The following is a 57,671-nucleotide window of genomic DNA, read 5'->3' as shown; positions in this document are numbered from 1 at the left end:
CGTTCGGACTCTCTTTTGCCTATGAATATGCCGAAACCGTGCAGGATACTACGTTTCAGAATCTGATCGCAGCACGTGCCAAAGATTTTTATTTAAAAGACGAAAACTGCCCTATGAGCTGGGAACCGGGTGGGACTGATTTTCTTTCGTCCTGCCTCGAAGAACTCAACATTATGCGCCTGGTATTACCCGAAGCGGATTTTCTGGCCTGGGCCGATCAGTTTTTACCACAATTGAAAAATACCGATTATGAGTTGGCCGTGGGTGAAGTTTCAGACCGTACCGACGGTAAACTGGTGCATCTCGATGGCGTCAACTTCAGCCGTGCGTGGAATCTCTATGCGCTGGCCAAACAATATCCGCAATATGCGCACCTGAAGCAAACGGCAGACAAACACCTCAATTATTCGCTGCCCAATGTGGTAGGCGACGATTATGAGGGCGGACACTGGCTGGGCAGTTTTGCACTTTACGCCTTAAAAACCGCGCACCGCTAATGCGTAATCCGTTTAAAAATATAGGTCCGGGCGCCCTGATCGCCGCGGCATTTATCGGCCCCGGGACGGTAACCGTGTGTACGCTGGCAGGTGTGCAATTTGGCTATGGCCTGCTCTGGGCAATGATCCTGTCTATCATAGCGACGGTGATTTTGCAGGAAACCGCAGCGCGTATTGGTCTGGTTTCGGGGAAAGGACTTTCACAGGTACTACGCGAACAATTGCCGGACGGAATCCTGCGCAAACTGATTCTCGGTCTCGTGCTCGCTGCCATTGTGGTGGGAAATGCGGCTTATGAGGGCGGAAACATCAGCGGTGGCGTTCTGGGACTGCAAGCATTAGGAAACGATGGGATAATCCATTTAAAGAGCTTTCAGCTCAATGGTTACAGCCTGCTCATCGGCGCTGTTGCCTTTGTGTTGCTGTACATCGGCAATTATAAAGTACTTGAAAAAGTATTTCTGGTGCTGGTGATTTTGATGAGCCTTTCGTTTGTGATCACTGCAATCCTAACGGGGCCAGATCTCTTCGATCTGCTGAATAATGCTTTTATCCCGGGAGTTCCGGAAGGCAGCCTCCTGATGATCATCGCTTTGGTTGGCACCACCGTAGTGCCGTATAACCTGTTTTTGCACGCTTCCCTGGTTAATCAAAAATGGAAGGATAAGCGTGAGTTACCCGCAGCCCGAAAGGATACGATTATCGCTGTGGTTTTAGGCGGAATCGTCTCCATGTGCATCATCATTGCCGCTGCGGCGATCAATGGAAGCAGCGTTGATGGCGCGGCAGGGCTTGCACTAAGCCTCGAGCCGCTTTACGGTGAGGCGGCTCGCTATTGCATAGGTTTGGGGTTGTTTGCCGCGGGGATCACGTCGGCGATAACCGCACCGCTGGCCGGGGCATACGTGGCGCAGGGCTGTTTAAATCTGGATGGAAACCAGCAGTCCAAACCTTTTCGGGCCACCTGGATGCTCATTCTGTTTACCGGAGTACTTCTGGCAACTTTCGGCATCAAACCCATTGCGATCATTCAGTTTGCACAAATCGCAAATGGGATTTTGCTTCCTGTCATCGCGGGCATCCTGATCTGGCTGGCCAACCGGACGAATTTGCTCGGGGAGCATAAAAATTCCACCTTAAAAAATGCGATCAGTCTGGTTATTTTAATCATAACCTGTATTTTGGGCGGAAAGGTAATCCTAACGGTGATCGGTAGCTTATGAATGCACTTTCCATAGACATCAATTGCGATCTGGGCGAGGGCGTGGGCAATGAAGCAGCCCTGATGCCGCTCATCAGTTCGTGTAACCTCGCCTGTGGCGGTCACGCCGGTGATGCGCAGACCATCACGCAGGTGGTTGAGCTGGCGAAAAAACACGGGGTTGGAGTAGGGGCGCATCCTTCTTTTCCCGATAAAGAACATTTTGGCCGCAAGAAACTAGAAATGCCTTTTGCAAGTCTCAGCGCATCGCTTCATGAACAAATAGAAGCGGTTGCCGAAGCCTGCCGTGATGCAGACCTGCCTTTGCACCACATCAAGATGCACGGAGCATTGTACAATCTGTGTGCGGGTGATGCGGTATATGCTGAAGCCATCACTGCGTTTCTGGAAACCCACTATCCCCAAATTCCCGTTTATGTACCTTACAATTCAGAGATGGCGCGTGCAGCTTCAGGGCGTTTAAAGTTGTTTTATGAGGCCTTCGCAGACCGCAATTATGAGGCAGATGGCAGCCTGGTTTCACGGGCTCAAAACAATGCCCTGATCACCGATAAAAACCAACTCGCAGCACACGTAATTCGTATGGTAAAAGCGGGCGAAATCAAAGCGGTTTCGGGTGCTGTTTTTAAACAGAAAGCAGACACGATTTGTGTACACGGCGATACCGAAAATGCGGTGGAATTACTGAACTTTTTACGCCAAAAATTAACCGAAGCATCCATTCAAATCAAGCCTTTATGATTCCCCAAAAACCGAAGATATCCAGACTGGGAGAGCGGGCTGTTTTGTTGCAATGGGACTTCGCTATCAACCCCGAAAACCTGAATTGGCTGATTTCGGTAAAGGATTTTTTACTTCAAAATGTAATTGAATCAAAAGTTGAGGTGATCAATGCATACAATTCATTATTAATTAATTATGTGCTTGGTATAGATTCTGTTTATGATGATTTGGAGCGTCTCCAGGCGGTGGATTTTGCGAATATATCGACTACCGATCTGCAGCGCGAAACCTACCGACTACCGGTGTGCTATGATGCCGAATTTGGTCTTGATCTGGAAGAACTTTCGACTACAAATAAACTTAAAATTTCGGAGATCATCGAGCTGCATACCCGGCCGATTTATACCGTGTATTTTATGGGGTTTTTGCCCGGCTTTTTATACCTGGGCGGAATGGATGAACGGCTCCGCATTTCCCGTAAAAAATCACCGCGTCAATCGGTTGCAAAAGGCGCTGTTGGCATCGCCGAAAATCAAACCGGAATCTACCCGAATTCGAGTCCCGCAGGATGGCAAATTATCGGGAATTGTCCGGTGGAATTGTTCAATCCGCAACTGGAAATTCCGTGTCCGTTTCAGGCCGGAGATCAAATTCAGTTTTATGCGGTTTCCAAAGCCGAACATCAGGAAGTCCAAGAGCAAATAAAATCTGGAAACTTTCAATTGAAAACGGAAAAACGATGAGTGAAGTTGAAGTTTTAAAACCCGGTTTGTACACCAGCATTCAGGATTTAGGAAGAATGCAAAGCGCGGTTTATGGGGTGCCACGCAGCGGGGTGATGGACAGCCTTGCCGCCCGAAAGGCCAATTTACTGCTCAACAATCCACCCGATGCGGCGGTACTCGAAATCACAATGACCGGTCCGCAATTGCATTTTCATGCCGATGCACAGATCGCGGTATGCGGGGCAACCTTTGAACTCAAACTCAATGACAGACCTCTGGAAGGCTCAAAAGTGTATAGTTGTGTAACGGGCGATGTTTTGACATTTGGCGGCTTAAAACGCGGTTTTAGAGCCTATCTGGCTATAAACGGAGGCTTTCGGTCGCCTGAAATCCTGCACAGCCGCAGTCAGTATCCCGGGATTACCCCAAAATCCCGAATCGAAAAAGGCGATCGTTTGCCTTTTACTGCTGCAACCACAGAGAAAAACTCCGGCGCACGGGTACAGTTCCCCGAAACCGGAATTTATAAAAACAACATCGAGGCCTTTCCGGGACCGGAATGGGACTTGCTGGACGTTTCGGTACGGGAGCAGTTGGCGGATGGGAGTTTTACGCTCCTGCCCACGTCAAACCGTATGGCTATTGGTTTTAAAGAAGCGGTAGCAAATAATTTAAAAGGCATCACCACCGGCCCCGTAATTCCCGGAACCGTTCAGCTTACACCCGGCGGAAACCTGATCGCCCTGATGCGCGATTGCCAGGTAACGGGAGGTTACCCACGGGTATTGCAATTGAGCGAACTTGGGATTTGTACGTTGGCGCAAAAACGGCCGGGGGAAGGGATTCAATTCAGTCTGGCCATAGCGTAACTGATGGACTCAAGGTTTGGAAGAATAATCTTATCTTTAGATTAAGAAATGAATGTTATGAGTGTACAGGCGGATATAAAATGGATTCACGAAGAGCTTGATAAGGTAAACGATCCTTTGTTTATCGAAGCCATCAAGAATATGCTGAAATACAATAAAAAAGTATCATCCCAGCGTATTAGTATCGAAGAATACAATAAAGAACTAGATACCTCTATTGCGCAGATAAAAAGCGGCGAGATCTTTACGCATGAACAAATGCGAGAACGCATCAAAAAATGGGGAGAGCAATAATTTGGACGCATCAGGCAGCTGCTTAATTAAACGAAGCCTTTTTGATGCTTTTAGAACAATCCGAATCTCTTAAAATCACTGAGAAAATCATTTCAGAAATATACGACTCCACTTCAATATTGGCTACAGACCCTGAGATCTATAAGCTGGATTCCTTAAAAGCAAATAATTCCGGTACTGTCAGGGCCTATGAAAAACACACCTACCGAATATCTTATTTGGTTGAAAAGGAAGCTGTTTATATTCTTCGTGTGAGGTATGCCAGAAAAGAACCATTAGAATATTAGATGACCCATCGATAAAATACTCAGGCTTAGAATTCTACAAGATTATTCGTTCTATTCCCCCTCCGAAACATAATCCTCCGGTAATGCCTTAACCACTTCCCGTGTAAGGTCCCAAACGTCAAATCCCTGACGGCCATAATCAAGGCCGCGTCTTACGATCACCAGATCCCGGGAAGGCACCACAACCACATACTGCCCGCGGTTGCCCCGTGCGGCATAGGCATCTTTAGGCACATCATCGCGGGAGTCGTCTACCAGCCACCACTGCCCACCGTATAACGAATTGACCTGCCCCGCAGCCGTGGTGGGTGTACGTACAAAATCAATCCACTCTTGAGATAGCAGGCGTTTGCCGTTCCACATTCCGTTTTGCTCGTAAAGCAGGCCAAAACGCGCCAGATCGCGCGCAGAGGCATACACCTGACTGCTCAATATAAAATCGCCAAACCGGTCTGTTCCTACCAGGGTATTCCGCATTCCGATTTGGTCAAATAGGGCTTTCCGGGGAAATTCGAGATAGGTAGTGGCATCACCCAGCGCATTCTTCATCGCCAAAACAGCCAATAGGGTATCGTAGTTTTCATAATCCCAATAGGTCCCGGGATTGCGGATGAGTCCGCGGTCGCGTGCGCCGTTTGCCGAACTCGCGCCCGCCCAATAGGAAAGCCCCGAGCCGGTGGCATATTCCATCCCGCGGCTGTCCACCGTGTAGAGTCCGCTAGACATATTCAGCACATTTCGTAAGGTGATCGCATCCCGCGGATCGTTAGCTGAACTGCGTTCTTTCGGCAGCCATTCAATACCCAGAGGCACGTCGAGCTCCATTTTGCCCGCATCAACCAGCATCCCGATCAGGGTCACGGCAATACTTTTGGCAACAGACCAGGTGCGTGTTTTGGTATGCATGTCAACGCCCTCGGCATAGCGCTCGTGAATGATTTGACCTTTATGCAGCACAAGCAGGCTGAGGGTGACCTGCTCTTCGCTTTCCCTGTTAAAAGACCAGTCAGAGGCTTCTTGCAGTAGCTTTTTATCGATGTATTTGGGTAGTTTTTGTTTTTTGGTCAAATCCCCGTCAGGCCAGGGAATACTGGCCGCATCTCCCGAAAGGGGCGCAAGCTGTTGCTTGGGAAGTTCTTCGATGATTTCAAAAGTTTGATTGGGCGGAAGAATCACACAGCCAATGCCTGCCCGGTACGCCGCCCGCATAATGGAAGTGCTGTCGCTGGCCGCGATGGTCACGGTTTTGTTTTTATAATCAATCACATAATCCCCACCCGCTGCTGTGCCCACCGGCTCTTCTAAATAGGCAAGTTCCTGATCGTAAACCTGCTCCAGCGTTCGGTTTGAAGTGAAAAGTCCGTTGCAGGTAAGAATCGCCTGCACACCATGCTGAATGAGTTTTCGGCTTGAAAGCGCATAATCATAAGTTTCGGTCTGTTGTGCGCTTGCGGAAACGGTAGTTAACAACAGTAGAAGAAGGAATGCAACGGGTTTGTTCATAGTCTAGGTATTTTTTAAAGAAACGTACCCAAGCGCCACGGCAGCTTAAGTCTGGTGATCGAGTTGAGTACGTAAAATCAATTTAGTGAATAAAACTGAGGTAAACGGGTTGACGGAATAGGATAACCTGTATTTTCGGAATCCCTTTTTTAGATAACATACAGAAAATCATTTTGTTATAACGTTTTCGTACTCCAAAGCTTTAAACCTTTGTCTAATCGCTTTTTATACCTAGTTTTGCGCCTTGATTAAAAAATGTCGTCCCAATCGGGTTCGGCAACCGAATTTTGATGGCAGTTTTAGCTGCTGTACAACCCTAATTTTGTTATGCAACAGTATTTAAAATTGTTTGATTTTACCCAAAAAGTGAACTACCGCACCGAAATTCTTTCCGGTCTTACCGTGGCGATTGCTTTGGTTCCGGAGGCGGTGGCGTTTGCTCTGATCGCCGGTTTATCGCCGCTCACCGGTTTGTATGCCGCTTTTATGATGGGCTTAATCACGTCGATTTTTGGCGGAAGACCGGGTATGATCTCCGGGGCAACCGGAGCTGTGGCCGTAGTGATCGTTGCTTTGGCGGCAGATTATGGCGTGGAATACGTCTTTGCCTGTGTGGTTCTTGCCGGTCTTATTCAGGCAGCTGCCGGAATTTTGAAATTGGGGAAACTGATGCGACTGGTGCCCTTACCGGTGGTTTACGGCTTTGTAAACGGTCTTGCGATTATCATTTTCACCTCACAACTGGTGCAGTTTCAGGATGCTTCGGGCAACTGGCTTACAGGTGAGGCGCTCTATAAAATGCTGGGCCTTGTTCTGCTAACCATGCTGATTATTTATACCTTGCCTAAAGTGACCAAAGCTTTTCCGGCTTCGCTGGCGGCTATTCTTGTGATTTTTGGAATTGTGGTTTTCTTTGGAATTGACACCAACACCGTTGGCGATATCGCATCGATTGAAGGTGGTTTTCCGCCCTTTCATATTCCCGATGTTCCCTTTAGCTGGGAAACCTTAAAAATTATCGCTCCGTATTCAGCAATTGTAGCCGCTGTGGGGCTTATTGAAAGTTTACTGACGCTGGAATTGATAGACGAGATCACCGAAACCCGTGGCCGCACCAATAAGGAAGCCGCTGCTCAGGGACTTGCTAATGTACTTTCCGGATTCTTCTCAGGGATGGGAGGCTGCGCTATGATCGGCCAAAGTATGATCAACATCTCAAACGGTGCCCGCGCCCGCTTATCGGGGATTATTGCCGCTATTGTATTGCTGCTTTTTGTGATGTTTGGCGCCCCGCTTATTGAGCGTCTGCCGATGGCGGCGTTGACCGGTCTGATGATCATGGTTTCGATAGGTACTTTTGAATGGGTGAGTTTTAGAATCATCAATAAATACCCGAAATCAGACATTCTGGTAGGGATTCTGGTTGCTGTGGTGACCGTGTTTCTGCACAATCTGGCGCTTGCCGTATTGGTTGGGGTGATTATTGCCGCACTGGTATTTGCGTGGGATAGTGCCAAACGCATACGCGCCCGTAAACATATAGATGAAACCGGAATGAAGCATTACGAGATCTACGGACCTTTGTTTTTTGCTTCGGTAAAGATGTTTAATGAAAAGTTTGATGTGCTTAACGATCCCGAAGAAATAACCATCGATTTTAGGGAAAGCCGCATCGCCGATATGTCTGCCGTTGAAGCGGTAAACAAAATTACCGAACGCTATCACAAGGTGAATAAGAAAGTGTATCTCACAAACCTAAGCAGCAGCAGTCATAAACTCCTGTTGAGAGCCGATGAGATGATCAATGTCAATGTGGTGGAGTAAACCGAATCTGTAGAAAAAACAAAAATCCCCGAAGCCAACGGCTTTAGGGATTTTTTGTTTGGAGACTCAGCATTAGCTTGCTAAAAGGTAATGTCTGGGTTTATTTTTAACGATCACTCTGAGATTTGTTATGGTGTTCTATATGGTAATATAAAGATTCTTCGTCCATTCCATTTATCCTAAAGGTTCCTGTATTTCTTTCTATAAAATCAGCAATAATTTTATCATTAATTTTTTGCTGAAAAAATAGATTAATAAAGTCTTTGATCAGTGTATATGGAGTTAGCAAAAAACCTCTTTTAGACCACCATCCGGCCAGGCCGTTAATTAAAAAAGACTTGGCTTTTTTGCTGCGACCACATTTTATACACAATATCAATTCTTCTGAATTTATATAACACCATATTAAAATAGAATAAATCGTGGTGAATTTTTGGCCTCTGAGGGGAGTAGTCTTTAATCCGCAACTCGGACATTTTAGGTTTTCTATTCTCCTGATTAAAGAACGCTTTTCAAGTTCAGTTAGGGTATGGTTTTCAGCATCAATCCAGACAAGCATACTCTCGTCTAAATTTCTTCTTTTAATCTCTTCTTTAAGTATAGGAAGAACTTCCTTACGCAGTCCTTTCGATTCAGCCAAAGCAATCTTTCTGATTTTTTCGTCAGAAAAATTCCTGTAATTTTCTTTAATCTTTTCAATACTATACATCAGGTAGCTGTTTAAAATTCTTCTTTTGATTGAAACCTTGTAATGCAGAGTTAGCCTGAATTTTTTAGTCTAAAAAGCATCAATTTTCAAATTTAATCAAAGAGAGCTAAAAAGAATGCGATAATTGCCAAACCAACTCACCGACACGAAACTCCCATTCATCTAAGGCTCGTTCCAGTTAGACGATTGTGGGAATAGCACCCGGTTTTTTTGGTACATCTTTGTTTCAAGATTAACACCAAAACCCCATAAGCTATGTATACTTTTATCAAAAATCAGAACTCTTTAGTAGTACGAGGCGAATTGACTTTAAATGCCGTTGGCGAACTTGCCGCTACCTTAAACGATGCGTTTAAATCGCAAAATGAGATCGTTCTCGATCTGAGCAAATTGCAGGAATTAAGTCTTAGTACCGTGATGAAACTGGCCCAGCTTCAGGCGAATTATGCAACCTGCGGGAAAAACGTGGTCTTTTTGGGGCTCGAAAATGCTTCGGTACGCAGTACTTTTGGCCTTACCGGAAAACGCCAGTTGTTGCAAAACGCAGCGTAAGAACGATTCAGCTTTGATTTAGCCTACAGATAATCGAGGGTGTTGACCATCTCAAACTTGGGGCTGCGTTTAAAGAATTCTCTTAAAAAAGCGGTGTGGGCGCCTCCCATCAGAATAAGTACCCGGTCGTCTTTTTTGAGTCTGACGCGATTGAGGTTTGAAAAGATGCGCATATTGCGCTGGTAGAAAATTGCCGCGTTGTCTGCACCTTCAAAGCCGTCTTCGAGACCTACATAAAGGAGCTTGTCTGCATTGGCATTGATGAGAAAATCGAGGTAGGTTGGTTCGTTGATGAGCCTGAATTGCTCCAGTAAATCACTCTGCTCGTAACGGTTCACACGCGCAGCAAGCTCGGGATGGTCTTTAAAAGGCGCGTTAGTGAGTTGGAGATAGGTCTCCGGGTCGATGGAATTTTCAAGCTCGGGACTCGCTTCTATAAAATCACCCACCGAATAGTTGTAGCCCATATGATTGTCGATGCCGTAAAGGCAGTCTACCTGGGCCAGGCGACCTATTTCAAAAGCGAGCATACTGATCTCGCCATCGTAGGTGGGCAGGTATTCCGAGTTCTTTAAAAAGTTCTGGTAGGCGGTGTTGAGCGTGTCGTTTTTAGACGGAATTTTTTCCACGCAAATCACCGTGGGTTTAAAGGCTGCGAGTTTTTGAGCCAGTTCGTGTACCCGCTGCTGGTTTTGAGCCGCGTTTTCATCAAACTCGGTCGCGTGCGCGTCTGAAGTTTTGCCAAAGTGAAACGTACCCACATTAAGCACCTGAATTTTAGCAGTTGCAGACTCTGCCGGTGTCATGTTCTCCGGTCCGGGATTTTCAGGAGTTGAACTGCAGGAAGTAATGCTAATTAAAACGAGGAGCAAAGCCAAAAATCGAATCATAAGAAGCGGAATTTATGGGCGCTAAGATAGGGAAGTAGGAGTGTATTTTGAAGGGTCTGAATGATTTGATCAGCCGGAATTTGGAATTCCCAGGAAACAGTTTTAATCCTTATTAAGTAGAGCATATACGTCGAGATCGATAGATCTGCCGTTTTTTACTTCATATTCGTGCATCGTGCCTTCCTTTATAAAATTCATTTTCTCAAGGACTTTTTTGCTAGGGGTGTTTTCAGTTTCCACAAAAGCTTCAATCCGGTTTAAGTGCAATTTCTCAAATGCGTAGGTACAGATTGCCGGAAGGGCTTCGGTTATAAAGCCTTTTCCCCAAAATTGAGGCAGGAGCCAAAAACCTATTTCGGCTTTTTGTTGTTGGTCGTTTTTGTCGTTAAAGCCGCAGGCGCCGTAAAAGTTCTGATCTTTAAGATCGCAGATTGCCCACCAAATCCCCGATTGCGTTTCCTCCTGATTTTTAAACCAAAGCATTTGCTCCTGAGTTGCCTCTAAACTGTCGTAACTAACCCCATAATGTTTGATCACTTGCGGGTTTGAAAGGCCTTTGTAGATATTTTCAAGGTCTTCCTGTATCATCTGACGCAGAAGTAGTCTTTGGGTTTTTAATATGGGGAAGGGAGCGTGAAGCATTTAAAATAATGGTTTTGAAAAGGAAATTAGCCTTCATCAGGAATTCTAACTTTAAGCTTATCAAAAGTGGGGTATTCTTTTAACTCGCTAAAATCAACTTTCCAAAAATCAAGCTCAAATAAATTACCTTCTTCATCAATGCTTAGCTCTATATCAACCAAAACCCCATCAATATCTATGTACTCTGCAGCAGCTATAGATTTTTGTCGGGCTTGCTTATTTTCGATGTCAAAAGAGATTGATCCCATATGATTATCATTCAGATTCCTAATCAGCTCGGGTATCTTGAACTGATTATTGCATAACTTCTTAATTATTTCTATTTCTTTTTGTTTAATGGGTCTCATTTCCAAAATATTCATCATAATAGTGTTTGAATTCCCTTTGCATTAATTCAGGTGAGATTCCACCAAATTGGATTTCGTATTCTTCACTATCCATTCCCGTTATTGCCGCGCCCCAACCGGTCAATTCAATTCCGTTTTCGAAATAAACTTTAAGTTGGTGAATAACAATGGTATCTATGAATTTGTACATTGGTTCGTCCTCATTTATTTGAACTTTATGCCTTTTACAATGATTTCTGAAAAGGGCATAGGGGGATTCTATATTTAAAAAATTGATTTTTCCATTGAGAACGCCCATTGGCACGTCAGCATATTCAAATCGGGTTGTACCGATTTTGGTTGCGTCCAGATATATCGAATAGGCTTTTTCCTTTTTTCTTCTTTATTACATTAATAAGCTTAATACCTGTTATTGTATACCTGTATCTTTCAAAAAGTCAAGAAACCGTATTGTTCGCAAAGATGTGAATTGCAACTCTAGCTTAGAGATTTTTTTAAATGTCCATCTGGACTATTTCTGCTCTTGCTCCAAATCGAATGGGCAACATACTTGTTCCTATCCCTTTAGATACATACATTTTCGGGTCTGATTCTGTATACCAACCTTTTAAGTAATTTCCACTTCCCTGAGGTTTGAATGGAACGAATCCTAGAAAGGTGATTTGACCTCCGTGTGTGTGACCGGAAAGTACTAAATCAATCAGGATGTTTCCCTTTTGTTTTGCGATGATATCCCTGTGTTCCGGACAATGAGATAAAACAATGGTAGTATCTGCTTCTTTAAGACCTTCAATTGCCTCCTCAAAATCTGCATTACCTCCAACAAAATCGTCAATTCCGATTATCGCTATTTCCCTGTTTCTAATTGAAAAAGTCCTATTATCGTTAATTAGCAGTTCGCAATTATTCTTGTAATAAACTTTTTCTAATTCTACCAGATCAACATTTCCCCAATATTCCCAATTTCCGGTTATTGCATATTTTTTAATAGAATTATCAATGAGTTCAAGGAATGCATGAAGCGGTTTTATCTTTTCTGTTTTGTCAACAGAATCCCCGGTGATAAAGATTAAATCAGGTTGTAAAGCGTTTATCTTTCTGGCAATCGATTTGTGAACAGACCTTAATTGATTCAGGTGCAAATCTGAAATCTGGATTATTTTTAGTTTGTCTTTTTCCGATTTTGAGATGTCGAAGTAATTCCAGTCAATCACATATTTCTCAAACCAAAGTGAATCCAAAAGAACTAATCCAATTGCCGCAAAAACTCCTGTTTTAATAAATTTTCTTCTGGTAAATTTTATCATCTCTAAAATTTCTGCGTGTTAGCTTTACTTTAGTTCTTGGTAGACAGCAAGCAAAAGATATAAACCTTCATTTCCGTAAATATACCTGTTCAGTTTATAAGTTTTTTCCGGAATTCCAGATTTTCTATAAATACGGGAGCAGGTAGTTAAAGAGCAGTCCGGCGCCTATGGCCAGACCAAAGCTGAGGAGGGTTCCTATCAATACATATTCGGTAAGCTGGCGGTTTTTTCCTTCGGTAAGATCCCCAAAACGTAAAACCGACTTAGCCGTGATCAAAAAGCCTATTGCAGACCAGGCGTTGAGCAGGATAAAAGCGAAAACAAACAGGCGCTCGAGCATCCCAATGATTTTTCCGGCACCGGCCAGAGAGGTGTTTTTGACCTTGAGTTTTTCCTTTTTAGAAGGTTCGATGGCTTCCTGCCAGGGTTGTAAAATAAGCCGCATTAAAATCCCGGCAACATAGGTTACAAAAAACAAAAGGGTGAGCACCAGCAAAACTAGAGGCTGGTACAGCGCATCAAAGTCTATCGTATAAGGCGTGTAGTAATACAGCGCCAGATTGAGCACCAGCAGATGCGCAACCTGATCTGCAATAAATAATGAGGTACTGTTCTTTTTGGTCGTGTATCTGATCTTAAGCAGGTCTATAGCGTAGTGGGTAATGCCTATAAAGGCGATGCCTAAAAAATAGCGGCTGTCAAACTGCAAAAGCACCAGCAAAGCCAGCAGATGTACGCCGATGTGCGCCAACAGATACGGCGAGCGAAAACCCTTTTTGCGCTTGTCTTTTACCCAGCGGGTGGGCTGCAGTACAAAGTCTCCCAGAATGTGAGCGAGCAGCAATTTCAGAGCGAGTGCGAGCATTTAGTGATTGTTTAAGGTTTGGCTGTAGTGCTGAAGCATTTTGGTGAGTTCGTCATATCCCGCGCGGTGCAGGGTAGCGCTAATGGTGCTTTGCGATTTGCCCAGCATCTCGCTCAGTTCGGTTTGATTGAGCTGCGGGTGCAGCAGCTTTTGGTGAAACACCTGCGCGCTCACCGGCGTCCAGTTGTCCATGGTCAGGCAGGCCAATTCAAGAATGAGGTTGAATTGTGTGTCAAAATCAGCAAGCTCGCTTTGCAGGGCGAGGGTTTGTTTTTTGAGTCGGTCAAAACAGGTGCCGCTGTTTACAAAAGCGCTTCCGTTAGCTTCGGTGATTTTAGCTGCGTCGTGAGTCTTGTCTCCCAGACCTATAGCGATGCGTACGTCTATGCCTTCCAGACTTTTAATTGCGCTTTTGATGAGCAAGGCGGAATAAAGGGCTTCTGTAGGTTTTACCTCAAGCTGAAAGCTGTCGCCCCGGTAAATCTCCCAGGCTTTGGGCTCGTCACCCAGACGGTTAAGTACGGCTTTCAATACCGGAAGCCAGTTTTGCTGCGTTCGCGAATTGATGATATCTGCAGTTAGTATAGCGGTCATAAGTGTTTATTATCGTATTTAGAAACGATAATGGTAAATATCGTATTATAATGCGATAATTGCAAGGGGTTTAGTTCTTGGTTTACTGTTTACCGTTTTCCGTTATAATAACTGAATAATTAATAAATCAGTAATCAATTTAGAATTAAGAATGCAGAATGCTGGATTATTTTAAACAATAAACAATAAACAATAAACAAGAAATAACTGACTAATCCATTCAGAATTTAGATTTTGTAGAATAACCCATTAACGCTTAACAATTAACAAATAACAACCCCACATTATCGTATCCAAAGGCAATAAATTGAATTATCGTTTTTAGAAGCGATAAAAATCAATAACCAACAGCAGTATCGTCTCCGCGACGGTCTGCACCACCTTCCAGGGTTCCGTCAGGTAAGACGAGTACACCGTCTACTTTTCCTAGAATAACGCTGTTTTCCTGACGAATCTGGTATCCTTTCGCCGCCAGGCTATCTAAAAGCGATTTCCCAAAGGTATTGGGTTCGAAGGTAACCACATCGGGCAGCCACTGATGATGAAATCTGGGGGCGTCTACCGCTTCCTGCATACCCATTTCAAAATCGGCTACATTCAGAATCGTTTGCAACACCGAAGTAATTATAGTCGAACCGCCCGGCGTACCTACCGTCATCCAAAGTTTACCGTCTTTTTCTACAATGGTAGGCGTCATCGAGCTCAGCATGCGTTTTTGAGGTTCGATTTTATTTGCCGCCGCGCCAATAAGGCCAAACATATTAGGCACTCCGGGTTTTACACTAAAATCATCCATCTCGTTGTTCAGGAAAAAGCCGAGTTCGTCTGCATACAGCTTAGAACCGTAGGCGCCGTTGAGGGTAGTGGTAAGGGCAACCGCATTACCATATTGATCAACAATCGAGAAATGCGTGGTTTCCATAGACTCATAGCCGGGGATTACGCCATGCTCAACCTCAGAAGAAGGCGTTGCCTGCTTAAAGCTAAAATTCTCCATACGTTCTGTTGCATATTCGGTGCTGATGAGCGTTTCAATGGGAATATCGTTAAAGTCGGGATCGCCCAGAAAAAAACTGCGGTCGGCATAAGCGCGACGTTCGGCTTCGGTAATCACCTGAATGCTTTTGAGCGAATTGTGCCCGTAGGTGCTCAGTTTGTAGGGTTCAATCATTTTAAAGATCTGTGCCAGACAAACGCCGCCGCTTGATGGTGGCGGCATCCCGATGATTTTCAAATTTTTATAGCTGGAAACGATGGGTCTCCGCCAGACTGCTTCGTAGTTTTTAAGGTCTTCGAGCGTGATGATTCCTCCATGTTTTTGCATAAAGTTGACCAACTTCTGAGCGGTCTCGCCTTCGTAGAATTCACTTTTTCCGTTTTGCGCAATGCGTCTCAGCGTAGCGGCCAGCACGGGGTTTTTAATGGTGTCACCCGCTTTGACTTTAAGGCTGTCACTTTCGCGAAAACCTACCGAATAGAGGGTTTCCATCCCGTTAATACTGTCAAAAACCGCGGCGTAATTGCGATAGCGATTCCATTGATTTTCGGTTACTACATAGCCTTTTTCGGCCAGAGCAATAACCGGTTCAAGGATCTCAGCCATCGGCATAGATCCCAGCTTTTCGTGAATGGCAAACATCCCGGCAATGGTTCCCGGAACGCCCACAGCCAGCGCTCCTTCACGACTCAAAGAAGCGATGGCATCGCCGTTTTCGTCCAGATACATATCGTGCGTGGCAGCTATAGGGGCTTTCTCGCGGTAGTCGATGCTGCCAATCTCGCCGTTGGCTTTGCGGTACACCATAAAACCACCGCCGCCCAGGCTTCCGGCAAAGGGATAGGCAACATTAAGCGCCATATCAACACCTATGAGCGCATCAAAGGCATTACCACCTTGTTTTAGGATTTCGGCGCCTATACGCGAAGCTTCTTCACGGGCCGAAACCACCATAATGCTATCTGCAAGTTTTCCGCGCTGAATGCTGCGTGGCTGTTTTTGTTCGGTTTTGCAGGAATTTAAAACCAGAATAAATGTCAGTATAAATCCTAAAGGTTTCAGTAGTTTAAAATTCATAGGTCGGTAGTATTGGTATCGGGAAATTCAGTGTTTAGTTCTTCTAATCGTTCCGTAGAAAAGGCGCGAAGCTCTTCAAAAAAGCTGGTGAATTCGTGTTCAAAATCGGTATAATGCTCCTGTAAATCTTCAACTGCCCGGTCCATCCCGCTGCGATTTCGGGTACGGCGGTTCATATTGTGTAAAACTGTGGCGATACCGCTTATTTTGGCATAACTCAGCAACCAGTTGTCTGCAATCATATGCGGAATCATATGCTGTATGGAATTGGTCAACACATCGTAATGCCGGTCAAGGCTGTCGTAAAAATCGCTTACAAATTGCTCTAAAGGAACTTTTGAATATTGCTGCCAGTTTTTGGCTAAAAAGTGGTCATAAAGAATATCTACAATCACCCCGCTGTAGTGGCTGTACTTAGCGTGCAGGCGGCGGGTGCTTTGGCGCACCGTGGGATGAGCGTCTGTAAAGGTGTCAATACTGCGGTGCAGCAAAATGCCTTTTTTAAGCCGGGGACTAAACTTTTTATACTGCTTGCCTTTTATGCCGTCTGCCATAAAATTGCCCAGCGTGACCAGTTCGTCATCACCCGAAAGATAAATGTGTGCCAAAAAATTCATCGGTTTAAAATACAAATAATCGGTTTAGGAACGCCTGGTGTTTGGCTATATTTGCGAATAGCCGGTTTTTTCGAAAACCAATAAGTTTAGCACTAAAAATATCAATAGATAAATGACCCTAATCAAATCCATATCCGGAATACGCGGAACCATAGGCGGTAATCCCGGAGATAACCTGACTCCGATTGATGCTGTAAAATTTGCTTCGGCTTACGGAAGCTTTATCAAACAGCAGCGAACTAAAGACGAATACCGCGTTGTGGTAGGTCGTGATGCGCGCCTAAGCGGCGAAATGCTGCAGCAACTGGTGATGCAAACTCTGGTGGGTATGGGTATTCACGTAATTGATCTGGATCTATCGACCACGCCTACGGTAGAGCTTGCAGTAAAACTGGAGCACGCCGATGGCGGAATAATTCTTACCGCATCGCACAATCCTAAACAATGGAATGCCCTGAAATTGCTGGATAAAAACGGCGAATTCCTAAATGCCGAAGCCGGAGCGAAAATCCTCGAACTGGCAGAATCAGCAGAACTGAATTTTGCAGATGTGGATGATTTGGGCGAAATACATAAAAACGACGCCTATATCGATATTCACATCGACGAGGTTTTAGATCTCGAACTCGTGGATGAAGACGCGATCAAAGCGGCCGGATTTAAGATTGTGGTAGACGGCGTGAATTCAACCGGAGGGATTGCGATCCCGATGTTGCTCAACCGTCTTGGGGTGCACACCGTAAAATTGTATTGCGAGCCTAACGGAAGGTTTCCGCATAATCCCGAACCTTTGAAAGAGCATTTGGGCGATATCTGCGCTTTGGTAAAAGAAGAAAACGCCGATTTGGGAATTGTGGTTGATCCTGATGTGGACCGGCTGGCATTTATTGATGAAACCGGTGAAATGTTTGGAGAAGAATACACGCTTGTAGCCTGTGCCGATTATGTTTTAGGTGAAAACCCCGGAACAACCGTTTCTAATTTGAGTTCGTCGCGCGCCCTGCGTGATGTCACTTTAAAGCACGGCGGCACCTATCACGCAGCTGCTGTGGGTGAGGTGAATGTGGTTGCCAAAATGAAAGAAGTAGGTGCCGTAATAGGTGGTGAGGGCAACGGAGGTATCATTTATCCTGAGTCGCATTACGGCCGGGATGCTCTTGTTGGTGTAGCCCTGTTTTTGACGCATCTCGCAAAGCGAAAACTAAAAGTAAGCGAGTTACGCGCGAGCTATCCTGCGTATTTTATGAGTAAAAAGAAAATTGAACTTACGCCCGGTCTGGATGTAGACGGCATTTTAAAAGCAGTTGCCGAAAATCACAAAACTGAAGAAATCAATACGATTGACGGCGTTAAAATCGATTTTGAAAAGCACTGGGTACACCTCAGAAAATCAAACACCGAACCCATCATTCGTATTTACACCGAAGCTCCGTCACAAGCTGAAGCAGATAAAATCGCTGATGATATGATCGCAGAAATTAAGGAGATAGCGGGGATTCAGTAGACAGCTTTCAGTTGCAGCAGGCAGTTTTGGAAATACGAAATTAGAAATACGAAATACAAAATCGGGAATTTACAATTGGTTTGTCATTTCGACCTTTAGGGAGAAATCACATCAGTATCTCCAAGTAAAAATTTTTGAATTTCAAACCTTGAATTTTGAATTCTTAAAGTTTGTGCTTAAACCGCTTGTGCGTCCACAGATAGTATTGCGGTGCGCGGCGGATTTGCGTTTCGAGGTTTTTAATAAATACGTCTGTAATCTGATAATCGGGTAGGGAAGTGGGGTTTTCGGTGATGACCTCAAAACGGGCTTTATAAAAACCACGCTTTACTTTGTCTACGGCCAGGTACAGCACTGGCATATTTTCGGATTTGGCTAAACGCTCAACACCGGTAAAAAAGGGTACATTTTGTCCCAGAAAATCAGTACAATATTGGTTTTTGCGGGATTTTGGAGACTGGTCTGCAATAAACGCATAGGTCGCCATCTCGCCTTTACGTTGCTTTTTACGAATGATAAAGGTGGCTTCCTTATTGTTGATGAGTTCGGAATTCCATTTTTTGCGTATGCGCTGTACCAATTCATCAAAACGTTTGTTTTTGATGCGCTTGTAAATGCCATAACCGGTGTAGTCAAAGTAAAACTGCAGCGCCGTAAGCCATTCATAACTGGCATAGTGTCCCATCATAATAAGCGAACTGCGTTTTTCGGCCTCCAGCTTGTAGATGATGTCGAGATCTTCGATTACAAACCGTTTTTTTAATTCTTCCGCAGAAATAGAGATCGACTTGATCATCTCCAGAAACATGTCGCACATATGCTTGTAAAAGTCTTTTTCAATCTGTTTTAATTCGGCTTCCGATTTTTCTGGAAAAGCTGTTTTTAGATTGAATGCGACTGTTTTTCGGCGATAGCCCACCACATAATACACCAAAGCGTAAACTCCGTCTGAGACCATATAAAACAGCCTCCAGGGGAGCTTAGAGATGCACCATAAGAGCGGATAAACCAACCAAAACACAAGTCCTTGCATCAGCAGATCATTTTAAAGAGAAAGACAGCAGAAGCGTATTAAGAAGTTCTATAAACCCGCAGGAAATCGCTAACGTTCTGCTCACTTTTAGTGCGCAAATATAGGTATATTTGAAGCTTAAACTCGAGCATTTATGGGGGATTTAAACCTGGTAACCTTAATCGTGATTGGTATTAATGTACTTATCTCAATGAAAGGCTTTAACGATTATTCATTTTTTGAAAAATACAAATTCAATACCGGCGCAGTGCGTCGTGGGGAGCAGATTCGCATTCTTTCTTCGGGATTTTTACATGTAAGTACGGCACACTTATTTTTCAATATGCTAACCCTGTATTTTTTCGCGCCTCTTGTGGTAAGTTTACTGGGCAATTGGGAATTTGCGATAATCTACCTTGGCAGCCTGATACTGGGTAATTTACTATCCTATTATTTCCATAAAGATGAATACCATTATTCGGCAGTAGGAGCGAGTGGGGCGGTCTCAGGGATCTTATATTCGGCGATTTTACTGCAGCCCGATATGAGCCTGTATATGTTTTTTATTCCCGTTCCTATACCGGCCTATATTTTTGGTATCGGATATTTGCTGTATTCCATCTACGGAATGCGCGCCAATAATGACAACATTGGTCACGACGCCCATTTTGGCGGGGCAGTAGGTGGTTATGTTATTACTTTGTTAATGGCGCCCATACTGCTTCAGATTAACACGCTGATGGTGGGATTGTTGGCGATTCCCATCATTGTTTTATTTGTGTTAAACAAGACCGGAAAGATTTAGTGGCATAGCTCTTGCTTTTATCTTTGACGTCAAACAACCGGCAATTTCTAATTCAGAACTTGAATTTAGTATTGCTGAATAACTAAACACAAAAATTTAAAAGCATGAAAACGATTTTAATTTTGGCCATCACGGCTATAACAACCGCAGTAAGCGCTCAGCAAATTCAACCTAGTGTAAGTGTAACCGGTGAGGGTAAGGTAATTGCCGTACCTGATGAAGTAACCATTAGAATGGGAGTTCAGAATGAGGGCAAAGATCCTAAAACGGTAAAGACGGAAAATGACGCTGCTGTAGATAAGGTGCTCGATTACTTAATCAAAATGGGCATTCCCCAAAATCAGGTTCAGACAGAATATGTCAACCTCAATAAAAACTACGATTACAATACCAAAACCTATAACTACAATGCCAGCCAGACGATTTCGGTAGAACTGAAAGATTTATCTAAATACGATAAATTAATGTCAGGCCTGGTAGCCTCAGGTATAAACTCCATTAACGGAGTGAGTTTTTCGTCTTCAAAAATGGAGGAATACGAAGCTGAAGCCCGTAAAAAGGCGGTTTTAAACGCCAAGCAAAAAGCGGAAGCTTATGCCGGAGTTCTGGGTCAGAATATTGGGAAGGCCTTATTAATCGCAGAGCAGGGAACCAGCAGTCCGCAACCACAGCCTATGTATAAAATGGCAGTTGCCGAATCTATGGACAGCGGTCGTAATACGATTGCGCCTGGTGAGATTACCGTAACTTCAACTATACAGGTAAGTTTTGAGCTGGTAGACTAAAAAAATGTTTTGGCATTAGCCAAAAAATATCCTGAGGGACCTATAAATCACGTTTATAGGTCCTTCTTCGTTTATGTAGTTTGTGATCGTATTTTTTCCAAAGCTGTTGAATGGCTTTGTTTTCTTCCAGTTCAGGATTGGTTTCCACCTGCGTGATTCCGTTTGCGGTAAATAAATCCTGCATCGTTTGGAAAATAGCTGCAGTTACTCCTTTACCCTGATATTCGGGATCAATTCCTATTAGGTAAAATGCCGCGGTATCGTTTTGTTTACGGGCCCTTAAAAGATGAATGAAGCCAAAAGGCCACAGGCTGCCGTTTGCTTTTTTGAGCGCCTTACTGAAGGAAGGCATCGTAATCGCAAAAGCGATAAGTTTACCTTGGGCATCTTCAATACACTTGATGTAATGCGGATTGATGTACTTGATGTATTTGTCCTTGTAGTGGTCAATTTGGTATTGCTGAATTGGCACAAAGGTGCTCAGTTCATTATAAGTTTTATTAAGCAACCCAAACATATCGTCTACGTAGGGCAAAATCTCCTTGCTGTTGTTGAAATGAATAAGCTTGAGGTTGTAGCGCTCCACTATAAGGCGGGCGAATTTCTCTACTTTTTCAGGCGACTTTTCAGGAATTTGAATTTCATATTCCACCCATTCTGAAGCTTTCTCAAAATTGAGTTTTTCAAAATGTTCTTTATAATACGGGTAATTGTACCAGGTAATCATCGTATTAAGGTATTCAAAACCTTCAATGAGCATTCCGGCTTTTTCCATATTGCTGAATCCTACGGGGCCTTCAATCCACTTGAGGTTGTTTGCACGACCTATTTCTTCAATCTTTGCGATCAGCGCTTTGGTTACCTCGAGATCATCAATGGCATCATACCAACCAAAACGCATTTTGGGCTTTCCCTGCTCGTTTATTTCGATATGGTTAATGATCGCAGCAATACGCCCTACAGGCTTTCCATTCTTTAAAGCCAGAAAAAAACGTGCCTCGGCATTTTTAAAAACCGGGTTTTTTTCGGGATCCATACTTTCCAACTCATCGTTGATCAGCGGGGGAACCCAATTTGTTTCTTTATCATAAATAGAAAACGGGAATTTGACGAATTGTCTCAATTCCTTTTTTGTTTTCATTTCTTTGATTGTAATCATCTCGTATACTCTAGGGTGTAAAAGTAACCGTATTTTTAGTTTTTGGGAAGTAATTGGTCGTTTCGGTGAAAATCAAGTCGGTACGACACTCCCAGTCCCAGTTGCCGGCGTCGCGGGGTTTCTTTAAAGTTGATCAATGCATTCACATCAACCTGTAAATCTTTGGTGATCAAATAAGCCGCGCCAAAACGAAACAAATCATCAGCATAAATGTCACTTATGATAACCTGTACCTCAGCAAAAGCGGCGATTTTAGGGTTGAATGAATGCGTCATTGTGGTAATCCAGGCTTTGGTAGGATAGTCAGTTAAAAACTGATCGTAAATAAAGTTATTTACCCATACCCAGCGACCCCAGTTGTGCTGAGTAATGGCAATGACTTTAGGTGAAAAACCCGCCTGACTTTCGGGTAAAAAGGGATTGTTGTTTCGGTATACATAATTGGCTCCCGAAAAAATGGAAACCGCCGGAATGAGTGTGCGCCACTTAAAGGCGCGATTGGCGTGGTAGCTGTATACGTTAATCTTTTCGGTGTAATTTTTATAGGGATCGTAAAGCAGGTATTTAACTCCGGCTGTTATTATGGGGAAGCCGCTGTGGCTGTAGGGATCTGCATTACCGGCTGTAGGCGTAATGTTTTCGTACAAAAAGCTGCCTGAAAAATTGAACTCCAGCTGCTCTCTGATGGCACCGTAACGCAGTTGAAATTCGGTACCCCAGTTTTCGGTTTTAGTAAAAAGCAGATTGTGTGCTTCTCTGCCTAAAGTTGCACCCACTTCAGCCTGAAAAACTCCTGTCCCCACAGCAAATGCGCCTTGCGACTGACCGGGGCGGTTAGAGTTCAGGGTTTCGGTATACTGCGCCTGCGCTGTAAAGCCTGCAACAAACAGCAATACACCTATTGCATAACTGAATTTCACCTTCATTAGAGGGGTATATTTAAGAATTTGACAAAATTAGGTGCTAATCTCACAAACATACTGTAAAAATTACAGATAGCCTAAAGCCCCTTAGCTCAGTTTACCGCCCTTTTTTAGTGTTTTTTTAAGCTCAAACAAAAGCCTAATAGTTACTTTTACACCTCGTGTAGTGAAACTTAAAGCCCGTATTGGGCAATAACTGCTACACAACTTTGGTTAGCTATTTTAAATTACCTAAAGATGAAATTTTTACAAACCATTCTCATCATACTGCTCATCTTTTTTGCCCTGCGTATCATTATTCGGCTTGCGGCACCTTATATTATGAGGTATATCTCTAAGAAAGCCGGGGAGCGTTTTCAGAATATGGCACAAGGTTTTCAGGGACGTCAAAACCCACCTAGACAGGAAGGTGAAACCGTGATCGACAAGGTACCCCGACAAGACACACACGCAAATAAAAACGTGGGGGAATATATCGATTACGAAGAAATTGACTAATTTCCGCCCTTTAGTTTTAGCACTTCAATATGACTTTTTCGTTTAAAAAAATACTACCACACCTCGCTGTGGTTTTGGTTTTTATAGTTACTGCACTTTTATATTTCAGTCCGGTTCTTTCCGGTAAGAAAATGTATCAAAGCGATATTCAGCAATACCGCGGGATGGCCAAAGAGTTGATGGATCACCGGGAGCAAACCGGGGAGGAGTTGTACTGGACTGATGCCGCTTTTGGGGGAATGCCCACCTATCAACTTGGAGCTAAATATCCACACAACTGGATTAAAAGTCTCGATCTGGGAATACGCTTTTTACCCAGACCTGCAGATTATCTCTTTCTGTATTTTATAGGTTTCTATATTCTGTTGCTGATTTTAAAGCTCGACTGGCGTTACGCCGGCCTCGGTGCGTTAGCCTTTGGTTTCAGTAGTTATCTTATTATTATTTTGGGCGTGGGACACAATGCCAAGGCACACGCCATTGCCTATATGCCGTTGGTTTTAAGCGGAATCTTACTCACCTTCCGGAAAAAATACATCTGGGGGTTTTTGCTCACCGCAGTGGCTATGGCGCTCGAGATTGTGGCAAACCATGTGCAGATGACCTATTATCTGATGCTGCTCGTGATTGTTTTAGGTATCGCGTATTTTATAGATGCGATACGCAAGAAAGAACTACCTCACTTCTTTAAAAGCGTAGGTATTTTGGTTTTAGCCGTAGGCCTGGCAATAGGATCTAATGCTGCGAGTCTGATGGCTACTTCAGAATACAGTAATTTCAGTACGCGTGGAACCAGCGAACTTACCATCAATCCTGACGGAACTCCAAAAGAAGCCGTCGCGGGTCTTGATAAAGCCTACATCAACCAATACAGCTATGGTATCTCTGAAACCCTAAACCTTTTTATTGCCGGTTTGTATGGGGGTTCAAATTCTGAGCCTTACGATAAAGACAGCGCCTTTACCGAATTTTTAATGCGTCAGGGAGTGCCACCCGCTCAGGTAGAATCTATTTTTGGGCAGTTTGGCCTGTATTACTGGGGCAGTCAGCCCGGTGTTTCAGGACCTGCCTATCTGGGTGCTGTCGTGGTTTTCCTATTCGTTTTGGGTCTATTTTTGGTACGTGGCCGTATCAAATGGTGGCTTGCAGGAGGCACGGTATTGGCTTTATTGTTGAGCTATGGCGGAAATCTAGCCTGGTTCACCGATTTGTGGATTGATTATTTTCCGCTTTACAACAAATTCAGAGCGGTAACTTCGATTCAGGTGATTGCCGAATTGTGTGTTCCTGTTCTGGCTATTTTCGGACTTTATAAAGTGTTGCAAAAGACCGAACCTCTTGACCGTAAGCTGAACGCCTTAAAATGGACAACCGGTATTACAGGCGGACTTGCACTCATCATCTTGTTATTTAATGGCAGCCTATTCTCGTTTGCCGGTGGAAATGACGCCTATTACATTCAGAATTTTGGAATGGAATTCATAACTGCCGTTAAAGAAGACCGAAAGGCTTTACTGGTTAGTGATACAATTAAGACTTTGGTTTTGATTCTGATAACTGCAGGTTTGATTTGGTTTTACCTGAAAGATAAACTGAAGGAAACCCAGGTGATTATTGCGGTTGCTGCATTGATTGTTTTCGATCTGGTAAACGTGGACCGTCGTTATGTAAACACTGAAAACTTTATGAGTGCGCGTTTGGTGGAGCAGCCGTTTCAGCCAACTCAAGCGGACAAAGAAATATTAAAAGATACCACGCGCTATCGCGTATACGAGCAAAGTGTAGGTCTAAATGGAGCACGTACCAGTTATTTTCACAATTCGATAGGCGGGTATCATGGGGCTAAACCCGCTCGTTTACAGGATTTGATCGAATTTTATTTGTACGAAGGAAATCTGGTTCCGCTTAATTTATTGAATACCAAATACATCATTACCCAAAACGAAGAAGGGCAGGAGCAGGTGCAGATCAATCCACAGGCTGCCGGTAATGCCTGGTTTGTGCAAAACCTTAAGATAGTACCCGATGCAGATGCAGAGATTTTGGCTTTGGACAGTATTAACGTGCGCCAGACTGCAGTGATACAGCAGGAATTTGCCAGTTTATTAGAGCGAAATGTTTTTCCAGAGGATTCTACTCAGTCTATAAAATTAGTAGAACATCGTGGGGATTATTTGAAATATCAATCACAGGCTTCGGGCGATAAGCTGGCTGTATTTAGCGAGGTATATTACCCTAACGGTTGGCAGGCTTATATCGATGGAAAGCCTACGGAACATTTTAAAGTAGATTACATCCTACGTGGTATGAAGGTACCGGCCGGAAAGCACACAATTGAGTTTAAGTTTGAACCCCAGGTAGTCAGGACCGGAAGTACCATAAGTCTGGCAAGTAACGTTATTTTGGTAGTCCTGTTGCTGGGAGCTTTGGCATTCAGCATTAAAAGGTCTCGGGAGACCGAAGCATAGAAGCGAATTAAACGACATACGCATTGCATTGAAAAAGGCGCTGATCATCTGTTATTATTGGCCTCCCGCAGGTGGACCGGGGGTGCAGCGCTGGCTAAAGTTTGTAAAATATTTACGGGATTTTGAGATCGAACCCGTAGTTTACGTGCCTCAAAATCCGCATTATCCCATACAGGATGAAAGCCTGCTGGCTGAAATACCGGAAGGAATCGAAGTCATTAAGCAGCCTATTTTTGAGCCTTATGGTTTAGCTTCGGTATTTTCCAAAAAAAGCACCGAACAGTTGAGCTCGGGTATTATCAAGGCTGAAGAAAAACAGTCGGTGCTCCAGAAGCTGATGCTTTTTGTACGGGGCAACCTGTTTATCCCCGATGCGCGTAAGTTTTGGATTAAGCCTTCCGTGCATTTTTTAGAGCAGTATCTTAAAAATAATCCGGTTGATTGCATCATAACTACCGGACCTCCACACAGTTTACATCTTATAGGCCTTCGGCTGAAATTTAAAACCGGTTTGCCCTGGCTGGCCGATTTTAGGGATCCCTGGACACAGATTGGCTATCAGAAAAAACTGAAGCTTACCCGTGCTTCTCAAAAGAAACACAGCGAGCTTGAATCAAAAGTACTCACCGGTGCAGATCATCTTCTGGTCACCAGTTATGCCACCCAAAAGTTTTTTGAAGCCCAAACTCCAAAACCGGTGAGCTGCATTACCAACGGTTTTGATGAGGAAAATGTACCTGAAATTAATCTTGATAAATCATTCAGCCTTTCACATATAGGTTCACTGCTTGAAGATCGAAATCCAAAGGTATTGTGGGAAGTTTTGCGAGAACTTAAAGCTGAATTACCGGAGTTTGGATCTGATTTAAGAATCAATCTGGCCGGGAAAATCAGCGCTTCGGTGGTAGATTCAATTAAGGCGGAAGGTTTGGAAGAAAATTTGAAACTACACGGCTATATTTCACATCAGGAGGCTTTACAGATGCAACGCAGCAGCCAAATTTTGGTTTTGATCGAAATAGATTCCGCAGAGACCCAATTGATTATTCCCGGGAAATTATTTGAGTATCTTGCGGCCCGAAGACCGGTTTTGTCCATTGGTCCGGCAGAATCAGACGTTAAGAAGCTATTGAAAGATACCAATGCGGGCTTCTATTTTGAATATGCTCAGAAGGCACAACTCAAAGAAACGCTGCTGACGTCGTACCGTGCGTTTAAGGAAAGAGGCATGCCTACTGTTGATGCAGATTTAAAAGCATATACGCGCAGGCACTTAACGGCAGAACTTGCAGCTATTTTACACCGTTTATAAGTATGGGAATTGTTGCCTCACAATCGGTTAAAAATCTCATTACAACCTATCTGGGGTTTGGTATTGGTGCGCTCAATACGCTGGTACTTTACGTTCAGTTTTTTGAAGATGAGTATTACGGTCTGGTGGGCTTCCTGTTAAGTACGGCAACGTTGATAATGCCTTTCGCTTCGGTAGGAGTACAAAACACCCTGATTAAATTTTATTCGAAGTATTCCGGCAGGCAACAGGATGTATTTTTGAGTTTTATGTTGATTCTTCCGTTGCTGGTAATTCTTCCGCTGTTATTCATTTCGGGATTACTCTACGATTCAATAAATGATTTTTTGGCTTCTAAGAATGAAATCGTTCGACCTTATGTTTATTTAATAGGAGTCATTGCAATCGCAATGGCGTATTTTGAGATTGGTTATGCCTGGGCCAAAACGCAGTTGCAAAGTGTTTTTGGAACCGTGATGAACGAAGTATTCCACCGCTTTGGAGTAATGGTATTGTTGTTGTTTTTTGCTGCTGATTTTCTGACCATTCCCCAGTTTTTATATGGGGTTACGCTGGTTTATGTGTTGCGGATGCTGATCATGCTTAGTTATGCCTTTCATTTGAGAAAGCCCCGTTTTAAGATTGCAATTCCCGAAGAGTTTTCAAAAATTCTAAAGTACGCCGTACTCATTATTCTCGCCGGGTCGGTAGCCGTGATGATTCTGGACATCGATATGTTTATGTTGGGTAAACTGGTTCCTATTCAGAATGTGGCCTACTACGCTGTCGCGATTTATATCGCTACGGTAATTGCTGTGCCGGCGCGGGCAATGCATCAAATCCTTTATCCACTTACAGCGAATTATTTAAATGACCGGCGGTTTCTGGAACTTAAGGACTTGTATAAGAAAAGTTCATTAACGCTTTTTGTAGTTTCCGGACTCATTTTCCTATTGATTATTTGCAATATCAAAAGCCTGTATTTAATTCTTGATCCTTCGTATAGTGAAGGATTATATGTGGTTTTGCTTATTTCGCTCGCAAAACTGGCCGATAACATTATGGGCAACAACAATGCGATACTGTACAATTCAGATTATTATAGATTGGTCTTGGTTTTGGGTATTATTCTGGTTGTGGTGGCGGTTATTTTGAATTTAATTTTTATCCCTGCTTTAGGCGTCAACGGGGCTGCGATCGCGACTTTTATTGCTTCGGTAGGATATGTGATTGCCAAGATTGCCGTGGTCTATGCTAAATTTAAGATGCAGCCTTTCACCCGGGAGTCAGTAGGAGTAGGGGGTTTACTCCTGGCTTTAGGTTGTGGTTTTTATTTTTGGGATTTTTCGGTTAATCCCATTCTTGCGATTGCTCTAAAATCAATCCTTCTTACCGTAATTTATAGTTTAGCGGTATATCTTTTTAAAATGTCGCCTGAAGTAACCGGTTGGGTTGATCAGGTGGTTTTCAAAAGAAAATCCCGCTCTGAATAAATCAGAAACGGGACCTTCCAAACTAACCAACCAAAAAATCAATCTTAATCCATCACGTGGATATTAAATTTTATCCTCTGCCTCTTCCGGAGTTACCTCTGGATCGGCTGGCATCAGAACTACGCGTTCTGCTGCTGCTTGAGCTGCGTGCAGCATTGCTGCTTCGCGAACTTTGAGAACGTTGCTGTACACTGCGCTGCGGTGTGGTACTTCTTTGGCTTACCTGACGCTGTGGAGCGGCACTACGTGCCTGCGTTTGACGGCTTGAGGTATTTCGCTGAGCTACCTGGCGCTGCGGAGCTGTCGTTCTAACCTGAATATTGCGATTAGAAGATGAACTTCTCGCCTGTACATTTCGGTCTGAATTGCCACGCTGTGCTACCTGACGCTGCGGAGTAGCATTGCGTTGTCTGCTTGCTGTATTTTGAGATCTGCTCTGCGCACTACGAGCCTGACTAGTTCTACTAACTACATTGCGATCTGAAGATCGTGAATTGATAATGGCTTTATCAGAGCGACTAGAACTTGATCTACCATTAGTAACACTACGTGAATTTGATGTTCTTCCATTCGATGCACTGCGTACATTTCGATCACTAGAACTTCTTGAAGAAGACGATCTGCTGTAGTTACGATCAGTATTTACGCGCTGACGTGCATCATAATAACTACCTCTTCGGGCATTGTTGTGTGCTATACGTCCACTAGGGCGTTTAAAGTCGTGATAAGCATTACGGTAACCGTTGCGATAACCTAACTCATAATGACTGCGGTGGTAGGCATAATCATAACGTACGGGAGAATAGTATCTTCTATACGGTCTGTTATATACCAGACATCTGTCAAAATAAGGTCTGTAAAAGAAATTGTGATAGGGGTGATACACATAATTTCTATTATAGATATTTATGAAACCGCTTACGTGTGAGAATCGTGGGCCGTTGTAGAAAACGCGCAGACCACCTACATTAACAATACGATTGTTGTTGTAGTTAATATAGACACTACCTGCCTGTATGATACGTCCCCAGTTGTCGTAATAAACCGGTACATTTTCGATCTGAATAACAGCACCATAATCATCATACTGTACAAAAGGATCGTAATTATAACCGCTATTGTAGCTGATATTTACCGGACCTGCATTCACATTGACATTTACGTAGTTTTGAGCGATTTGCGGTAATACGAAATCAAACTCTCCATCTGGGTATACTGAAAACTCAACACCACCTTCAACAAAGATATAGCGGCTGCCGTCGTAATAATTTCTATATACACCATCCAGAGTCTCCGCCTTCAACGGAGCAAGGCCTGTAAGCAGACCAACGAATAAAAAGATTAAGTTTTTCATAATAAAAGGATTTAGATTGTTTGTACTCATTTTAGCTTTTTGGATGGTACAGTATATATGTTACAAGTAACGTGCCATAAATTGGAAATGTTGTGTGGGCCGTTTGTAACAAATGGACTGGATATGCTACCAATAAGCGTAATCAATCAAAAAATCAATCAATTATGATGCTTAGAGAAGATCGAAATTTAATAGTAATAACACACCTGAGTCAATTATTGGATTTAGTTACCGGTTTTGGAGGATTTGTGGTTCCGCTGGTTATCTGGTTAACCCAAAAAGATAAAGTTATGGGGATGGATGAATCGGGTAAACAAATCCTGAATTTTCAAATCAGTCTGTTTTTATACTCTATTATATGTATACCTGCAATTCTGTTATGTGGTCTGGGAGTGTTTGGAATACTAGTAATCGCGATTATCGCCCTGGTGCTTCCCATCATTAACGCGATTAAGGCTGCAAATGGAGAGCCTACTTATTATCCGGGAACTATTCAGTTTCTGAAATAAAATTCTTATAAATGAAAAAACCGCGCCAGAAGCGCGGTTTTAACAATATATAATTAAATCGACAAATTAGTGCTCGTTTAGACCAAAGTCTGGGTATGCACTCATACCGTGCTCGTGCTCATCAAGACCTTCAAGCTCTTCTTTCTCAGAAACGCGAAGTCCTAATGTGGCTTTAAGTGTAAATAGAATGATAAATGCGGTTACGCAGCAAAATGCTCCTACAATACCTACGCCAGTTAACTGATTTAGAAACTGTTCCATACCTGCCATAGCACCAAAGATACCAACAGCAAGCGTACCCCAGATACCACAGATTAAGTGTACTGCAACAGCACCTACAGGATCATCCAGTTTAAGTTTATCAACTAAAGCAACGCCAAATACGATGATTGCACCGGCAATAACACCTATAATAACTGCGTCATTTGGAGACATTTGATCTGCACCTGCAGTAATACCTACGAGCCCACCTAAAATTCCGTTTAGGAACATCGTAAGATCGTAGTTCTTATACATTATAGTAGATACGATAAATGCACTTACACCACCTGCAGCAGCAGCTAAAGATGTTGTAACCAGTGTAAGCGACGTCAATTCAGGATCAGCTGAAAGTACAGAACCCCCGTTAAAGCCAAACCAGCCTAACCAAAGAATAAGTACACCAGCAGCAGCAAACGGGATATTATGACCCGGGATTGCTTTGGGCTTACCGTTTTCATCAAATTTACCAATACGTGCTCCAAGTAAATAGATTGCTATAACAGCTGCCCATCCACCTACAGAGTGTACTAATGTAGAACCGGCAAAGTCATAGAAGCCCATTGCATCTAAGAAACCGCCACCCCATTTCCAGGAACCTACAATTGGATACACCAGACCTACATAGATCACGGTAAAAATCATAAAGCTTCCCAGTTTAATACGCTCAGCAACTGCACCAGAAACAATTGTCGCAGCTGTAGCGGCAAACATTCCCTGGAAAAGGAAATCAGTCCACCAGGTATATCCACCGTCTGCATATTCCGGAGTCATTCCATTTTCAGGAGGAGCGATACCAAAACCGGCAAAACTGAAGATACCAGATGAATCTTCTGCAAAGCCTGGGTACATTAGGTTAAATCCACCTATGTAATAAACCAAAAGGCCTACGCAAATGATAAAAACGTTTTTAAATAAAATATTAATTGTGTTTTTCTCACGGGTAAGTCCAATCTCAAGAAAGGAGAAACCCAGGTGCATAAAAAACACCAGCCCGGTACAGATCATCATCCATACGTTGTTTGCTGTAAATAATCCTGCTTCCATATATTAAAGTATTTTGATAAGGTTAATTTTTAGTTTAAAGTGTCTCCACCTTTCTTTCCGGTTCTGATTCGGTAAGCTTCCTCTACATTAGAGACAAAGATTTTACCGTCACCTACTTCGCCTGTTGCTCCAGACTCGAGTATAGCGCTAATTGCAGCCTGCTCGAAGTCATCGTTAACTACTATAGAAAGGTATCTGCGCTGAATGTCGCTGGTGCTGTACGAAACTCCGCGGTAAACGTGACCGTGCTTTTCGTTTCCTAAACCGGTAACATCCCAGTAAGAAAAGAAGTTTACTCCTTTTTCGTGCAAAGCTTTTTTAACAGCTGAGAACTTAGATTTTCTAATAATTGCTTCAATTTTTTTCATTGTAAATGTGATTTTAGATTAAAATGAATATACGGCCGCAAGTAGGAATGATCCCAGACTTCCTGAGTAAGATGGTGTCCCATCAAAATCATCCAGGAATACATCCTCGCTAGCAGAATCTAATCTAAATTCGGGAATAAATGTTAAAGGACCAACTTTTGCGTTACCGGATAGTGTCACAGCGAAAACATTTGCATCGCCATTAGCATCTGTACCTCCAATGGCTCCAAAGTCTCCAAATTCGCTGAAATATTCAGGACGCAATCCTATAGAAAATGAATCGCTAAGTGCCGCCTGAGCGTAAAGAGCTACGCCGTAGAATCCTGTTTCTTCTGCAAAATCTCCTGCAGCCGTAGTATTATAAGTGGCATTAAGACCTAAGTAAAAAGAGTCAGATAAATCATATCCGGTTGTTAAATCAACCTGGAATGTAGAACCGTATCCATCAGAACCCCCTTCATCGGTATAGTTACCGCCCTGATCTCCGTAAAGTACATTTAAGAATGTGCTTCCAGAATCACCAGAATATCCTAACTGACCTCCAAAAGTGTAGCTTCCGAAAGGATTGAAATCTGTAAAGTCTGTAGAGTTCATAATGGCAAGCATTGCACTCCAGCTCTCATCTATAGCGAAGTCTGCTTTAAGACCACTGTGTGAGAACGGTCCGTAAGAGAACATATAGGATGTAGAGTAGTTGAAGTTTGCAGCAGGTGAGATTACCTCATATCCTAAGAAGGTATTCCAGTTACCAAAGGTGAACGTTACGCTCTCGCTGGCATTCCAATACACGTATAATTGGTTAACAATACTTGAACTTGCGGTAGTTGAACCAAAAACGGCATCTGTACCACGCGGACCATAAACAAGGTCTGCTACAGCACCTACGCTTCCTTTTTCATAAGAAAGAACCAGGTTAGCCATACCAAGTGCAAAACCGGGTTGGTTTGCAAAAGACGAGCCTGGAGCTGGATAGGTGTCAAGTTCTCCATCTCCATCAACATCAATAAGTTTATTGGGAGCTGTAATGTTTTGTCTGAAGTAGGCATCAACAGATCCAGATAAGGTAAAACCATCTGTCCATGAAGTTTCTTCTTCTTGCGCAAAAGCAGTTAAGCTTAAACATAGCATAAAGGGTACTAGTAATTTTCTCATTTTAAAATTGATTAATTGGTGAGTTGCTAAACTAGACATATTTTGAAGTTACCCCCAAATATTTTGGGGGTCACCCTTTAATTTTTGCTATTTATGTAATTATACCCCCATTTTTTTTAGGGTATGTTATACGAAAGCGATTGCGAAAACCTGAAATTGCCATTTTAATTATGGATTATGTGCCGTTTTTGCCATTTTTTATTAAATTTTAGGATAAAAAAGCACCAAAAACGTCAAATCTTAACATTGACTTAAGAAAAAGATAATTTCTGCTTTTTGCCGAAATCGCCATTTTTCGGCAAAAATGCGTTTCATATTCAATAAAAACGACCCGTTTATTTTGAGTTCTTTATAATTAAAAGTCAATTTTTTGCTAAAAATGAAATAATAAAAATCTTATTCTTGAAAATTATTGGCATTTGAGTTTATTGAATAGCTTTATCATTCTGACGTTAAAAAAGAGCTTAAATTTTATGGAAAAACAAGGTTTATATTCACCAGAATGGGAGCACGAAAATTGCGGTGCGGGGTTCATTTGTAGTTTAGAAGGAAAGCAGTCTAATGATATCATTCATAAGGCTCTTGAAATTCTTGAAAAACTCGAACACCGGGGTGCAGTAAGTAGTGATGGAAAAACAGGAGATGGTGCAGGTATACTTATAGATATACCTTATGACTTCTTTAAGGAAAAATGTGACTTTGAGTTGCCCGAGGCACGCGAGTATGCAGTAGGTAATGTGTTCCTGCCTAAAAAGGAAAACCAGAGAGCCTATTGTAAGAAAATATTTGAAGAGCAATTAAAGGCTAAAGGACTTGTTTTATTAGGATGGCGAAAAGTTCCGGTTGATGCCGGTTACTTAGGAAGTATTGCAGCCAGCGTAGAACCACATATCGAGCAGATTTTTGTGGGTAAACCCGATGCTTCGATGGAAGAGCAGGAGTTTATGATTAAACTCTATACCGCCCGTAAAATTACCGAGCATACGATATTAAAGAGTAAACTTTCAGAACGCTCTTATTTTTACCTTCCCAGTTTGTCTAATAAGACCTTGATATTTAAAGGGCTTCTCATGCCTGAAGATATTAAGTATTACTATACTGATCTTTTAGATCCCAAACTTACCACACGCCTGGCATTGGTTCACCAGCGTTTCTCTACCAACACGTTCCCAACCTGGGATTTGGCACAGCCATTCAGATATATGTGTCATAATGGGGAGATCAATACCCTGCGTGGTAACGTTTCGCGTATGCGCAGCCGTGAAGAATTGCTTCAGTCTAAATGGTTTGGTGAGGAGATTAAAGAGTTATTCCCGATAATCCTTCCGGGTAAGTCAGATTCTGCTTCTATGGATATGGTGGTAGAGCTCTTGCTGATGTCTGGCCGTTCCCTACCGGAAATTATGATGATGCTGGTTCCTGAAGCCTGGGAAAAGCACAAAGAAATGAGTGAGGCCAAAAAAGCCTTTTACGAGTTTAACAGCTGTATTATGGAACCCTGGGATGGTCCGGCGTCTATTCCTTTTACAGATGGTGATTATATTGGTGCAGTTTTAGACCGAAACGGATTACGTCCTTCTCGTTATACCGTAACTAAGACGGGATATGTGATTATGTCTTCAGAAACCGGAGTTTTAGAAATAGAACCTGAGAATGTAGAGTTTCACGGAAGACTGGAGCCCGGTAAGATGTTTTTAGTAGACATGAAAGCGGGACGTATTGTAAATGACGAAGAAATTAAGGAACGTATTGTTACTCAAAATACGTATGGCAAATGGCTTGATGAACACAGAGTACATCTTAGAGACATACCTTACCGTGACGTAGAGCTTGAAAAAGAAGATACGGTGTTTGATTTGCGTAAAAACGCTTTTGGTTATACTCAGGAAGATATACGCACCATCATTTTACCAATGGCTAATAAAGGTAAAGAACCTATTGGTTCTATGGGGGCAGATACTCCTTTGGCGGTGCTTTCAGATCGCCCCCAGTTGTTGTACAACTATTTCAAACAACTGTTTGCTCAGGTAACAAACCCGCCTCTTGATGGTATTCGTGAAGAATTGATAACCGATTTGAGCCTGACTCTGGGTCCGGATACAAACCTGATGGAAATTGTACCCGAGTACTGTAAGAAAATCCGCATTCAGAATCCGGTAATTTCTAAAGAAGATTTAGATAAGATCAAAAATTTTGATCATCCGCATTTTAAAGTGCGTACCATCCCGATGCTTTACGAAGCAAATCGGGGCTTAAACGGACTTGAAGATGCCTTAAACGATATGGTTGCTCAGGCCTCACAGGCTATTGATGAAGGGCATACGATCCTGATTCTTTCAGACCGTGGCGTTGATGAAAAGATGGCGCCTATCCCTGCATTATTAGGGACTTCGTATATGAACAGCGGACTTTTCCGCAGCGGACAGCGTTCTAAAATGAGTATCATTGTTGAATCTGCAGAGCCTCGTGAAGTTCACCATTTCGCCTTGCTGTTTGGTTATGGAGCCAGTGCGATCAACCCGTATATGGTGAATGAAATCATCAGAGAAGAAATCGCTGATGGAAACCTCGAGAATATTGAATTCCAGCAGGCTGTTGAAAATTATAACAAAGCTGTAGGTAAAGGAGTAATCAAGGTTATGAATAAGATTGGTATTTCTACCCTGAATTCATATCGCGGATCACGCCTGTTTGAAGCTCTTGGTTTAAATTCTTCGTTGATCAACAAATATTTCCCCAATACGCCCAGCCGTATTGAAGGTATAGGACTTTACGAAGTAGAGCAGGAGATTGCCAAGCGCCACAACCGCACCTTTAAGAGACAGGATATTTCCGGAAACTTGGAGATGGAAATAGGAGGGGATTACCGCTGGCGTCGTAACGGTGAGAAACATATGTTTAATCCGTTAAGCATAGCAAAACTTCAGGAAGCCGTACGTCAGAACAATCCAAAGACATATAAGGAATACGCTAAACTGGTAAACGAGCAGTCTAAGCAATTGATGACTATTCGGGGTCTGTTTGAATTTTCGAATTACGATCCTATTCCAATTGAAGAAGTAGAACCGTGGACTGAAATCGTAAAACGTTTCAAAACGGGAGCGATGTCTTACGGGTCTATTAGTAAGGAAGCCCACGAAAATTTAGCTGTTGCGATGAATCGTATTGGCGGTAAGAGTAACAGTGGAGAAGGAGGTGAAGATGCAGAGCGTTTTTACAAGAGTCCAAACGGTGACTGGAAAAACTCGGCCATTAAGCAGGTAGCTTCCGGTCGATTTGGAGTAACCAGTAACTATTTGACCAGTGCTGCTGAAATTCAGATAAAAATGGCTCAGGGTGCAAAACCCGGAGAAGGTGGTCAGTTACCGGGTGAAAAGGTAAATAAATTTATTGCCAAGACCCGTAAGAGTACACCTTACGTAGGTTTGATCTCACCACCACCACACCACGATATTTATTCGATTGAAGATTTAGCGCAGCTAATCTATGACCTGAAATCTGCAAACCGGGAAGCACGTATCAACGTGAAGCTGGTTTCAGAAGTAGGTGTTGGTACCGTTGCCGCGGGTGTTGCTAAAGCGATGGCCGATGTAATCCTGATTTCAGGTTACGATGGTGGTACAGGAGCTTCACCACTCACTTCATTGCGTCACGCTGGTTTACCCTGGGAATTGGGTATTGCCGAGGCACAACAGACTTTGGTACTTAATGATCTGCGTAGCCGCATTCGCCTGGAGTGTGATGGTCAGCTTAAAACGGGTCGTGACGTGGCAGTAGCTTGTTTATTGGGAGCTGAGGAGTTTGGTTTCGCAACCGCACCATTGGTAGCTTCGGGCTGTATTATGATGCGCGTATGTCACCTAAACACCTGCCCGGTAGGTATTGCTACTCAGAATCCTGAATTACGTAAGAAATTCAAGGGTCAGCCGGAACATGTGGTGAACTTTATGTATTTCATCGCAGAGGAGTTACGCGAAATTATGGCTCAGCTTGGTTTCCGTACCGTTGATGAGATGGTTGGACAGGCACATAAATTAGATCGTAACAAAGCCATTGAACATTATAAGGCTGCTGGTATTGATCTTTCGCCCATACTGCACAACATTCAGGTGCCACAGGGAGTGAAGATTTACAATACGGAAACTCAAAATCATCATTTAGAGAAATCTATCGATTTTGAAATCATAGAATTGGCCCACACGGCTCTATTTCGTAAGGAAAAAACCACTTTAGATCTGGATATCACAAACCTCGATCGTGCTGTAGGTGCTATTTTGAGTAACGAAATCTCAAAAATTTACGGCGAACAGGGCTTACCAGACAATACACTGAAGGTAAACTTTAGAGGTTCTGCAGGTCAGAGTTTTGGAGCCTTTGCCACGCGCGGTTTAACGCTTAAAGTAGATGGTAATGCTAACGATTATGTAGGTAAAGGTCTTTCCGGAGCCCGCCTGATTGTTAAGGTTCCTGAAGAAGCAACCTTTGTGGCTAATGAAAACATCATCATTGGTAACGTGGCACTTTATGGTGCGACCAGCGGGGAAGCCTATTTCAACGGGGTAGCGGGTGAGCGTTTCTGCGTGCGTAACAGTGGTGCTGTTGCTGTGGTAGAAGGTATAGGTGATCACGGTTGTGAATATATGACCGGAGGTGTTGCCGTGATTCTGGGTAAAACCGGACGTAATTTTGGTGCCGGTATGAGTGGCGGTATTGGTTATGTTTTAGATGTGGATGGAAACTTTAAATCGAAGTGTAATGCTGAAGATTTGAACCTTGATCCGGTGACCGAAGAAGACGATATCAATCAGCTTCGTGAGCTCATCACAAACCACTATAATTACACCCAAAGTTCGCTGGCACAGCGTATTCTAGAAGATTGGAATACCTACCTGCCCAAGTTTGTTAAAGTACTGCCGGAAGAATACCGAAGAGCTTTAATACGACTGGAAGAAGAAGAAAAATTAACAGATTTAACGGAATAATAGAATCATGGGAAAGACAACCGGATTTTTAGAATACGAAAGAAAAAATGAACCGTACAAACCTGTTGAGGAACGGATTCAGAAATATGAAGAATTTACCATTCCGCTAGATAAACCGGAATTGAAAAAGCAAGGAGCCCGCTGTATGGACTGTGGAATTCCATTTTGCCACAGCGGTTGCCCGCTGGGTAATCTTATTCCAGACTTTAATGACGCGGTTTACCGCGAGCGTTGGGAAGAGGCTTCACAAATTTTACACGGCACAAACAATTTTCCTGAATTTACGGGAAGATTGTGTCCTGCACCTTGTGAAGAAGCCTGCGTACTGGGTATTAATGAAGACCCCGTAAGTATTGAGAATATTGAGAAAAATATTGCTGAAGAGGCTTTTAAAAACGGCTGGATTAAAGCAAACCCACCTGAAAAGCGCACCGGTAAAAAAGTGGCCGTAATTGGTTCAGGACCTGCGGGTCTTGCCGCAGCTCAGCAGCTTAACCGTGCCGGTCATTTGGTAACGGTTTACGAGCGCGATGAGAAAGCAGGTGGACTATTACGCTACGGAATTCCTGATTTTAAAATGGAAAAACACGTCATCGATCGTCGTTTGGCTATTTTAGAAGAAGAGGGCATAAGCTTTAAATGCGGTGTGCACGTGGGTAAAGACGTTTCTGCAGACCAGTTAAAGTCAGAGTACGATGCAGTTGTGCTTTCAACAGGAGCAACTGTAAGACGTAATTTGCCTATTCCGGGTTCTGATTTAAAAGGAATTTATCAGGCGATGGATTTTCTTCCTCAAAACAACCGTCGTGTTGATGGTTTGCAGTGGGAAGGTGAAGAAATCAAAGCCACCGGAAAAGACGTTATTGTTATTGGTGGTGGAGACACCGGAAGCGACTGTATAGGTACTTCTATCAGACACGGGGCGACCAGCGTTAAGAATTTTGAGATTATGAGTAAAGGAACGCCAGATCGACCTGAAAATCAGCCCTGGCCGTATTGGCCTATGCGTCTACGTACCAGTTCGTCGCACAAGGAAGGTGCAGAGCGCTTTTTCTCTATTTCTACCAAAAAATTTGTTGGGGACGAAAACGGTAATCTTACCGGTCTGGTCACTACGGAAGTTGAATGGACACACAAACCCGGAGAACGCCCTAACCTTTCTGAAGTCCCCGGAACGGAAAAAGAATGGAAAGCAGATATGGTTCTCCTGGCTCTCGGTTTTACCGGAAGCGAGCCTACTATCGCTGAGCAGTTAGGCATTAAGATGGATGCGCGTACAAACATTGAAGCGTCTCCTGAAGATTATATGACTAATGTACCCGGCGTTTTTGCAGCAGGAGATACCCGCAGAGGACAATCCTTAATCGTATGGGCTATTTCTGAAGGCCGCCAGGCTGCTCATTATGTAGATAAATACCTGATGGGTAAATCAGATCTTCCGCTTAAGGGAGATGGCGATTTGCCACGCGTTTAGATATTTATATAAATCAGATAAAAAGGCCGAATGTATTTCGGTCTTTTTTTTTACCTCTAACGCAACCTTTGCACAATTTTTGTATCTACTTAAAGAAAAGAATTCGATAAAAATCTATGTAAAAATTAAGTCCCTTTATTTTAGTAGTATTCATCACGTTGTTCTCCTGTAGTGATGAAGAAGAAAAATCTTCAGATTTGCAAGCCCAGTCAGAACCAGTAAAATTGGAGCTCGTTGCGATGAGCGGCCAGATGCGTAATTCTCAAACTACCGGCGATGCGATGGAATGGCAGGAATATTTTCTGCTTAAAAACGATATGAAATTTGAAAAAGTTCAGCAGCGAGATGGAAAAGAGTATCGCTCTACCGGAACCTTTGAGATTGTGATGATCAATAGTGACAAACACCTCAGGTTTACGCACGATACCAAAAATGAAGCCTACGGCAACTGTACCGGTGATAACATTGAGCTTCTGAGATATACCAGTTCTAACGAATTAACCGGAAGCTGGAGCGCCTGCGACGGTCCCGGTTTAGAATACGCATTCAACTAAAATCAAAAATCGAAACAGTAAAAAAGGATTCCGCCACAAAGCGGAATCTTTTTTTTATAAATAAAAACGCCTTTCTGAAGGCTCAAAAAGACGTTTTCGGAAAATAATAAAAGGTACTTACTTACTCTTATTTTTAGTTATTAAGCATTACCGGCATAACCAGCATGGTAACTGCTTCCCCTTCATCAAGACCATCAACCGGAGTAAGGATTCCGGCGCGATTAGGAAGTGACATTTCGAGAGAAACGTCATTGGCATTTAAATTGTTCAGCATTTCTACCAAAAATCTGCTGTTGAAGCCAATTTGCATATCGTCTCCCTGATAATCACAAGTCAAACGCTCTTCGGCTTTATTGCTGTAGTCGATATCTTCAGCAGAAATATTAAGCTCAGCACCCGCAATTTTAAGGCGAATCTGATGGGTTGTTTTGTTTGAGAAAATAGAAACCCTGCGCACCGAGTTTAAAAACTGATTACGATCAATAGTCAGTTTGTTTGGATTCTCTTTCGGGATTACCGCTTCGTAATTGGGGTATTTTCCGTCGATAAGACGACAAAGCAACTCTACATTGTCAAAGCTGAACTTCGCGTTAGAATCGTTATACTCAACCGTAATATCATCATCACTGGCAGCCAAAATTCCTTTTAGGAGATTAAGCGGCTTTTTCGGCATAATAAACTCAGCGGTTTGTGATGCCTGTACGTCAGATCGTTGGTATTTAACCAGTTTGTGGGCGTCAGTCGCCACAAAAGTCAATCCTTCGGTACTAAACTGAAAGAAAACACCACTCATTACCGGTCTTAAATCATCATTACCGGTTGCAAAAATCGTATTGCTCACTGCTGTAGCTAAAACCGCAGCAGGTATGGTTACTTTACTCGGGTCATCAAGTTCAACGGCATTGGGAAATTCTTCGCCGCTTGCATAAGCCAGCGCGTATTTACCGTGGTTTGAACTGATTTCAACCGTATTGGTGTCTCCGGCAACAAACGTAAGCGGTTGCTCAGGAAATGTTTTTAAGGTATCAAGAAGCAAACGCGCAGGTACGGCGATACTTCCGCTATCTTCAGACTCTACTTCAAGAGTTGCAATCATTGTGGTCTCCAGATCTGAAGCAGATACTTTGAGAACGTTTGCGTCGAGCTCAAATAAAAAATTGTCGAGTATAGGAAGGGTATTGCTGTTGTTGATAACCCCGCCTAAAACCTGTAGTTGTTTTAGAAGGTAAGAACTTGATACAATAAATTTCATGTATTTAAAATTTAACCAACAAGCCTGTGTTTATTCGTCTGACGGTTGGTATAGGTTATTATCTGTTAATTGGTCTCTTTAGGCTTTTTCAAATGAGCTGAAAACAACTCACAGGATATTTTAAAGACCTTCAAAATCTCACTTAAAGCTCTTTTTTAAGCTAAACAAAGATATCCCAATCGTATTTTTTGCCGAAACAAACTTATCAACATCTAAGCCCTGTATTTGCGCTTGCGTAGCAAGGTATACAACAGTCCAAAAATAAGAAGAATCCCCAGCGGAAGCCCTATTGTCAAGGCCTGCCAAGTGGAGCGTTCATTTGAAGTTTTCATAATATCAAGCGCGGGAAGCACGATTGTTTTGCTTCTAATGTTAATAAGACCTGAGTCATCCAAAAGATAATTCACGGCGTTGAGCAAAAACTCCTTATTTCCGTATTCCTTAAAACTGAATTTATCAAAGCCCAGTTCGAGCGGTCTCCCGTTTTGGTCCAGATCATTCTTGATGAAATCCCCGTCAGCAATCACCAGCATCGCATTGGGTTTTGTAGCGCTTTCGCGAAAGGGAATGTTGCTGTTTTCAATCGGAAGAATTCGGTTTTTAAACGTAGAAGTAAACTGTCCTTCCACCAAAACAGCCAGATTTTGTGGCCCCGCGGCGTAGCGCTCGGGCGTAGGTTCGGTAGTGATTGATTCAAGCGTGATAGGTAAGGGAATGCCATCCACCTTTGAAAGTTGGGAACTCTGAAGTAGCACCGTTTTATCTAAACCGTTATCGAGCAAATCAATTTGGTTTACATACTCAAAGGCGACAGGATTATCAATATTCGTATTGATGGGATGATTTTCTTGCGGAGTGACCAGAGGATAAAAAAACCAGGGCAGTTGGGTGTACTGCGATTCACTGCCTTCGCCACTTGCCAGAACCAGAGGAGCGGCATACAAATCTTCTACCAAAACCGGATTTACACGTAACCCAAAATTGAAGAAAAAATCGTTCAGATTAAGATTGCGTGCGGTTGCCAGCGCCATCCCGTTGCGTTTGTACAGGCTATCGGTCTCCATCGCCACCTGATCGATTAAAAACAAAGACTTTCCACCGTTTATGATGTACTGATCAAGCGCATATTTTTCGACATCGGTAAAGGCACGGGTAGGTTTTGCAGCGACAACAAGATCAAACTTGCTAAGTGCAGTCATAACCGTATCGGCTTTTACGTTAACCGAATCAAGCGGAAACGGGGCAATATAATAGCTTTCACGCAGTGTTCTGAAGATATCGGCTATGTACCGGTCTTGCAGTTCATCATTGCCTTTCAGCACTGCTATGCGCTTACTTTTAGGATTTAAAAGTTTGAAAAAGGCTCCGCTAAACGCATATTCCAGATTTTGTACCGAGCGGCTCACGAACTCATCGGGGCTGGCGCCTAAAGTTTTTTTCAATAAGGGAACCGTAACGGTTTTGCCCTGATAGGACGCGATGGCCCAGGGAAAGATAAATTCCTGACTCACCTTCCCATTATCGCGTAACTGCACCTGTTGCGGCCGCATTCCGCGGTTATTGAAATCCTGAGCTACCTGTTCTACCTGCGCACCTTCGGGTACGGGATCAATAAAGGCAAATTTTATATTTGGATTTTCGGAAGCGTATTCCTCAAGCAATTGACGGGTTTCAATTTGCAGTTTTTGAAAAGCATCAGGGACGTTGCCTTCCAGAAAAACATCAACGACGAGCGGCTCTGTGGCCTTAGCTATTATGTTTTCTGAAGTTTCAGAGAGCGTATAACGACTATCTTCGGTAAGATCAAGTCTGAAGTAAACCGAATTGGAAAGCAGCAAAACTGCTGCTAAAATGAGTGCGAAAACCAGATAGGTATATTTTGTTTTCATCTCAAAGACTTTTAGATTGAAGTTTTAGCCTGGTCAGCGCTATAAATACGGCGGTAACTGCAAGGAAATACACTAAATCCCTACTGTCTAAGACACCTCGCGATATACTTTCAAAATGAGTGCTCAGACTCAAACCCCGCAGGAATTCGGTATTTAAAAAGCCGGAAAGCGCATCAAAACCAAAGTAAAATAGAAAGCTTAGAAAGACTGCTATTAAAAAGGCCACTATTTGATTTTCTGAAAGCATAGATGCGAAAATGCCCATCACGGTATAGGCCGCAGCAAGAAATATCAGCCCTAAATAAGATCCAATTAAAATTCCGCTATCAAAATTACCGGGAGGATTACCCAGTTGGTCAATCACATAAACATAAACCAGAGTTGGTATAAGTGCCAAAATGATCAGGGTCAGCGCGCCAAGAAACTTGCCCAAAATGAGCTGCAACGGACTGATGGGTCGTGCCAGTAAAAGTTCCAGAGTTCCCAACCTGAGTTCGTCACTAAAACTGCGCATCGTTACCGCCGGAATGAGGAAAATAAAAATCCAGGGTGTGAGTTGAAAAAAGGGCGTGAGGTCTGCAAAACCGTAATCAAAGATGTTGAAACCGGAGTCGAACACCCACAAAAACAAGCCGTTGAGTACTAAAAACAGCCCGATCACGAGATAGCCTACCGGCGAAGCAAAAAAGGAATGAAATTCTTTTTTTAAAATGCTAAACATAAACGTTGTACCAGATTATTTTTCGAGATCTGCAATGATTTTCATCGCGACCCGCAGGGCTTCGGTTCCCTGTGCCAAACTAACGACAGGCGTCTCATCTTGTTGTATCGCTTTCGCGAAAGCGTTAAGTTCATCAAGAATCGCGTTATTCGGTTCTACCTCAGGGTTATCAAAGTAAATTTGTTTTTTAACTCCTTCGGCATTCTGAAGAATCATCGCAAAATCATCCGGATTTTCAGGAGCGTCTTTCATACGCACCACCTCACATTTTTTCTCCAGAAAATCTACTGAAATGTATGCATCACGCTGAAAGAACCGGGCTTTACGCATCTTTTTCATCGAGATTCTGCTGGCAGTAAGATTAGCTACGCAGCCGTTTGCAAACTCAATACGCGCGTTGGCGATGTCTGGCGTGTCACTAATAACCGCTACGCCCGAAGCCGAGATGCTTTTTACCTCGCTTTGCACAACGCTAAGAATCGCGTCAATATCGTGTATCATCAAATCAAGCACCACAGGCACATCGGTACCGCGCGGGTTAAATTCTGCCAGGCGGTGCGCTTCAATAAACATAGGATTGTCAATGAGGTCGTTAACGGCAGTAAATGCCGGATTGAAACGCTCTACGTGACCTACCTGGCCGCGTACGCCGTGTTTTTTGGCCAGTTCGCGTATCGCAACAGCCTGCTCCACAGTTTGGGTAATGGGTTTTTCAATAAATAAATGTTTACCGGCTTTGATTACCTGCTCTGCACAATCAAAGTGATGCGTAGTTGGCGTAACCACATCAATCATATCGCAGGCTTCTATAAGCGCCTGCATCGTGGGAAAACGCTTGTAACCAAACTCTTCTGCCACAGCTGCGGCTACAGATTCAGACTCGTCGTAAAACCCTACGAGCTCATAATATTCAGATTGTTGTAATAGTTTCAGGTGTATTTTACCCAGGTGACCTGCACCCAGAACGCCGGCTTTAAGCATAAATTCTTTATTTAACTCAACTGGTGAGCGTGAAGTTTCCGCTAGGGAAACGGTATTTTTCTAATTCATCAAAAGCTGATGATTCATACAAAAATAGGTTTTCTGACCGACAATAAGCAGGAAACTGCTAAGCAGCAATGGCATTAAGTTTAAAGCGATTCTTTTTAAACAACACATTTATCTGAAACTGCTCTGACTGTTGAAAAATTATAGTTTAAAGACTGGCAGGAGTGGGGCTGCTTTGCTTATTTTAGCGGTATGAATGATACTACACGTCACCAGGGAAAGCGCCGTTTACTGGCTCAGATTGTAGAAAAAAAAGGGGTCAAAGATCCACTGGTTCTTGAGGCTATACGCAAAATTCCGCGTCACTTTTTTATGGACAGCAGTTTTGAGGATCACGCCTATCAGGACAAGGCATTTCCTATTGCTGCAGATCAGACCATTTCGCAGCCCTATACCGTAGGTTTTCAAACCGAATTGCTGCAGATCAAAAAAGGAGATAAAATTCTGGAAATAGGCACGGGAAGCGGGTATCAAACTGCTGTGCTGTGTGAAGTAGGTGCCAAAGTATATAGTATAGAACGCCAGCAGGAACTGTTTAAGAAGACCAAAAATTTCCTGACGAAACTGGGCTATCGACCCAAACGCCTGAGTTTTGGTGACGGCTATTTGGGAATGCCTGAGTTTGCCCCTTTTGACGGAATCATTGTAACCGCAGGAGCTCCTTATATTCCAAAACCGCTTTTGGCACAATTGAAAATAGGAGGGAAGCTGGTCATTCCGGTAGGGGACGACGTACAAACTATGACGCGCATCATCCGAAAATCAGAAACTGAATTTGAGAAAAAGGAATACGGAGAATTTCGCTTTGTTCCGTTATTAGAGGATAAGAATTAAACGGTAGGCGTTTAAATAATTCATCAGGAAAACGGTCTCTACTTCTTTCGCGAACGCGAAAAATCTATCCCCGTAATTGCTGGTAAGTGTAATAATACCAGCCAAGTCCAACAGCTGAAAGTAATGCCACCGCATACACCGGAATAAATTTCAGCTCAATTAGCTCTACCGGCTTTACCTGAGTAAGTGCAAAGCCTACCAATGCGATACCGGTGATCCAGGCTATACTTACGCCCAGTAGTTGTTTTGCTATTCGTTTGCGGGTGTTTCTTTTGCGTTGCTCTTTCATAATCATACATTCTTAACTGTTAAAATTTACAAAACGAAACGCAAAACGCCAAAAACCGATTTCGTACATACATAAAAAAGCCCCGTGAAAACGAGGTTTTACGGGGCTTGTTATGATTTCGAAACAAAAATTATTCTGCTATAAAATCTTCTTTAGTTTTAAAAGTCACTGGTTCTTTTTCTGCTTTTTGGATTTCCTTGTTAAGTGTTTCAAAGTATTTCTTTTCAATTTTAGAATAGGTTTCCCACGCATTTTTAATTTGCGTCTCGTAGGTCTCCGCATTGCGGTAAAATACCGGAGCGGGTTTTTCAAAAGCAGCAGCCACGTTGTTGTAGAGTTCGCTCAACTTTTCACGCAGTTCGGGTTCTGCTTCCTGAACATAGCGGTCACCGGTGGTAATTACCAAAGTTTTCTTCAAAGCGGTAAGTTCTTCGCGGGCTTTAGTCGCTTTCTTAGATTCCAGTCCTTCCAGTTTTTCAACCCAATGATCAATACGATATCCCAGATAGGCTAGATCTTCCACATCATCAAACAAGCGCATTGTTAATTTGCGCTGTGCCTCGCGGTCTGCCTCACTCAGCATCGTATTGGGATCATTTTCAATCCTAATGTTGTGCTCGTAAGTGTCTTTACCTTTAGTGATAATGACTTTGTAGGTGCCGGCTTCGGCGTAGGGAGCCGCTACAAACGAAGGTATTTTACCTACTGCTACTTTAGGAGCTTTTTTCAACTGATCCCAAAGCACAATATTCAGACCTTTTGATTTTCCGGGAGCGGGCTCAGCGATAAGGTTGCCTTCCGTATCCCTTATTTCCATAGTCATTTTACCAAAAGTGTGACGCTTTTTAAGGTAATACATAATCTTAGCCTGCTTGCTGGGATTAGGCCCTACAAACTGCGTTTCGGTACTGGTACTGCCAAAGCCCGAGCTTTCATCAATAATTCCGGCAGGGGTTTCAAAAAAATGCAGTTCTTCCGCTAAAACATCCTGATTGATTTGTCGTAAAGGCGAAATGTCATCGATGATGATCACACCACGACCGTGAGTTCCTAAGACTAAATCGGAAGTTTGCTTTTGCAATTCAATATAATGCACCGCGACTGGCGGAAGGTTGTTGGTGAAATGCGACCAGTGCTTACCGCCATCAACGGTGATAAACAGACCAAATTCAGTTCCCAAAAACAACAGATCTTCACTCTCGTAATCTTCCTGAATGTTTCGGGCGAAACCTTTAATCTCATCGGTTACTAAAGAATTCCAGGTTTTACCGAAATCGGTGGTTTTATACACGTAGGTGTTCATATCGCCGGTTGCGTGACCGTCAAAAACCGCATACGCCGTTCCTTTGCTGTGAACGCTGGCTTCAATATGATACACCCACGTATTTGCCGGTAAATTCGGAATGTTTTCGACCAGATTAGTCCAGGTTTTACCGCCGTTTTGAGTTAGTTGAACATTACCATCATCAGTCCCTACCCAGATGATGTTTTCATCCAGAGGAGATTCAGCGATGGTGAAAATGGTTGTGTGCGTCTCAGCACCCGATTTGTCAAGGGATAATCCGCCTGATTCCAGTTCCTGCTTTTTAGGATCGTTTGTGGTAAGGTCTGGCGAAATTTTAAACCAGGTATCACCCATATCCTCACTTTTGTGCAGATACTGACTTCCCATATAAAAACGATCTGGCGCGTGTGCTGACAGGGCCATTGGCGCATTCCAGTTAAAACGCAATTTCTCATCACCTTCAGGCTGTGGAGCTACATTTTTGGTTTGGTTACGCTCGGTATTGTAACGCCATACCGTTTGTGCGCCCTGCATTTCCGAATAGATATAGGGCTTGGTAGAGTGTTTCAATACGCGGAAACCATCTCCCTGACCTACGCGCTCCCAGTCACGGGCTTCTATACCTCCGGGAGAGGCTGAAGGGCCGTACCACGAACCGTTATCCTGCAAACCACCATAGATATTATAAGGCGTTGCGTCGTCAACCGAGATCTGATAAAACTGTGAAACCGGTAAATCTTCTACCATTTCAAAGGTTGCCCCGCCATCCCAGCTGCGGTAAACCCCGCCGTCTGTTGCGGTATACATACGATCACTGTCTTTTAGATCAAAAACAATATCGTGAATGTCTGAGTGCTGGTAGCCTAAATCGGTAAAGGTCTTTCCGCCGTCGCGTGATAACGAACCGTTTAAACCACCTTTGACCACGATATCGGGATTTTTAGGATCAACCACCAGGCGCGCGAAGTAAAAAGGACGCACCGTAAGACCAAAATCGTTATTTAGGTGTTCCCAGCTTGCTCCGGCATCGGTGGACTTGTAGAGTCCGTTTGTTTTTTCGCTGGCTGTTTCTACAGCAGCATACAAAATAGTAGGATCTGAAGGCGCGAGGGCAATCGCGATACGGCCCAGATCTCCTTCAGGAATGCCGTTTTGAATTTTATTCCAGGTCTTTCCGGCATCGGTACTTTTAAAAATTCCGCTCGTAGCTCCACCTGAATCAAAACCCCAGGGTGTTCTGCGGAATTTCCACATCGAAGCATAAAGCACATTTGGGTTTTCAGGATCCATAATCAAATCTGCCGCTCCGGTTGCTGTATCGGTGTAAAGCACTTTTTCCCAGGTAGTCCCGGCATCGGTACTTTTATAAATACCACGTTCTTCACTGTCGCTCCACAGCGCGCCTAGAACTGCGACGTACATTTCCTGATTATTTTCGGGGTTGATCACGATAGCACTGATGCGCTCTGAGTTTTCAAAACCTACATTCTTCCAGGTTGCGCCGCCATCGGTTGATTTATAGAGTCCGTCGCCAAGGCTTACCGAGTTGCGGGTCCAGATTTCTCCGGTGCCCACCCAAACGGTTTTATCGGGATCTGTGGGATCAATTTCAATGGCACCAATAGATTGCGCATGTTCGTCAAAAACGGGTTCAAAGCTTGCTCCACCGTTTTCGGTTTTCCAAACACCACCACCGGCAGCACCGGCGTACAAAATACGGTTGTTGGTGGGATGGGCCTCAAGATCTATAAAGCGGCCGCTCATCAGAGCTGGACCAATCTGACGGGCTTTGAGATCGCCAAAGAGTTGCTTACCCGTAAGTGTGATTTCTTCTTGAGCGGCTACAGACGCAAACGTCATTAGGGCACCGGTAAGACTGAGTAGTATTTTTTTCATCTTCGTATGTATTATGTGCTGGCGGAGCTAAATGCGGCAAGCACGGTTTGATTCGGTTAGTTGAAGCAAAAAAGACAGTAAACGTTTAACTAAAAAAGGTGCCAAAACATCGTAAAGGCACCTTTTAGTTTATTGCTTAAGCTCTTAGATTCCTTTATAAGGATTTTAAGTTCAGGGATTTATTCTTCTGGAAATTCGAAAATACTCTCGTCGATCTCAGGATTAACCACGATCTCGCTCATTTGAAAAGGCTGACCGGCCTGGCTCATCGCAAATGGAAAGTATAGACCTTCAACCTCCTGATAATCACTCATGGTGATGTTAATAGGCTGTCCCATTTGAGTTGTTTCGATCGCGATAGGCACATACGAGTCCTGATCAAAGTAGTAGTAGCTGATGCTTGGCGTTTCAACACCATTCATCATAACAGGCTCCTGAACAACTTTAACTTTATAGGTTTCTGCACCGTCTTTGGTTTCAACACCTACATATTCAACCTCATATCCATTTTCTTTATAGTGTAACAGTGGAGAAGGGAAGTCGTTATTGTTGAGCTTCATATTGTTGCTCATCTCTTCAGAAGCTTTTTCGGGCTTCATAGACATAAAATTGGTAGTCCATAAAGTCTCTCCGTCAAAAGCCATTTGTGTGATTTTTTGACCGTTAAATTCAATAACCACCGCTTGTTTTCCGTCTTTAGTATTATAAACAGTCACCGGGATCGACATTCCGCCCTGATTAACCGTAGCGCTCATTTTAGTAGCTTCTACATCATTCCAGGCATCACCGCCGGTATTTTCGATGTAGGTGCTGATGATTTCATCTGCAGTTTGTGCAGAAAGCGGCATAGTCACAGCCACAACAGCAAGAATAAATAAGGTTTTAACGAGTTTCATAAATTTCTGTTTTTAGATTCTTTGCGAGTAAGACATCAATTGTGCCATTCTGTTACACAATCTAATCATAAAAATTAAAAATTAAGGATTTTCCTAAAACCTCCGGTTGCAATCCCTTTGTTTCAGTTTGGGATTTATATCTTTAAAGACCAAAGCTTTTTGGCTTCAATTCTATGAAAACGCGCTAGGTATATATACTACCCAGTGCCCGTCAATAAGATTAAAGCAGCGCTAAATATGTGTATTAAAAAAATGAATAAATGAAATTTGGTAAAGTAGATAACCCGGAAGCTATAGATTTTACGCTTCCTCCAGATCATCCCGATACGCAGGTAATTTTAAACAGCAAGGCAAACAATCAAAAACCGCAATTGTATGTGGGTTGTGCCAAATGGAATAAGCAGGATTTAAAGAATTTTTATCCGAGAGGTACCAAAGATGAATTGGGCTACTATTCCCGCCAGTTTAATTCTATAGAATTGAATGCTACCTTTTACAGGCTCTTTCCTAAGGATCAGTTTGAAAAATGGCAGGAAAAAGTACCGGATGGGTTTAAGTTTTTCCCAAAAATAACCCAGACCATCAGTCACCTGAAACGCTTGATTGATGCCGAAAAATTACTACCCGAATATCTGGACCATACCCTTTTGCTTAAGGAGAATCTGGGGACTGTTTTTCTACAGATGCATAACAACTTTGCTCCTAAAGACTGGGATCGCGTGGTCAATTTTGTCAATGCGTGGCCGCGTGAAGTTCCGCTGGCGATCGAGTTCAGACATACCGATTGGTTCAATACTCCCGAAGTTTCAAATAAACTGTATTATTTGCTTGAAGAGCACAACATCAGTAATGTGCTGGTAGATACGGCCGGAAGACGGGATATTATGCATATGCGTATGACCAGCGAAGAAGCATTTATCCGTTTTGTAGGCGCTAATCATCCCAGTGATTACGATCGTCTGGATGCCTGGGTAGATCGTTTGGATACCTGGATGGAACAGGGACTGCGCCAGATTGATTTTTTTATCCATCAAAATGTGGAGAAAGAATCACCACTGCTGGCCACCCATTTTATAAAACAGATGAACAGTCGTTTTGGTTTTGATTTAAAAATACCCGGAAAAGATAACGATGCACCTACTCTGGACCTCTGAAATAAAAAAAGTAAATGAAAGAAAAAGTAATAGTAGTTTTCGGTGTGTCCGGAAGCGGAAAAAGCACTATTGGTAAATTATTGGCAGAACGGCTTGATATTTCCTTTAAAGACGCTGATGATTACCATCCGAAAGCGAATGTAGATAAGATGGCCGGAGGCAATCCCCTCAACGATGCCGACCGAAAACCCTGGCTTGAAACCCTGGCTCAGGAGATGGAAGCGTGGAGTAAAAACTCCGGTGCCGTACTGGCCTGTTCGGCGCTTAAGGAATCTTATCGCAAGTTGCTTTCTCAGAAAGTGACGCCACAATGGGTTTATTTAGAAGGTTCTTTTGAATTATTAAAATCCCGTTTAGACAATCGAAAAGGGCATTTTTTTAACTCGGAATTGCTGCAATCGCAACTGGACACCCTTGAAGAACCTGACTACGGCATTCACGTTTCTATTGAGCCCAGCCCGGAAGCCATTGTTGACGAGATTGTAAAGAAACTTTAAGGGCAGTTTATGGATTATCAGTTGCTGTTTGCCGTTTTTGCGGGTATTGCCTTATTACTACTTTTAATACTTCGCTTTAAATTACAGGCGTTTCTTGCGTTGCTTATTGTCTGTATTACGGTGGGTGTTTTAAGCGGAATGCAGCCTCAGGCTATTCTGGATTCTATAACCAAAGGAGTGGGAGGTACCCTGGGTTTTGTCGCCACCGTTGTAGGTTTAGGATCTCTTTTTGGGGCTGTTTTGGAGCATTCAGGAGGAGCGCAGCAACTGGCTAATGTTTTGCTTTCTAAATTCGGAATCAAGCGGGCCCCTTGGTCTATTATGCTCGCCGGATTTTTTATCGCAATCCCGGTATTTTTTGATGTGGCTTTCATCATTTTAATCCCGCTTATTTACGCCTTACAACGCGATACCAAAAAATCGCTGTTGCTTTATGCTTTGCCCTTACTGGCGGGTCTGGCTGTGACTCACGCTTTTATTCCTCCCACGCCGGGACCTATTGCGGTCGCAGACATTCTGCAGGCCAATTTGGGCTGGGTGATCGTATTTGGATTTGTAACCGGTATTCCCGCTGCGGCTGTCGCCGGACCTTTTTTCGCACGTTACATCGCTTCAAAAATTCATATTGATGCGCCTTTTGAGTCTCAGGTGGAAGCAGAGACTCCAAAGCAATTACCTTCAGCCTCCGGTATTCTGGCCATTATCTTTTTACCAATTGCCCTTATCGTTTTCAATACGGTGCTTACGAGTCCACTGGCCGCAGACTGGTCAATTCCTGATGGCGTGATCTATACAGCCCAGTTGCTTGGGCATCCGTTTACGGCATTGATTCTGGCCAATCTGATCGCGTGGTATGTTTTAGGCATTCGCCGAAAGGTTTCCAAAGAGACGCTACTCGATATTTCAACAAAAGCCCTTTATCCTGCCGGAGTGATCATTTTGCTTACCGGAGCAGGAGGCGCATTTAAACAAATACTGATCGATACTGGTGCCGGAACGATGATCGCGGAGTCACTCACCAGCGATTACTTTCCGCCGGTGGTATTTGGTTTCCTGGTAGCGGCGGTAGTGCGAATTATGCAGGGTTCGTCTACTGTTGCGATGATCACCGCAGCAGGGATTACCGCTCCGCTTCTGGAAGGAACAGCATATTCTGAGATGCAACTCGCGATACTGGTAATCGCCATTGCGGCAGGAGCATCCGTATTTTCACACGTAAACGACAGCGGTTTCTGGCTGGTAAAGCAGTATTTGGGACTAACCGAAAAGCAAACCTTTAAAACCTGGTCTGTACTTACTTCACTCATCGCCCTTGTAGGGCTTGCAGTATCTACTTTACTCTGGTTTCTGGTTTAGGAATCTGATTTTTTAGCTTCTGAATTTTGAGGAGTACTTTGTGAAGTTTGCTCAAAACGCAGCGGGCTGTCTTTTGCCGCACCATACAACTTGATTTCCTGAATATCTGCCGGCATATAGAAACCGTTATCTTCTAAAGCCTCTTTCACCTTCCGTACAACGCTACCTTTAGTAATAAGCGCCATTCTGCGGAAGTCTTTAGTATCAACCCAAAAGTATACTTTCAGGTTTACGGTACTGGTTGCAAGCTCATCTTCAATCACAAAATTTTCGTGCTCCTCATCTTCAATCACGTTGGGTTCGGCACGCAAAGCTTCCATCACCACTTTTTTGGCTCCGTCAATATTATCTTCGTAGGCAATACCAATGGTAAAATTCCAGCGGAAGAATCCGTCTTCCGTATAGTTGGTAACAGGAGTGGTGAGCACATCACTGTTTGGGATATAGACATCTTTTCCGTCAAAAGTTTTAAGCTTCGTATAGCGAAACTCCAGGGCTTTCACCTTTCCAAAGTTATCCCCAATTTCTACCGTATCGTTTACGTTAAAGGGTCTGTTGAATGCCAGTATAATCCCGGCTATAAAATTTTCGCCTATATCTTTAAAAGCAAAGCCTAAAACTACGGCACTGGCACCCGCAGCGGTTAAAATCCCGGTAGCAATCGCACCCAGTCCTGCTGCTCTTAGCGCCAGCATGACAGCGATTATAAAGAAGGTAATGCGAATGGCTTTACCCAAAAACCGACTCATTAAGGGATCCTGAGTGCGTTGTGAGATGCGCTGACGGGCAAAATTGCCCACCCAGGCGCCGATAAGCGTTCCCAGAATTATAATGAGCACACCCAGACCTATTCCCGGCAACTGCTCTATAAAACTGTCATAAAAATTTTGAAAGGCTTCTGAAACTGTGTGATTGTCTTCCATTTTGTGTAATTAATTAGTTTCTTTTCGGGTATCTTTTTGAGTGGCTTCCTTTTGAATGATTTCGTAAGCGCGCTCCAGTTGGTTTTCGGTGGGAAGGGCAGGAGTTTGTTCTTCTTTATTTTCGGGCTCTAAACTTAGTTTAATGTAAGCCGGAAAGTGATCTGAACCTATTTTGGCTCCGCGATCTAATTCAACAACTCTAAAATGTTCAGAAACAAAAATATGATCCAGCGGCCAGCGCATCAGGATGTTATTGGCGTTGAACGTATTAAAAAGACCACGTCCCAGTCTGGGGTCTAGCAATTCACTTACCTCTTTAAACAACTGCGTAGACTCAGACCAGGCAACATCGTTAAAATCCCCAAGGACCAAAACAGGTAGGGAAGACTCTCTACTTTTAAAAGCCGTTTTCATCATTTCGGCATCCCGGTCTGTAGACCGCGGATTGTGCTGTGGCATAGGCGGAGTAGGGTGTATTGCAAAGAGTTGAACCTGTTCGCCAGATTTTAGTGTGACGCGCGCATCAATAGAGGGGATGCTGTCGTCTACCAGATAATGAACTTCGGAATTTTGCAGAGGCAGTTTTGAATACAGGAGCATTCCGTAGGTATTACTCAGCGGCGCACCTTTATAATAGGGATATTCGCTCTTAAGTGTAGGATCAACCGCATTAAGCCATTTATCATCTGCTTCCAGAAGTAATAAGATATCCGGGTTTTTAGTTTTAACTTCTGCCAAAAGGCTGTCGTATTTGGTGTTCTTCTCAAGTACGTTAGCCACGAGGATATTAAATTGGGCTTCGGCCTTCTCATTTTGAGCATCAAGTACTTCATACTCAGCAACGCCTGTATAAGGGTAAATTTTTAGGACCTGAAAAACCAGACAGGCAATCATCACGCTCATAAATACATAATCTTTAAACCACCTGATGTCAAAGCGCATAAAGTAGGCCAGTGTGGCAATAGCCGTAAATACGGTAAGTTGCAGATGCGGAAAATCAAAAACACGTATCCACCAATAATCAGCGGCAATAAAGGGTAAAAGGGTAAGTACCACAGCGGTACCTCCAAGGATTTGCAGGAAACTTTTAAAAGTCATCGGTTAGTTGTTTAGGTCCTTTTTAGAGGACGTTTTCATTTTGAAAGTCTCAAAATGAATCAAACAGCAACCTAATCGTTTTTTACGTGCCTTTGCGTTAAGAAGTTGGTAATATCTTTAGAAGAGGGTTCTTCAAAGATTTCCAGATCAAAATAGGAGACCGCAGCAATCACATGATCAAAAATATCGGCCTGAATGTGCTCATAATGTTCCCAACGCTTGTCTTTGCTAAAGCAAAATATCTCTAAAGGAATGCCCTGAGCCGTAGGGGGTAAATGACGAACCATCAGAAAGAGGTCTTTGTTAATCGCAGGGTTTTCATACAAATAGGCATCAATATATTTCCTAAAAACACCCAGATTGGTCTGATTAAGACCGTTAATAGGCAGGCTGTCATCAACCTCGAGCTTTCGGTTGGTGCGCAATACCTCTTTTTGCATGTGATCTATATAAGGAGCGACCAGTTGAATGCGTTTGAGACGTTTTAGATCGTCATCGGTAAGAAAACGTACCGAATTTTGTTTGATATAAACCGCGCGTTTAATACGACGCCCTTCGCTTTCCTGCATTCCCCGCCAGTTTTGAAAGGAATCTGAAATGAGGCTATAGGTTGGGATGGTGGTGTAGGTATTGTCCCAGTTTTGTACCTTAACTGTAGCCAGGTTTATTTCGGTCACATTACCGTCTGCGCCATATTTGCTAAAGGTGATCCAGTCGCCGATGCGTACAATATCATTTATGGAAACCTGAATGGAAGCGACGAAACCCAAAATAGTGTCTTTAAAAATCAGCAGAATAATCGCCGAAGCAGCTCCCAATTGTAGAATAAAATCTAAAGGGTCTCTGTCAAAAAGTTCAAGAATGAAGAAGAAAATACCCAGAGCCCACAGGAAAAGCATAGTTACCTGAAGGTAGCTCTGCAGGGGTTTGTCAAAATACTGCTCTTTAGTCTGAAAGTAATCACGCGTGGTACGCAGGATACTGCGTATAATTTTTACAACCAGCAGAATGACATAGATATTCAGGAGTTTTTTTAACCAATAAAGCGTCGTCTCATAATCGTCAAGCAATTGGGTGAAAAACCAGTTGAACAAAACCAGCGGAATTATATGTGCGATGTACCGCGGAAAATTGGTGAGAACCAAAAAGTCATCAAAGGAGGTCTTGGTCTTATTGCTAAATATCTTAAAGGCTTCGATGATGACCCGTTTGAGCAAGCGATCGAGTAGTGCCAGCAGGATCAGAAAAATAAAGCCATTGAGAAAAACCGAAAGCATCTCAGCATAAATGCCGGAAACGCCCAGATCTTTTAAATACTCCGTAAAAAATTTGAGATAGCCATCTAAGTCTAAAACCATCGGGTGCTTTGTTTGATTTGCAAAAATAGGAATAGGCTTTCTATTTATGGTTAAAGGGTATTAAAGAAACACGTATATCGATTCTATTAAGTGGGTGTCAATTTGAAAATGTAAGATAAATATTACATTGTGTATTTATTGATATTCAGATAAGTTCTTGTTTAAGACGTTTTTAAGGATAAACATATGATATATTGTAGGAATAATAGTTCAATTTCGCCTTTTAAAATATGTTAAATGTTAAAATACTTAAATTTTAATGCATTTTATCGATTTAATTTGTTTTTAATAGATGAAAGTAAATACATTTACGTCGTAATACAACAAAACCCCAATTCATGAAAAAATCAATTACGCTAATCGGTGCTCTTTTATTGACCTGTTTAGTTAGCGCTCAGTCTGAGACTGAGGCTGAAGAATCTAAACCATCTGCCCCAAGTCCAAAAGAAGCTACAATTGAATTAAAAACCCCAAAAACTGCTGTAGAGTTACCCGAAGCTGTACTTAGATTACACGACCTTGAGAAACGAGAATATAAAGGAAACATCATTTATACTCACGTGCCCCTCGAGTTAGCCAAAATCAAGAGTCCTGTAAAAACAGTATAAGGGCTTTTCACCCTCAAATCACCCCAAACTTAAACACACCCAAATCCTATTGAATAGCTATTTACAACACAACCCCTAATGCTCTTTTAAGTGATCAGTTCATTTTACCCCTAAACCGTTCTGAACGTTTAATTGAAAATTCGATTTCCCCAAATCGTAATTGAGAAAAGTTTAAGTTGGGAGAAAGGCCCGTCGCGCAAGCGCGGGTTTTTCATTTTTGGTAAATTGCTAAATTTCAGATAAGTATAATTAATTTGTTTAAAAAGCGTATTTTTTAAGGTGTATAGCTTTCACTTTTTGGTTAAAGCATTATATTTGCACCCGCAAAACCGGTCGCGTAGCTCAGTTGGATAGAGCATCTGCCTTCTAAGCAGACGGTCACAGGTTCGAA

53 protein-coding genes (1 of these 53 running past the window's edge) are annotated in these 57,671 nt (G+C 43.1%); 25 read left to right on the top strand and 28 right to left on the bottom strand.

The window, feature by feature from the left end; all coding sequences use genetic code 11:
* The 7 genes in view from CJ305_RS14615 to CJ305_RS14585 are tightly spaced (at most 57 nt apart) and all read left to right on the top strand, a layout consistent with a single transcriptional unit that may run on beyond the window.
* A protein-coding gene (locus CJ305_RS14615; protein ID WP_099647035.1) for a DUF2891 domain-containing protein crosses the window boundary here: on the top strand, positions 1-497 show its final stretch. 622 nt of this gene lie to the left of the window's left edge; the window shows 497 of its 1,119 coding nt (coding positions 623-1,119); the start codon falls outside the window, past its left edge; the stop codon is at positions 495-497.
* On the top strand, positions 497-1,720 hold the full coding sequence (locus CJ305_RS14610; RefSeq protein ID WP_099647034.1) for an Nramp family divalent metal transporter: 1,224 nt from the start codon (positions 497-499) through the stop codon (positions 1,718-1,720). Before CJ305_RS14615 ends, CJ305_RS14610 begins: the two co-directional genes overlap by 1 nt.
* Positions 1,717-2,460, top strand: coding sequence for a 5-oxoprolinase subunit PxpA (gene pxpA, locus CJ305_RS14605; RefSeq protein WP_099647033.1), 744 nt, complete (start codon positions 1,717-1,719; stop codon positions 2,458-2,460). The genes CJ305_RS14610 and pxpA overlap by 4 nt, the downstream gene beginning before the upstream one ends.
* Positions 2,457-3,185: a 5-oxoprolinase subunit PxpB gene (gene pxpB / locus CJ305_RS14600; protein WP_223248884.1), complete on the top strand. Its 729-nt coding sequence runs from the start codon at positions 2,457-2,459 to the stop codon at positions 3,183-3,185. The genes pxpA and pxpB overlap by 4 nt, the downstream gene beginning before the upstream one ends.
* Positions 3,182-4,036: a 5-oxoprolinase subunit C family protein gene (locus CJ305_RS14595; protein ID WP_099647032.1), complete on the top strand. Its 855-nt coding sequence runs from the start codon at positions 3,182-3,184 to the stop codon at positions 4,034-4,036. Before pxpB ends, CJ305_RS14595 begins: the two co-directional genes overlap by 4 nt.
* Positions 4,037-4,093: 57 nt before the next feature.
* Complete coding sequence (locus CJ305_RS14590; RefSeq protein ID WP_099647031.1) at positions 4,094-4,330, top strand: hypothetical protein; 237 nt, start codon at positions 4,094-4,096, stop codon at positions 4,328-4,330.
* A gap of 41 nt (positions 4,331-4,371) precedes the next feature.
* Positions 4,372-4,617 carry a type II toxin-antitoxin system RelE/ParE family toxin gene (locus CJ305_RS14585; RefSeq protein ID WP_143469394.1) on the top strand — a complete coding sequence of 82 codons (246 nt, stop codon included), beginning with the start codon at positions 4,372-4,374 and terminating at the stop codon, positions 4,615-4,617.
* Positions 4,618-4,668: 51 nt separating this feature from the next.
* Here the strand turns inward: CJ305_RS14585 and CJ305_RS14580 are convergent, their stop codons facing one another.
* A complete protein-coding gene (locus CJ305_RS14580; protein ID WP_099647029.1) occupies positions 4,669-6,120 on the bottom strand; it encodes a serine hydrolase domain-containing protein in 1,452 nt (483 codons plus the stop codon).
* A gap of 327 nt (positions 6,121-6,447) precedes the next feature.
* Between CJ305_RS14580 and CJ305_RS14575 the strand changes: the two genes are divergently transcribed.
* Positions 6,448-7,944 carry a SulP family inorganic anion transporter gene (locus CJ305_RS14575; RefSeq protein ID WP_099647028.1) on the top strand — a complete coding sequence of 499 codons (1,497 nt, stop codon included), beginning with the start codon at positions 6,448-6,450 and terminating at the stop codon, positions 7,942-7,944.
* 106 nt (positions 7,945-8,050) lie between these two features.
* On the opposite strand, the gene CJ305_RS14570 is transcribed toward CJ305_RS14575, so the two are convergent.
* A complete protein-coding gene (locus CJ305_RS14570; protein ID WP_099647027.1) occupies positions 8,051-8,653 on the bottom strand; it encodes a hypothetical protein in 603 nt (200 codons plus the stop codon).
* 255 nt (positions 8,654-8,908) lie between these two features.
* Between CJ305_RS14570 and CJ305_RS14565 the strand changes: the two genes are divergently transcribed.
* Positions 8,909-9,205 carry an STAS domain-containing protein gene (locus CJ305_RS14565; protein ID WP_099647026.1) on the top strand — a complete coding sequence of 99 codons (297 nt, stop codon included), beginning with the start codon at positions 8,909-8,911 and terminating at the stop codon, positions 9,203-9,205.
* A gap of 23 nt (positions 9,206-9,228) precedes the next feature.
* Here the strand turns inward: CJ305_RS14565 and CJ305_RS14560 are convergent, their stop codons facing one another.
* The 9 genes from CJ305_RS14560 to CJ305_RS14520 form a co-directional block, all read right to left on the bottom strand.
* Positions 9,229-10,095 (bottom strand): DUF5694 domain-containing protein, encoded by an 867-nt coding sequence (locus tag CJ305_RS14560; protein ID WP_143469393.1) that lies wholly within the window; start codon positions 10,093-10,095, stop codon positions 9,229-9,231.
* 102 nt (positions 10,096-10,197) lie between these two features.
* Positions 10,198-10,737, bottom strand: coding sequence for a GNAT family N-acetyltransferase (locus tag CJ305_RS14555; RefSeq protein ID WP_099647024.1), 540 nt, complete (start codon positions 10,735-10,737; stop codon positions 10,198-10,200).
* Positions 10,738-10,763: 26 nt separating this feature from the next.
* On the bottom strand, positions 10,764-11,099 hold the full coding sequence (locus CJ305_RS14550; protein WP_099647023.1) for a DUF6984 family protein: 336 nt from the start codon (positions 11,097-11,099) through the stop codon (positions 10,764-10,766).
* Entirely contained in the window at positions 11,071-11,274 is a 204-nt protein-coding gene (locus CJ305_RS19630) for a hypothetical protein (protein ID WP_223248883.1), read from the bottom strand. Before CJ305_RS19630 ends, CJ305_RS14550 begins: the two co-directional genes overlap by 29 nt.
* A gap of 304 nt (positions 11,275-11,578) precedes the next feature.
* Positions 11,579-12,391, bottom strand: a complete 813-nt coding sequence (locus CJ305_RS14540) for a metallophosphoesterase (RefSeq protein ID WP_099647021.1) — start codon at positions 12,389-12,391, stop codon at positions 11,579-11,581.
* 124 nt (positions 12,392-12,515) lie between these two features.
* Positions 12,516-13,256 (bottom strand): DUF3307 domain-containing protein, encoded by a 741-nt coding sequence (locus CJ305_RS14535; RefSeq protein WP_099647020.1) that lies wholly within the window; start codon positions 13,254-13,256, stop codon positions 12,516-12,518.
* Positions 13,257-13,850 carry a transcriptional regulator gene (locus CJ305_RS14530; protein ID WP_099647019.1) on the bottom strand — a complete coding sequence of 198 codons (594 nt, stop codon included), beginning with the start codon at positions 13,848-13,850 and terminating at the stop codon, positions 13,257-13,259.
* 337 nt (positions 13,851-14,187) lie between these two features.
* Entirely contained in the window at positions 14,188-15,924 is a 1,737-nt protein-coding gene (ggt, locus tag CJ305_RS14525) for a gamma-glutamyltransferase (protein ID WP_099647018.1), read from the bottom strand.
* Positions 15,921-16,541 carry an acyl carrier protein phosphodiesterase gene (locus CJ305_RS14520; RefSeq protein ID WP_099647017.1) on the bottom strand — a complete coding sequence of 207 codons (621 nt, stop codon included), beginning with the start codon at positions 16,539-16,541 and terminating at the stop codon, positions 15,921-15,923. The genes ggt and CJ305_RS14520 overlap by 4 nt, the downstream gene beginning before the upstream one ends.
* Positions 16,542-16,653: 112 nt before the next feature.
* Between CJ305_RS14520 and glmM the strand changes: the two genes are divergently transcribed.
* Positions 16,654-18,045, top strand: coding sequence for a phosphoglucosamine mutase (gene glmM / locus CJ305_RS14515; protein WP_099647016.1), 1,392 nt, complete (start codon positions 16,654-16,656; stop codon positions 18,043-18,045).
* Between the two features lie 163 nt (positions 18,046-18,208).
* On the opposite strand, the gene CJ305_RS14510 is transcribed toward glmM, so the two are convergent.
* Positions 18,209-19,078 (bottom strand): lysophospholipid acyltransferase family protein, encoded by an 870-nt coding sequence (locus tag CJ305_RS14510; RefSeq protein ID WP_099647015.1) that lies wholly within the window; start codon positions 19,076-19,078, stop codon positions 18,209-18,211.
* 133 nt (positions 19,079-19,211) lie between these two features.
* Between CJ305_RS14510 and CJ305_RS14505 the strand changes: the two genes are divergently transcribed.
* Together CJ305_RS14505 and CJ305_RS14500 are read left to right on the top strand one after the other, a co-directional pair.
* Positions 19,212-19,862: a rhomboid family intramembrane serine protease gene (locus tag CJ305_RS14505; RefSeq protein WP_099647014.1), complete on the top strand. Its 651-nt coding sequence runs from the start codon at positions 19,212-19,214 to the stop codon at positions 19,860-19,862.
* A 104-nt stretch (positions 19,863-19,966) separates the two neighbouring features.
* Positions 19,967-20,647: an SIMPL domain-containing protein gene (locus CJ305_RS14500; RefSeq protein WP_099647013.1), complete on the top strand. Its 681-nt coding sequence runs from the start codon at positions 19,967-19,969 to the stop codon at positions 20,645-20,647.
* A 40-nt stretch (positions 20,648-20,687) separates the two neighbouring features.
* On the opposite strand, the gene CJ305_RS14495 is transcribed toward CJ305_RS14500, so the two are convergent.
* Both CJ305_RS14495 and CJ305_RS14490 read right to left on the bottom strand, forming a co-directional pair.
* Positions 20,688-21,806 carry a GNAT family N-acetyltransferase gene (locus CJ305_RS14495; RefSeq protein WP_099647012.1) on the bottom strand — a complete coding sequence of 373 codons (1,119 nt, stop codon included), beginning with the start codon at positions 21,804-21,806 and terminating at the stop codon, positions 20,688-20,690.
* A gap of 35 nt (positions 21,807-21,841) precedes the next feature.
* A complete protein-coding gene (locus CJ305_RS14490) occupies positions 21,842-22,732 on the bottom strand; it encodes a transporter (RefSeq protein ID WP_099647011.1) in 891 nt (296 codons plus the stop codon).
* 234 nt (positions 22,733-22,966) lie between these two features.
* Here CJ305_RS14490 and CJ305_RS14485 point away from each other — a divergent pair, with 234 nt between their 5' ends.
* From CJ305_RS14485 to CJ305_RS14470, 4 genes are read left to right on the top strand one after another with little or no spacing between them, the layout of a single operon-like run.
* Positions 22,967-23,227 carry a DUF4834 family protein gene (locus CJ305_RS14485; RefSeq protein ID WP_099647010.1) on the top strand — a complete coding sequence of 87 codons (261 nt, stop codon included), beginning with the start codon at positions 22,967-22,969 and terminating at the stop codon, positions 23,225-23,227.
* 29 nt (positions 23,228-23,256) lie between these two features.
* Complete coding sequence (locus tag CJ305_RS14480) at positions 23,257-25,695, top strand: YfhO family protein (protein ID WP_099647009.1); 2,439 nt, start codon at positions 23,257-23,259, stop codon at positions 25,693-25,695.
* A gap of 28 nt (positions 25,696-25,723) precedes the next feature.
* Positions 25,724-27,007: a glycosyltransferase family 4 protein gene (locus CJ305_RS14475; protein WP_099647008.1), complete on the top strand. Its 1,284-nt coding sequence runs from the start codon at positions 25,724-25,726 to the stop codon at positions 27,005-27,007.
* A 2-nt stretch (positions 27,008-27,009) separates the two neighbouring features.
* Positions 27,010-28,479: an oligosaccharide flippase family protein gene (locus CJ305_RS14470; protein WP_099647007.1), complete on the top strand. Its 1,470-nt coding sequence runs from the start codon at positions 27,010-27,012 to the stop codon at positions 28,477-28,479.
* Positions 28,480-28,549: 70 nt separating this feature from the next.
* On the opposite strand, the gene CJ305_RS14465 is transcribed toward CJ305_RS14470, so the two are convergent.
* Positions 28,550-29,833 carry a hypothetical protein gene (locus tag CJ305_RS14465; RefSeq protein ID WP_143469392.1) on the bottom strand — a complete coding sequence of 428 codons (1,284 nt, stop codon included), beginning with the start codon at positions 29,831-29,833 and terminating at the stop codon, positions 28,550-28,552.
* 164 nt (positions 29,834-29,997) lie between these two features.
* On the opposite strand from CJ305_RS14465, the gene CJ305_RS14460 reads away from it, so the two are divergent.
* Complete coding sequence (locus CJ305_RS14460) at positions 29,998-30,342, top strand: DUF4870 domain-containing protein (protein ID WP_223248882.1); 345 nt, start codon at positions 29,998-30,000, stop codon at positions 30,340-30,342.
* A 66-nt stretch (positions 30,343-30,408) separates the two neighbouring features.
* Here CJ305_RS14460 and CJ305_RS14455 read toward each other — a convergent pair whose 3' ends face one another.
* Genes CJ305_RS14455 through CJ305_RS14445 form a run of 3 tightly spaced genes read right to left on the bottom strand, consistent with a single transcriptional unit; the run spans position 30,409 to position 33,167 of the window.
* Positions 30,409-31,647 (bottom strand): ammonium transporter, encoded by a 1,239-nt coding sequence (locus CJ305_RS14455; protein ID WP_099647005.1) that lies wholly within the window; start codon positions 31,645-31,647, stop codon positions 30,409-30,411.
* A gap of 29 nt (positions 31,648-31,676) precedes the next feature.
* Positions 31,677-32,015, bottom strand: coding sequence for a P-II family nitrogen regulator (locus tag CJ305_RS14450; protein WP_099647004.1), 339 nt, complete (start codon positions 32,013-32,015; stop codon positions 31,677-31,679).
* 18 nt (positions 32,016-32,033) lie between these two features.
* Complete coding sequence (locus tag CJ305_RS14445) at positions 32,034-33,167, bottom strand: outer membrane beta-barrel protein (RefSeq protein ID WP_223248881.1); 1,134 nt, start codon at positions 33,165-33,167, stop codon at positions 32,034-32,036.
* A 473-nt stretch (positions 33,168-33,640) separates the two neighbouring features.
* Here CJ305_RS14445 and gltB point away from each other — a divergent pair, with 473 nt between their 5' ends.
* The 3 genes from gltB to CJ305_RS14430 all read left to right on the top strand — a co-directional run bounded on the left by gltB (position 33,641) and on the right by CJ305_RS14430 (position 40,177).
* Positions 33,641-38,149 (top strand): glutamate synthase large subunit, encoded by a 4,509-nt coding sequence (gene gltB / locus CJ305_RS14440; protein ID WP_099647002.1) that lies wholly within the window; start codon positions 33,641-33,643, stop codon positions 38,147-38,149.
* Positions 38,150-38,156: 7 nt separating this feature from the next.
* Positions 38,157-39,623 (top strand): glutamate synthase subunit beta, encoded by a 1,467-nt coding sequence (locus tag CJ305_RS14435; RefSeq protein ID WP_099647001.1) that lies wholly within the window; start codon positions 38,157-38,159, stop codon positions 39,621-39,623.
* A 197-nt stretch (positions 39,624-39,820) separates the two neighbouring features.
* Entirely contained in the window at positions 39,821-40,177 is a 357-nt protein-coding gene (locus CJ305_RS14430) for a hypothetical protein (RefSeq protein WP_189319460.1), read from the top strand.
* A gap of 133 nt (positions 40,178-40,310) precedes the next feature.
* Here the strand turns inward: CJ305_RS14430 and dnaN are convergent, their stop codons facing one another.
* The 4 genes from dnaN to CJ305_RS14410 form a co-directional block, all read right to left on the bottom strand.
* Positions 40,311-41,429, bottom strand: a complete 1,119-nt coding sequence (gene dnaN / locus CJ305_RS14425) for a DNA polymerase III subunit beta (RefSeq protein WP_099646999.1) — start codon at positions 41,427-41,429, stop codon at positions 40,311-40,313.
* A 212-nt stretch (positions 41,430-41,641) separates the two neighbouring features.
* Entirely contained in the window at positions 41,642-43,318 is a 1,677-nt protein-coding gene (gene gldG / locus CJ305_RS14420) for a gliding motility-associated ABC transporter substrate-binding protein GldG (protein WP_099646998.1), read from the bottom strand.
* Position 43,319: 1 nt separating this feature from the next.
* Entirely contained in the window at positions 43,320-44,039 is a 720-nt protein-coding gene (gldF, locus tag CJ305_RS14415) for a gliding motility-associated ABC transporter permease subunit GldF (RefSeq protein WP_099646997.1), read from the bottom strand.
* A 15-nt stretch (positions 44,040-44,054) separates the two neighbouring features.
* Positions 44,055-45,020 carry a Gfo/Idh/MocA family protein gene (locus CJ305_RS14410; RefSeq protein WP_099646996.1) on the bottom strand — a complete coding sequence of 322 codons (966 nt, stop codon included), beginning with the start codon at positions 45,018-45,020 and terminating at the stop codon, positions 44,055-44,057.
* Positions 45,021-45,278: 258 nt separating this feature from the next.
* Between CJ305_RS14410 and CJ305_RS14405 the strand changes: the two genes are divergently transcribed.
* Positions 45,279-45,920, top strand: a complete 642-nt coding sequence (locus tag CJ305_RS14405) for a protein-L-isoaspartate(D-aspartate) O-methyltransferase (RefSeq protein ID WP_099646995.1) — start codon at positions 45,279-45,281, stop codon at positions 45,918-45,920.
* Between the two features lie 64 nt (positions 45,921-45,984).
* Here CJ305_RS14405 and CJ305_RS14400 read toward each other — a convergent pair whose 3' ends face one another.
* From CJ305_RS14400 to CJ305_RS14390, 3 genes are all read right to left on the bottom strand, one after another.
* Positions 45,985-46,209: a hypothetical protein gene (locus tag CJ305_RS14400; RefSeq protein WP_099646994.1), complete on the bottom strand. Its 225-nt coding sequence runs from the start codon at positions 46,207-46,209 to the stop codon at positions 45,985-45,987.
* Between the two features lie 130 nt (positions 46,210-46,339).
* Positions 46,340-49,390 carry a WD40/YVTN/BNR-like repeat-containing protein gene (locus CJ305_RS14395; protein ID WP_099646993.1) on the bottom strand — a complete coding sequence of 1,017 codons (3,051 nt, stop codon included), beginning with the start codon at positions 49,388-49,390 and terminating at the stop codon, positions 46,340-46,342.
* Between the two features lie 179 nt (positions 49,391-49,569).
* The gene (locus CJ305_RS14390; RefSeq protein WP_099646992.1) at positions 49,570-50,286 is read right to left on the bottom strand and encodes a LolA-like protein; all 717 of its coding nucleotides are present in this window, start codon (positions 50,284-50,286) and stop codon (positions 49,570-49,572) included.
* Positions 50,287-50,546: 260 nt separating this feature from the next.
* Between CJ305_RS14390 and CJ305_RS14385 the strand changes: the two genes are divergently transcribed.
* The 3 genes from CJ305_RS14385 to CJ305_RS14375 are packed head-to-tail and all read left to right on the top strand — an operon-like array spanning position 50,547 to position 53,293.
* Positions 50,547-51,440, top strand: coding sequence for a DUF72 domain-containing protein (locus tag CJ305_RS14385; protein WP_099646991.1), 894 nt, complete (start codon positions 50,547-50,549; stop codon positions 51,438-51,440).
* Between the two features lie 14 nt (positions 51,441-51,454).
* A complete protein-coding gene (locus tag CJ305_RS14380) occupies positions 51,455-51,937 on the top strand; it encodes a gluconokinase (protein WP_099646990.1) in 483 nt (160 codons plus the stop codon).
* 9 nt (positions 51,938-51,946) lie between these two features.
* On the top strand, positions 51,947-53,293 hold the full coding sequence (locus tag CJ305_RS14375) for a GntP family permease (RefSeq protein WP_099646989.1): 1,347 nt from the start codon (positions 51,947-51,949) through the stop codon (positions 53,291-53,293).
* On the opposite strand, the gene CJ305_RS14370 is transcribed toward CJ305_RS14375, so the two are convergent.
* The 3 genes from CJ305_RS14370 to CJ305_RS14360 form a co-directional block, all read right to left on the bottom strand.
* Positions 53,290-54,216 carry a mechanosensitive ion channel family protein gene (locus CJ305_RS14370; RefSeq protein ID WP_099646988.1) on the bottom strand — a complete coding sequence of 309 codons (927 nt, stop codon included), beginning with the start codon at positions 54,214-54,216 and terminating at the stop codon, positions 53,290-53,292. The genes CJ305_RS14375 and CJ305_RS14370 overlap by 4 nt on opposite strands.
* A gap of 9 nt (positions 54,217-54,225) precedes the next feature.
* Positions 54,226-55,314 carry an endonuclease/exonuclease/phosphatase family protein gene (locus CJ305_RS14365; RefSeq protein ID WP_099646987.1) on the bottom strand — a complete coding sequence of 363 codons (1,089 nt, stop codon included), beginning with the start codon at positions 55,312-55,314 and terminating at the stop codon, positions 54,226-54,228.
* A 71-nt stretch (positions 55,315-55,385) separates the two neighbouring features.
* Positions 55,386-56,672 (bottom strand): mechanosensitive ion channel family protein, encoded by a 1,287-nt coding sequence (locus CJ305_RS14360; protein ID WP_099646986.1) that lies wholly within the window; start codon positions 56,670-56,672, stop codon positions 55,386-55,388.
* Between the two features lie 338 nt (positions 56,673-57,010).
* Between CJ305_RS14360 and CJ305_RS14355 the strand changes: the two genes are divergently transcribed.
* Positions 57,011-57,280, top strand: coding sequence for a hypothetical protein (locus CJ305_RS14355; protein ID WP_099646985.1), 270 nt, complete (start codon positions 57,011-57,013; stop codon positions 57,278-57,280).
* The last annotated feature ends 391 nt before the right edge of the window (positions 57,281-57,671 follow it).

The sequence above is a fragment of the Leeuwenhoekiella nanhaiensis genome (genome assembly GCF_002744755.1).
Classification (GTDB): Bacteria; Bacteroidota; Bacteroidia; order Flavobacteriales; family Flavobacteriaceae; genus Leeuwenhoekiella; species Leeuwenhoekiella nanhaiensis.
This window is presented reverse-complemented; position numbering and strand designations above follow the sequence as displayed.

Bases quoted from the DNA above. Each gene is read 5' to 3' on its own strand.
- CJ305_RS14470 (WP_099647007.1), top strand. From the start codon at position 27,010: ATGGGAATTGTTGCCTCACAATCGGTTAAAAATCTCATTACAACCTAT.
- CJ305_RS14530 (WP_099647019.1), bottom strand. From the start codon at position 13,850: ATGACCGCTATACTAACTGCAGATATCATCAATTCGCGAACGCAGCAA.
- CJ305_RS14505 (WP_099647014.1), top strand. From the start codon at position 19,212: ATGGGGGATTTAAACCTGGTAACCTTAATCGTGATTGGTATTAATGTA.
- CJ305_RS14580 (WP_099647029.1), bottom strand. From the start codon at position 6,120: ATGAACAAACCCGTTGCATTCCTTCTTCTACTGTTGTTAACTACCGTT.
- CJ305_RS14540 (WP_099647021.1), bottom strand. From the start codon at position 12,391: ATGATAAAATTTACCAGAAGAAAATTTATTAAAACAGGAGTTTTTGCG.
- CJ305_RS14510 (WP_099647015.1), bottom strand. From the start codon at position 19,078: ATGCAAGGACTTGTGTTTTGGTTGGTTTATCCGCTCTTATGGTGCATC.
- CJ305_RS14575 (WP_099647028.1), top strand. From the start codon at position 6,448: ATGCAACAGTATTTAAAATTGTTTGATTTTACCCAAAAAGTGAACTAC.
- CJ305_RS14405 (WP_099646995.1), top strand. From the start codon at position 45,279: ATGAATGATACTACACGTCACCAGGGAAAGCGCCGTTTACTGGCTCAG.
- CJ305_RS19630 (WP_223248883.1), bottom strand. From the start codon at position 11,274: ATGTACAAATTCATAGATACCATTGTTATTCACCAACTTAAAGTTTAT.
- CJ305_RS14355 (WP_099646985.1), top strand. From the start codon at position 57,011: ATGAAAAAATCAATTACGCTAATCGGTGCTCTTTTATTGACCTGTTTA.
- CJ305_RS14500 (WP_099647013.1), top strand. From the start codon at position 19,967: ATGAAAACGATTTTAATTTTGGCCATCACGGCTATAACAACCGCAGTA.
- gltB (WP_099647002.1), top strand. From the start codon at position 33,641: ATGGAAAAACAAGGTTTATATTCACCAGAATGGGAGCACGAAAATTGC.
- gldF (WP_099646997.1), bottom strand. From the start codon at position 44,039: ATGTTTAGCATTTTAAAAAAAGAATTTCATTCCTTTTTTGCTTCGCCG.
- CJ305_RS14380 (WP_099646990.1), top strand. From the start codon at position 51,455: ATGAAAGAAAAAGTAATAGTAGTTTTCGGTGTGTCCGGAAGCGGAAAA.
- CJ305_RS14465 (WP_143469392.1), bottom strand. From the start codon at position 29,833: ATGAAAAACTTAATCTTTTTATTCGTTGGTCTGCTTACAGGCCTTGCT.
- CJ305_RS14455 (WP_099647005.1), bottom strand. From the start codon at position 31,647: ATGGAAGCAGGATTATTTACAGCAAACAACGTATGGATGATGATCTGT.
- CJ305_RS14555 (WP_099647024.1), bottom strand. From the start codon at position 10,737: ATGCTTCACGCTCCCTTCCCCATATTAAAAACCCAAAGACTACTTCTG.
- CJ305_RS14360 (WP_099646986.1), bottom strand. From the start codon at position 56,672: ATGGTTTTAGACTTAGATGGCTATCTCAAATTTTTTACGGAGTATTTA.
- CJ305_RS14365 (WP_099646987.1), bottom strand. From the start codon at position 55,314: ATGACTTTTAAAAGTTTCCTGCAAATCCTTGGAGGTACCGCTGTGGTA.
- CJ305_RS14570 (WP_099647027.1), bottom strand. From the start codon at position 8,653: ATGTATAGTATTGAAAAGATTAAAGAAAATTACAGGAATTTTTCTGAC.
- CJ305_RS14610 (WP_099647034.1), top strand. From the start codon at position 497: ATGCGTAATCCGTTTAAAAATATAGGTCCGGGCGCCCTGATCGCCGCG.
- CJ305_RS14520 (WP_099647017.1), bottom strand. From the start codon at position 16,541: ATGAATTTTTTGGCACACATTTATCTTTCGGGTGATGACGAACTGGTC.
- CJ305_RS14535 (WP_099647020.1), bottom strand. From the start codon at position 13,256: ATGCTCGCACTCGCTCTGAAATTGCTGCTCGCTCACATTCTGGGAGAC.
- ggt (WP_099647018.1), bottom strand. From the start codon at position 15,924: ATGAATTTTAAACTACTGAAACCTTTAGGATTTATACTGACATTTATT.
- CJ305_RS14485 (WP_099647010.1), top strand. From the start codon at position 22,967: ATGAAATTTTTACAAACCATTCTCATCATACTGCTCATCTTTTTTGCC.
- CJ305_RS14410 (WP_099646996.1), bottom strand. From the start codon at position 45,020: ATGCTTAAAGCCGGCGTTCTGGGTGCAGGTCACCTGGGTAAAATACAC.
- CJ305_RS14395 (WP_099646993.1), bottom strand. From the start codon at position 49,390: ATGAAAAAAATACTACTCAGTCTTACCGGTGCCCTAATGACGTTTGCG.
- CJ305_RS14375 (WP_099646989.1), top strand. From the start codon at position 51,947: ATGGATTATCAGTTGCTGTTTGCCGTTTTTGCGGGTATTGCCTTATTA.
- gldG (WP_099646998.1), bottom strand. From the start codon at position 43,318: ATGAAAACAAAATATACCTATCTGGTTTTCGCACTCATTTTAGCAGCA.
- CJ305_RS14550 (WP_099647023.1), bottom strand. From the start codon at position 11,099: ATGAATATTTTGGAAATGAGACCCATTAAACAAAAAGAAATAGAAATA.
- CJ305_RS14435 (WP_099647001.1), top strand. From the start codon at position 38,157: ATGGGAAAGACAACCGGATTTTTAGAATACGAAAGAAAAAATGAACCG.
- CJ305_RS14595 (WP_099647032.1), top strand. From the start codon at position 3,182: ATGAGTGAAGTTGAAGTTTTAAAACCCGGTTTGTACACCAGCATTCAG.
- CJ305_RS14495 (WP_099647012.1), bottom strand. From the start codon at position 21,806: ATGATTACAATCAAAGAAATGAAAACAAAAAAGGAATTGAGACAATTC.
- CJ305_RS14560 (WP_143469393.1), bottom strand. From the start codon at position 10,095: ATGATTCGATTTTTGGCTTTGCTCCTCGTTTTAATTAGCATTACTTCC.
- CJ305_RS14385 (WP_099646991.1), top strand. From the start codon at position 50,547: ATGAAATTTGGTAAAGTAGATAACCCGGAAGCTATAGATTTTACGCTT.
- CJ305_RS14490 (WP_099647011.1), bottom strand. From the start codon at position 22,732: ATGAAGGTGAAATTCAGTTATGCAATAGGTGTATTGCTGTTTGTTGCA.
- CJ305_RS14565 (WP_099647026.1), top strand. From the start codon at position 8,909: ATGTATACTTTTATCAAAAATCAGAACTCTTTAGTAGTACGAGGCGAA.
- CJ305_RS14590 (WP_099647031.1), top strand. From the start codon at position 4,094: ATGAGTGTACAGGCGGATATAAAATGGATTCACGAAGAGCTTGATAAG.
- glmM (WP_099647016.1), top strand. From the start codon at position 16,654: ATGACCCTAATCAAATCCATATCCGGAATACGCGGAACCATAGGCGGT.
- CJ305_RS14460 (WP_223248882.1), top strand. From the start codon at position 29,998: ATGATGCTTAGAGAAGATCGAAATTTAATAGTAATAACACACCTGAGT.
- CJ305_RS14400 (WP_099646994.1), bottom strand. From the start codon at position 46,209: ATGAAAGAGCAACGCAAAAGAAACACCCGCAAACGAATAGCAAAACAA.
- CJ305_RS14450 (WP_099647004.1), bottom strand. From the start codon at position 32,015: ATGAAAAAAATTGAAGCAATTATTAGAAAATCTAAGTTCTCAGCTGTT.
- dnaN (WP_099646999.1), bottom strand. From the start codon at position 41,429: ATGAAATTTATTGTATCAAGTTCTTACCTTCTAAAACAACTACAGGTT.
- CJ305_RS14445 (WP_223248881.1), bottom strand. From the start codon at position 33,167: ATGAGAAAATTACTAGTACCCTTTATGCTATGTTTAAGCTTAACTGCT.
- CJ305_RS14480 (WP_099647009.1), top strand. From the start codon at position 23,257: ATGACTTTTTCGTTTAAAAAAATACTACCACACCTCGCTGTGGTTTTG.
- pxpB (WP_223248884.1), top strand. From the start codon at position 2,457: ATGATTCCCCAAAAACCGAAGATATCCAGACTGGGAGAGCGGGCTGTT.
- CJ305_RS14390 (WP_099646992.1), bottom strand. From the start codon at position 50,286: ATGAAACTCGTTAAAACCTTATTTATTCTTGCTGTTGTGGCTGTGACT.
- pxpA (WP_099647033.1), top strand. From the start codon at position 1,717: ATGAATGCACTTTCCATAGACATCAATTGCGATCTGGGCGAGGGCGTG.
- CJ305_RS14370 (WP_099646988.1), bottom strand. From the start codon at position 54,216: ATGGAAGACAATCACACAGTTTCAGAAGCCTTTCAAAATTTTTATGAC.